Annotated in this window: 64 protein-coding genes (1 of these 64 running past the window's edge); 10 read left to right on the top strand and 54 right to left on the bottom strand. The window is 36.7% G+C overall.

Annotated elements, in window-relative coordinates; genetic code table 11:
* From PHT93_RS05320 to PHT93_RS05305, 4 genes are all read right to left on the bottom strand, one after another.
* A protein-coding gene (locus tag PHT93_RS05320) for a cytochrome c biogenesis protein CcdA (RefSeq protein WP_300240391.1) crosses the window boundary here: on the bottom strand, positions 1–518 show its start. 1,543 nt of this gene lie to the left of the window's left edge; the window shows 518 of its 2,061 coding nt (coding positions 1–518); the start codon lies at positions 516–518; its stop codon lies beyond the left edge, outside the window.
* 19 nt (positions 519–537) lie between these two features.
* A complete protein-coding gene (locus PHT93_RS05315; protein WP_300240389.1) occupies positions 538–1,455 on the bottom strand; it encodes an RluA family pseudouridine synthase in 918 nt (305 codons plus the stop codon).
* A 293-nt stretch (positions 1,456–1,748) separates the two neighbouring features.
* Positions 1,749–5,255, bottom strand: a complete 3,507-nt coding sequence (locus tag PHT93_RS05310) for a DUF6383 domain-containing protein (protein WP_300240387.1) — start codon at positions 5,253–5,255, stop codon at positions 1,749–1,751.
* 579 nt (positions 5,256–5,834) lie between these two features.
* Positions 5,835–6,671, bottom strand: coding sequence for a master DNA invertase Mpi family serine-type recombinase (locus PHT93_RS05305; protein WP_363318623.1), 837 nt, complete (start codon positions 6,669–6,671; stop codon positions 5,835–5,837).
* 422 nt (positions 6,672–7,093) lie between these two features.
* Between PHT93_RS05305 and PHT93_RS05300 the strand changes: the two genes are divergently transcribed.
* From PHT93_RS05300 to PHT93_RS05285, 4 genes are all read left to right on the top strand, one after another.
* Positions 7,094–8,539: an amino acid permease gene (locus tag PHT93_RS05300; protein ID WP_300240385.1), complete on the top strand. Its 1,446-nt coding sequence runs from the start codon at positions 7,094–7,096 to the stop codon at positions 8,537–8,539.
* A 36-nt stretch (positions 8,540–8,575) separates the two neighbouring features.
* Entirely contained in the window at positions 8,576–9,298 is a 723-nt protein-coding gene (locus PHT93_RS05295) for an MBL fold metallo-hydrolase (protein ID WP_300240383.1), read from the top strand.
* Positions 9,299–9,300: 2 nt separating this feature from the next.
* Positions 9,301–9,681: a VOC family protein gene (locus PHT93_RS05290; protein WP_300240381.1), complete on the top strand. Its 381-nt coding sequence runs from the start codon at positions 9,301–9,303 to the stop codon at positions 9,679–9,681.
* Positions 9,682–9,793: 112 nt separating this feature from the next.
* Positions 9,794–10,756 carry an ROK family protein gene (locus PHT93_RS05285; protein ID WP_300240379.1) on the top strand — a complete coding sequence of 321 codons (963 nt, stop codon included), beginning with the start codon at positions 9,794–9,796 and terminating at the stop codon, positions 10,754–10,756.
* 237 nt (positions 10,757–10,993) lie between these two features.
* Here PHT93_RS05285 and PHT93_RS05280 read toward each other — a convergent pair whose 3' ends face one another.
* The 5 genes from PHT93_RS05280 to PHT93_RS05260 form a co-directional block, all read right to left on the bottom strand.
* Positions 10,994–11,614: a LuxR C-terminal-related transcriptional regulator gene (locus tag PHT93_RS05280; RefSeq protein ID WP_300240377.1), complete on the bottom strand. Its 621-nt coding sequence runs from the start codon at positions 11,612–11,614 to the stop codon at positions 10,994–10,996.
* A gap of 2 nt (positions 11,615–11,616) precedes the next feature.
* Positions 11,617–12,309 carry a hemerythrin domain-containing protein gene (locus tag PHT93_RS05275; protein ID WP_300240374.1) on the bottom strand — a complete coding sequence of 231 codons (693 nt, stop codon included), beginning with the start codon at positions 12,307–12,309 and terminating at the stop codon, positions 11,617–11,619.
* 338 nt (positions 12,310–12,647) lie between these two features.
* Entirely contained in the window at positions 12,648–14,186 is a 1,539-nt protein-coding gene (locus PHT93_RS05270) for a di-heme oxidoredictase family protein (protein WP_300240372.1), read from the bottom strand.
* 94 nt (positions 14,187–14,280) lie between these two features.
* Entirely contained in the window at positions 14,281–15,462 is a 1,182-nt protein-coding gene (locus tag PHT93_RS05265; protein ID WP_300240370.1) for an imelysin family protein, read from the bottom strand.
* Positions 15,463–15,497: 35 nt separating this feature from the next.
* Positions 15,498–16,808 (bottom strand): hypothetical protein, encoded by a 1,311-nt coding sequence (locus PHT93_RS05260; RefSeq protein WP_300240368.1) that lies wholly within the window; start codon positions 16,806–16,808, stop codon positions 15,498–15,500.
* A gap of 252 nt (positions 16,809–17,060) precedes the next feature.
* On the opposite strand from PHT93_RS05260, the gene PHT93_RS05255 reads away from it, so the two are divergent.
* Together PHT93_RS05255 and PHT93_RS05250 are read left to right on the top strand one after the other, a co-directional pair.
* Positions 17,061–18,068 carry an AI-2E family transporter gene (locus tag PHT93_RS05255; RefSeq protein ID WP_300240366.1) on the top strand — a complete coding sequence of 336 codons (1,008 nt, stop codon included), beginning with the start codon at positions 17,061–17,063 and terminating at the stop codon, positions 18,066–18,068.
* A 107-nt stretch (positions 18,069–18,175) separates the two neighbouring features.
* Positions 18,176–18,592, top strand: coding sequence for a putative quinol monooxygenase (locus tag PHT93_RS05250; RefSeq protein WP_300240364.1), 417 nt, complete (start codon positions 18,176–18,178; stop codon positions 18,590–18,592).
* A gap of 97 nt (positions 18,593–18,689) precedes the next feature.
* On the opposite strand, the gene rplQ is transcribed toward PHT93_RS05250, so the two are convergent.
* From rplQ to tig, 43 genes are all read right to left on the bottom strand, one after another.
* Positions 18,690–19,187, bottom strand: a complete 498-nt coding sequence (rplQ, locus tag PHT93_RS05245) for a 50S ribosomal protein L17 (RefSeq protein ID WP_300240361.1) — start codon at positions 19,185–19,187, stop codon at positions 18,690–18,692.
* Positions 19,188–19,192: 5 nt separating this feature from the next.
* Entirely contained in the window at positions 19,193–20,185 is a 993-nt protein-coding gene (locus PHT93_RS05240) for a DNA-directed RNA polymerase subunit alpha (protein ID WP_300240358.1), read from the bottom strand.
* 13 nt (positions 20,186–20,198) lie between these two features.
* Positions 20,199–20,804: a 30S ribosomal protein S4 gene (gene rpsD / locus PHT93_RS05235; RefSeq protein WP_300240355.1), complete on the bottom strand. Its 606-nt coding sequence runs from the start codon at positions 20,802–20,804 to the stop codon at positions 20,199–20,201.
* 107 nt (positions 20,805–20,911) lie between these two features.
* Positions 20,912–21,301, bottom strand: a complete 390-nt coding sequence (gene rpsK / locus PHT93_RS05230; RefSeq protein ID WP_300240352.1) for a 30S ribosomal protein S11 — start codon at positions 21,299–21,301, stop codon at positions 20,912–20,914.
* 8 nt (positions 21,302–21,309) lie between these two features.
* Entirely contained in the window at positions 21,310–21,690 is a 381-nt protein-coding gene (gene rpsM / locus PHT93_RS05225; protein ID WP_300240349.1) for a 30S ribosomal protein S13, read from the bottom strand.
* A gap of 37 nt (positions 21,691–21,727) precedes the next feature.
* Positions 21,728–21,844: a type B 50S ribosomal protein L36 gene (ykgO, locus tag PHT93_RS05220; protein WP_300240347.1), complete on the bottom strand. Its 117-nt coding sequence runs from the start codon at positions 21,842–21,844 to the stop codon at positions 21,728–21,730.
* A 15-nt stretch (positions 21,845–21,859) separates the two neighbouring features.
* Positions 21,860–22,078, bottom strand: coding sequence for a translation initiation factor IF-1 (infA, locus tag PHT93_RS05215; protein WP_006841806.1), 219 nt, complete (start codon positions 22,076–22,078; stop codon positions 21,860–21,862).
* A 6-nt stretch (positions 22,079–22,084) separates the two neighbouring features.
* A complete protein-coding gene (gene map, locus PHT93_RS05210) occupies positions 22,085–22,873 on the bottom strand; it encodes a type I methionyl aminopeptidase (protein ID WP_300240344.1) in 789 nt (262 codons plus the stop codon).
* Between the two features lie 11 nt (positions 22,874–22,884).
* Positions 22,885–24,225, bottom strand: a complete 1,341-nt coding sequence (gene secY, locus PHT93_RS05205) for a preprotein translocase subunit SecY (protein ID WP_300240341.1) — start codon at positions 24,223–24,225, stop codon at positions 22,885–22,887.
* A gap of 3 nt (positions 24,226–24,228) precedes the next feature.
* The gene (gene rplO, locus PHT93_RS05200; protein WP_300240339.1) at positions 24,229–24,675 is read right to left on the bottom strand and encodes a 50S ribosomal protein L15; all 447 of its coding nucleotides are present in this window, start codon (positions 24,673–24,675) and stop codon (positions 24,229–24,231) included.
* A gap of 29 nt (positions 24,676–24,704) precedes the next feature.
* Positions 24,705–24,881 (bottom strand): 50S ribosomal protein L30, encoded by a 177-nt coding sequence (gene rpmD / locus PHT93_RS05195; protein WP_300240338.1) that lies wholly within the window; start codon positions 24,879–24,881, stop codon positions 24,705–24,707.
* Positions 24,882–24,893: 12 nt separating this feature from the next.
* Positions 24,894–25,412, bottom strand: coding sequence for a 30S ribosomal protein S5 (gene rpsE, locus PHT93_RS05190; RefSeq protein WP_300240335.1), 519 nt, complete (start codon positions 25,410–25,412; stop codon positions 24,894–24,896).
* 5 nt (positions 25,413–25,417) lie between these two features.
* The gene (gene rplR, locus PHT93_RS05185) at positions 25,418–25,762 is read right to left on the bottom strand and encodes a 50S ribosomal protein L18 (RefSeq protein ID WP_300240332.1); all 345 of its coding nucleotides are present in this window, start codon (positions 25,760–25,762) and stop codon (positions 25,418–25,420) included.
* A gap of 21 nt (positions 25,763–25,783) precedes the next feature.
* The gene (gene rplF / locus PHT93_RS05180; RefSeq protein WP_300240330.1) at positions 25,784–26,335 is read right to left on the bottom strand and encodes a 50S ribosomal protein L6; all 552 of its coding nucleotides are present in this window, start codon (positions 26,333–26,335) and stop codon (positions 25,784–25,786) included.
* Positions 26,336–26,353: 18 nt separating this feature from the next.
* Positions 26,354–26,749, bottom strand: a complete 396-nt coding sequence (gene rpsH, locus PHT93_RS05175; RefSeq protein ID WP_300240328.1) for a 30S ribosomal protein S8 — start codon at positions 26,747–26,749, stop codon at positions 26,354–26,356.
* A gap of 55 nt (positions 26,750–26,804) precedes the next feature.
* Positions 26,805–27,074: a 30S ribosomal protein S14 gene (gene rpsN, locus PHT93_RS05170; protein ID WP_300240325.1), complete on the bottom strand. Its 270-nt coding sequence runs from the start codon at positions 27,072–27,074 to the stop codon at positions 26,805–26,807.
* A 3-nt stretch (positions 27,075–27,077) separates the two neighbouring features.
* Positions 27,078–27,635 carry a 50S ribosomal protein L5 gene (rplE, locus tag PHT93_RS05165; RefSeq protein WP_300240323.1) on the bottom strand — a complete coding sequence of 186 codons (558 nt, stop codon included), beginning with the start codon at positions 27,633–27,635 and terminating at the stop codon, positions 27,078–27,080.
* Complete coding sequence (rplX, locus tag PHT93_RS05160; protein ID WP_300240321.1) at positions 27,635–27,955, bottom strand: 50S ribosomal protein L24; 321 nt, start codon at positions 27,953–27,955, stop codon at positions 27,635–27,637. The genes rplE and rplX overlap by 1 nt, the downstream gene beginning before the upstream one ends.
* A 17-nt stretch (positions 27,956–27,972) precedes the next feature.
* Entirely contained in the window at positions 27,973–28,338 is a 366-nt protein-coding gene (gene rplN / locus PHT93_RS05155; RefSeq protein ID WP_300240319.1) for a 50S ribosomal protein L14, read from the bottom strand.
* Between the two features lies 1 nt (position 28,339).
* Positions 28,340–28,606 carry a 30S ribosomal protein S17 gene (gene rpsQ / locus PHT93_RS05150; protein WP_300240316.1) on the bottom strand — a complete coding sequence of 89 codons (267 nt, stop codon included), beginning with the start codon at positions 28,604–28,606 and terminating at the stop codon, positions 28,340–28,342.
* 3 nt (positions 28,607–28,609) lie between these two features.
* The gene (gene rpmC / locus PHT93_RS05145) at positions 28,610–28,807 is read right to left on the bottom strand and encodes a 50S ribosomal protein L29 (protein ID WP_300240314.1); all 198 of its coding nucleotides are present in this window, start codon (positions 28,805–28,807) and stop codon (positions 28,610–28,612) included.
* A gap of 5 nt (positions 28,808–28,812) precedes the next feature.
* Positions 28,813–29,247: a 50S ribosomal protein L16 gene (gene rplP / locus PHT93_RS05140; RefSeq protein WP_300240312.1), complete on the bottom strand. Its 435-nt coding sequence runs from the start codon at positions 29,245–29,247 to the stop codon at positions 28,813–28,815.
* Between the two features lie 19 nt (positions 29,248–29,266).
* Complete coding sequence (gene rpsC, locus PHT93_RS05135; RefSeq protein ID WP_300240310.1) at positions 29,267–29,998, bottom strand: 30S ribosomal protein S3; 732 nt, start codon at positions 29,996–29,998, stop codon at positions 29,267–29,269.
* A 6-nt stretch (positions 29,999–30,004) separates the two neighbouring features.
* Positions 30,005–30,415, bottom strand: a complete 411-nt coding sequence (gene rplV, locus PHT93_RS05130) for a 50S ribosomal protein L22 (RefSeq protein WP_300240307.1) — start codon at positions 30,413–30,415, stop codon at positions 30,005–30,007.
* A 41-nt stretch (positions 30,416–30,456) separates the two neighbouring features.
* Positions 30,457–30,726, bottom strand: a complete 270-nt coding sequence (rpsS, locus tag PHT93_RS05125) for a 30S ribosomal protein S19 (protein ID WP_300240304.1) — start codon at positions 30,724–30,726, stop codon at positions 30,457–30,459.
* A 20-nt stretch (positions 30,727–30,746) separates the two neighbouring features.
* Complete coding sequence (gene rplB / locus PHT93_RS05120) at positions 30,747–31,571, bottom strand: 50S ribosomal protein L2 (RefSeq protein WP_300240301.1); 825 nt, start codon at positions 31,569–31,571, stop codon at positions 30,747–30,749.
* A gap of 5 nt (positions 31,572–31,576) precedes the next feature.
* Positions 31,577–31,870, bottom strand: coding sequence for a 50S ribosomal protein L23 (rplW, locus tag PHT93_RS05115; RefSeq protein WP_300240298.1), 294 nt, complete (start codon positions 31,868–31,870; stop codon positions 31,577–31,579).
* Between the two features lie 12 nt (positions 31,871–31,882).
* Positions 31,883–32,512: a 50S ribosomal protein L4 gene (gene rplD / locus PHT93_RS05110; protein ID WP_300240294.1), complete on the bottom strand. Its 630-nt coding sequence runs from the start codon at positions 32,510–32,512 to the stop codon at positions 31,883–31,885.
* The gene (gene rplC, locus PHT93_RS05105; protein WP_300240292.1) at positions 32,512–33,129 is read right to left on the bottom strand and encodes a 50S ribosomal protein L3; all 618 of its coding nucleotides are present in this window, start codon (positions 33,127–33,129) and stop codon (positions 32,512–32,514) included. Before rplC ends, rplD begins: the two co-directional genes overlap by 1 nt.
* A 19-nt stretch (positions 33,130–33,148) precedes the next feature.
* A complete protein-coding gene (rpsJ, locus tag PHT93_RS05100; protein ID WP_005634728.1) occupies positions 33,149–33,454 on the bottom strand; it encodes a 30S ribosomal protein S10 in 306 nt (101 codons plus the stop codon).
* 23 nt (positions 33,455–33,477) lie between these two features.
* Entirely contained in the window at positions 33,478–35,604 is a 2,127-nt protein-coding gene (gene fusA / locus PHT93_RS05095; protein ID WP_300240289.1) for an elongation factor G, read from the bottom strand.
* Between the two features lie 29 nt (positions 35,605–35,633).
* On the bottom strand, positions 35,634–36,110 hold the full coding sequence (gene rpsG, locus PHT93_RS05090) for a 30S ribosomal protein S7 (protein WP_300240286.1): 477 nt from the start codon (positions 36,108–36,110) through the stop codon (positions 35,634–35,636).
* A 149-nt stretch (positions 36,111–36,259) separates the two neighbouring features.
* Positions 36,260–36,664, bottom strand: coding sequence for a 30S ribosomal protein S12 (rpsL, locus tag PHT93_RS05085; protein ID WP_300240284.1), 405 nt, complete (start codon positions 36,662–36,664; stop codon positions 36,260–36,262).
* Positions 36,665–36,877: 213 nt separating this feature from the next.
* Positions 36,878–38,722, bottom strand: a complete 1,845-nt coding sequence (mutL, locus tag PHT93_RS05080) for a DNA mismatch repair endonuclease MutL (protein ID WP_300240282.1) — start codon at positions 38,720–38,722, stop codon at positions 36,878–36,880.
* A complete protein-coding gene (locus PHT93_RS05075) occupies positions 38,719–39,024 on the bottom strand; it encodes a hypothetical protein (protein WP_300240280.1) in 306 nt (101 codons plus the stop codon). The genes mutL and PHT93_RS05075 overlap by 4 nt, the downstream gene beginning before the upstream one ends.
* Positions 39,025–39,048: 24 nt before the next feature.
* Entirely contained in the window at positions 39,049–40,596 is a 1,548-nt protein-coding gene (locus PHT93_RS05070) for an OstA-like protein (RefSeq protein ID WP_363318624.1), read from the bottom strand.
* A gap of 32 nt (positions 40,597–40,628) precedes the next feature.
* The gene (locus PHT93_RS05065; protein ID WP_300240274.1) at positions 40,629–41,990 is read right to left on the bottom strand and encodes a peptidylprolyl isomerase; all 1,362 of its coding nucleotides are present in this window, start codon (positions 41,988–41,990) and stop codon (positions 40,629–40,631) included.
* Positions 41,991–42,004: 14 nt separating this feature from the next.
* On the bottom strand, positions 42,005–42,865 hold the full coding sequence (locus PHT93_RS05060; protein ID WP_300240415.1) for a peptidyl-prolyl cis-trans isomerase: 861 nt from the start codon (positions 42,863–42,865) through the stop codon (positions 42,005–42,007).
* Positions 42,866–42,873: 8 nt separating this feature from the next.
* Positions 42,874–44,469, bottom strand: coding sequence for a peptidylprolyl isomerase (locus PHT93_RS05055; RefSeq protein ID WP_300240271.1), 1,596 nt, complete (start codon positions 44,467–44,469; stop codon positions 42,874–42,876).
* Positions 44,470–44,565: 96 nt separating this feature from the next.
* Positions 44,566–46,746 (bottom strand): DNA helicase RecQ, encoded by a 2,181-nt coding sequence (gene recQ, locus PHT93_RS05050; protein ID WP_300240268.1) that lies wholly within the window; start codon positions 46,744–46,746, stop codon positions 44,566–44,568.
* A gap of 29 nt (positions 46,747–46,775) precedes the next feature.
* Entirely contained in the window at positions 46,776–48,005 is a 1,230-nt protein-coding gene (gene clpX, locus PHT93_RS05045; RefSeq protein WP_300240266.1) for an ATP-dependent Clp protease ATP-binding subunit ClpX, read from the bottom strand.
* A gap of 28 nt (positions 48,006–48,033) precedes the next feature.
* Positions 48,034–48,696: an ATP-dependent Clp endopeptidase proteolytic subunit ClpP gene (gene clpP / locus PHT93_RS05040; protein WP_300240263.1), complete on the bottom strand. Its 663-nt coding sequence runs from the start codon at positions 48,694–48,696 to the stop codon at positions 48,034–48,036.
* A gap of 188 nt (positions 48,697–48,884) precedes the next feature.
* Positions 48,885–50,243 (bottom strand): trigger factor, encoded by a 1,359-nt coding sequence (tig, locus tag PHT93_RS05035; RefSeq protein WP_300240261.1) that lies wholly within the window; start codon positions 50,241–50,243, stop codon positions 48,885–48,887.
* A gap of 306 nt (positions 50,244–50,549) precedes the next feature.
* On the opposite strand from tig, the gene PHT93_RS05030 reads away from it, so the two are divergent.
* Together PHT93_RS05030 and PHT93_RS05025 are read left to right on the top strand one after the other, a co-directional pair.
* A complete protein-coding gene (locus PHT93_RS05030) occupies positions 50,550–50,795 on the top strand; it encodes an RNA-binding protein (protein ID WP_300240258.1) in 246 nt (81 codons plus the stop codon).
* Positions 50,796–51,068: 273 nt separating this feature from the next.
* On the top strand, positions 51,069–51,959 hold the full coding sequence (locus PHT93_RS05025; protein ID WP_300240256.1) for a CPBP family intramembrane glutamic endopeptidase: 891 nt from the start codon (positions 51,069–51,071) through the stop codon (positions 51,957–51,959).
* Here PHT93_RS05025 and lptB read toward each other — a convergent pair.
* Positions 51,956–52,708: an LPS export ABC transporter ATP-binding protein gene (gene lptB, locus PHT93_RS05020; RefSeq protein WP_300240253.1), complete on the bottom strand. Its 753-nt coding sequence runs from the start codon at positions 52,706–52,708 to the stop codon at positions 51,956–51,958. The two genes, PHT93_RS05025 and lptB, sit on opposite strands and share 4 nt — an antisense overlap.
* A gap of 314 nt (positions 52,709–53,022) precedes the next feature.
* On the opposite strand from lptB, the gene PHT93_RS05015 reads away from it, so the two are divergent.
* Both PHT93_RS05015 and PHT93_RS05010 read left to right on the top strand, forming a co-directional pair.
* Entirely contained in the window at positions 53,023–53,769 is a 747-nt protein-coding gene (locus tag PHT93_RS05015) for an ABC transporter permease (RefSeq protein ID WP_300240251.1), read from the top strand.
* A 2-nt stretch (positions 53,770–53,771) separates the two neighbouring features.
* Positions 53,772–54,542: an ATP-binding cassette domain-containing protein gene (locus PHT93_RS05010; protein ID WP_300240248.1), complete on the top strand. Its 771-nt coding sequence runs from the start codon at positions 53,772–53,774 to the stop codon at positions 54,540–54,542.
* Positions 54,543–54,599: 57 nt separating this feature from the next.
* On the opposite strand, the gene PHT93_RS05005 is transcribed toward PHT93_RS05010, so the two are convergent.
* Positions 54,600–57,515 carry a M16 family metallopeptidase gene (locus PHT93_RS05005; protein ID WP_300240245.1) on the bottom strand — a complete coding sequence of 972 codons (2,916 nt, stop codon included), beginning with the start codon at positions 57,513–57,515 and terminating at the stop codon, positions 54,600–54,602.
* Between the last annotated feature and the right edge of the window lie 156 nt (positions 57,516–57,671).

Here is a 57,671-nt window from a genome sequence, read left to right as displayed (position 1 = left end):
TCTCCCAGATCTGCGACTTTCTCACCCTCTGTTTCACTCGCTGATTGAACATCTGTTATTGAAATATTTTTCTTGTTGAAATTGAATTCAACACGATCTGGCGGAAGACATGTCTCGTCATTACAAGCCATAAATTCCACTTCTCCCACAAGATTAAACTTTGCAGGGTCCGTTACCTTTATTTTTTGTTTGAAGCTGACTTTATCGGCATACCACCTCAGGTTCATGGAAAATAATTCATCATACACAGTCGTTGGTGCTACTGAAGCAATCGGCTTACCAACAAGTTCCACTCCTTTTATCTTTTCAAAAGTAAAAGACGTAGAAACAGGACCTCCTTCCGGCAAATCCATATCATATAAATGCCAACCTGCATCAAGCACGGCAGTAAACACAATTTCCTTTTCCGGTTTACCGGTTTGTTCTAATTTTATATCCCACTTTACAGGGGTTAGTATCTGCGCATGCGCTGTAATTACAAGAACAAGGAATAAAAGGATAGAATATATCTTTTTCATAACGGATTTATTTTTTCTTTTATTTCTTTACAAGGGTAATGAAAGACGATGGGATCGGTATTTCGAAACGCATTTCTTTATTTGTAACAGGATGAACAAAAAAAAGTTTATTCGCATGCAGAGCAATACGTCCAAGCGGATTTGTTTTCGCTCCATATTTTTCATCTCCTGCTACCGGAGTTCCGAGAGATTCCATTTGTTCACGAATCAGATTTCTATGTCCGGACTCGATGGTAAGCTCCATTAATGAATACAGATTATTTGTCTTCAGCAATCTGTACCGCATAATACTCTCCGTACCACTATCAGCAGAAGTGATATAGGTAGTTTGCCTTTCTCCGATAGAGTTGTAAGAAGTCAACAAATCAGTATCCCTTTCCGGACGTCCCTCTACTGCCACGGCATAACTTCTATTTGTCACCATCACATTCCAGTTTGCATGTAGTTGGGTTTGCACTCCTTTATTCTTTGCAAAAACCATCAAACCGGAAGCTTCGCGTTCTAATCGGTGGAGAATAAAAATTTTATTTCGAGAGTCCGTTTTCTTCACATAATCACTCAACAGATGATAAGCTGTCTTCTCCTTTACTTTTGGATTTGAGACAGATAACAGCCCTTGTTTTTTGTTGACCACAATAAGTGATTCGTCTTCCCAAACGACCTTTAACATCGGATGGCTAAGTACTACCTTCCCTTTCCCATAAGTAATCTGAACTAAGGAATTAGGAGATAGAGGAGTATCAAACTGAGTAGTTGTTTCTCCATTTACCGAAACTTGTCCCTTACTTAACAGAGACTTAACAGCCGTCCTGCTATGCTCTTTTTCCAATGACTTGTAAAGAAAAGGAAGTAACGTATCCTCTTCTTTGACTGTCAATCGCCTTCCCCCTGCTTGTCGGGGTTTATATGTATTCTTTTTATCCGAACGTAATCCCATCTGTATATTAATGTATTCAACGCAAAGATATAGGCATTTAAGGACGCGAACAAAACAAGATTCATTTTTTATCACTTCGATAGTATTTAATAACATCCTTTATTACACAAAAGAAGGATGAAATCTCATTGAGACCTCACCCTTCTTCGAACTTTTTTAACGCATCGGCAACCTTCACAGGCTATCCGAGGATTATAACTTTATTTTAACACAACACATTTTTTCTCCTTCGCAGGTTACTTACTACCTCTCCGAAAAGAGGTAGTGCATGTGTTTTACTAATATTAATTATTTTATTTTACGATTGCTTTTACAGCTTTTTCACCCTGAACAGCAACTACCACGATTCCCTTAGGAGCAACGATAGAAACTTCATCAGATGTTAACACTGTACTTGCTATAGTCTGACCAAGAATGTTAGTTACAACTACACTCTTATTAGCGCCATTGTAAATAACTACAGAACCTTGTCCAGCTATAACTTGAACATCGTTTACATTTAAGTCTTTGTTTGCAACAGGAAGTTCGTCTGTAGTCGTTACATGAAGAACCTGAGCCTGGTTGATCAATTCGCTGATGGTAGCACTTTCATCGTCATGACCTGTTGTTGAGTAGTTGATCTTAGCTACTACAGGGACATTGTTATGAACTTTCAACCAACCACCTTCAAAACCTCCAATCTTAGCTTCAGGACCATTAGATTCTAACAAGATCGGATTTTCACTCAATGCTTCTTTTATATCTTCTGTCAAACGGAATGAGAATGCATAATTCTTATGTGATCCATCTAAGACTTTTTTATCAAAAATCTTTGAATCTTCAAATGCTTTAGGTTCTATAACACCCCATTTTTCAGTCAATGATTCCAGTGTATTACCGGCTTTTACAATATAAAGGTATTCCTTATCACCTTCTACGCGGTGAACTCCTTCTACATAACCAAATCGTGTGTAGTCCTGGAATTTGTATGTAGTTTTTGTTGAGTCTTCCAAATTTACTAAGAAACGACCAGCTAAGTAACCATTATAATCACTAATACACTGTGTACAAGCATCTTCAAGATAGTTATAACCCTTTGTTCCATGCCATTTTCCGTCTTTTACTGAATCCGGACTTAATACGAACAAGTATTGAGGCATGTGAGGATTAGAGTTTACTACTGAATCAAGATAGATTGCAGTTGTACTGTTTTCACCCACAGGGATCAAACCTTCAGCTGTTACCCCAAGATAACCAAATGATTCATTAAGAGTACTAACTTTACTTTGGTTGTGTCCATCTTCAAACAAGAATTCTTTTGCGGTACCTCTTTCACGGTAGATCTTAACTACTGATCCGTTTTCTACTGATAAGTATTTAGGACGAGGATCAACAGACAATGTAAATGCAGAAGCTCTGTCATTTGGTTTATTATCCAAGTCTGTATAATTCAACTTAGCAGTACCATCTTCTACGTGAGCCTGTACAGATGGTGTCTGAAGATCAATAAGAACATAATATTCAGTTTCACCTTGTACCTGATCTGATTTCAGATAGAATTTAGTGGCATCCTTAGCTTCAACTACCTTATAATATGCTGGTTTACCTACTTCTTCCACCAATGCAATGAAGTTCTTGTCGTTATCAATCAGATTAACATCTTTTACTTTAATTGTATAGGCTGTCTTTTCCAGCTCTTTCAATTTTGTTGTTCCAACATAACCGAATTTTTCAGGCTCGTCAGGAATCAATTCGTAAGAAGAATTCAAACCTTCAACAGCAGCAAAGAAGTTTTCATCCGTAATATTCAAATACAAATCACTATTAACCTTTTGGTTATAGTGCAGATAATACTGCGTATAATCAATTTCATTTGCATCTAAATATTTATAACCATGATTCTTATCAGTTAAGGCTGCTTCGTCTGTTACTGCAACGATTTCATATTCACCTGCTTGATCCAAAACATCTGAAGCAGTTGGATTAACATAGAATACATAATCTTTTTCATAAAGTTGACCTTTAAAAAGTGGCTCATCCTTTACACCAAATTCACGGTTAGTGATAGCTAATTCACCAATACCACAAGTCAATGAATCAATTACCCATTGAGTAGCAGGCATATTATTGTAGTTTTGGTCTTCTGCCGGAGCATCCCATTGGAATGTACCATTGAAGTTCGCAACTAAATATTTACCGTTTTCTTTGTTCTTGATGAAATACAAACCAGTCTTGAATGTTGTTCTGTAGTCTTCTACATATGTGAAGTTTCTTCCTTCGAAAGATATCGTAGTTAAAATAGAACCCGGAGAAGGATATGTTTCATTAATTTCTTTTGGAGCAGCGGTCAATAATTTATCATCATTTGAATCAGCTATTCTTACATAAGCATCTTCAACTGTTTCGTTTTCTAATGTAGTCGCATTTGACCAATTATTACCGGCTGTATAGTCTGCATCTGAATAAATAGCCACACCACCTTTTGCTACTTTGATATCCAACGTTTCAGTGCTTGGGTAGAAATAGAATGCGTATTGAAAACGAGCAGAAACAAGAATATCTGTAAAGGCAGCTGAAGTCGCTTCTTGCAAATCTCCAAATGTAGTTAGAGCAAATTTCAGATTGCTTAAAGACGGCTTCCGATCTGATTCATAGAATGCAGCATCAACCGCAAGGTATTTATCATCATTTTCCAAAACTACAAAGTTTTCAGTAGTTACAGTTTTAACAAAATCAGGATCTAAAAGATCATCAGCGGCATCTTTTGCGACAAATTTTGTTCCAAAGAAAGGAGTAGCTTTTGGTTCAGAATTTTTGAATGATAATTTGAATGTACCATCAACAGCATCCTGAAAATCAACCATTGAATTGATACCGTTAGCATCTAAGTTTATAGGTGCTGCTAAAACAGGCTTAAATTGGAGATTATTTTCCAACAATTGAACATGTGAACCGGCAACAGCCTTTGCATATTTAACTACAACAACTTCACCATTATCTTTCTTACCAAGTGCATATACGTTGTCACCTTCATATGTATAGAAATCTTCAAAGTCAAATGTTCCATCTGTAGCTTCAGTAGTGTACCATGCCCAGTTTTCTAAGCAACCTTCTAAAACAGTAGCTTTTTTTCCAACAACAACATCATCAACATCTATATTGTCGTTAGCTTTAACCGTTTTACCAAGGTCGATAACAATTGGAAGATTTGTTTCCTTATTTATTAATGTGAAATTCTTCCCACTGAATGAATCGTCAGCAGAAACCACTTTCCACAAAGATGCATTTATAGGAGCGTCTTCAGCTTCAACAACTTTCAGGATTATTTGGCCTGTGGTCAAACGTTCTTGAATCAACACTTGATTAGACTCTGGAGAAGAAGGAGCAGGTCCTGATGCAGTATGTTTAAAAAGCCATACATTAAATCCAAATCGTTTTACCCATTCACCTTTACCTTCAGCTTCAGATGAAGTTCTCGGTTCAGGAGTATCTATCCAATGTCCATGTCCATGTCCATGTCCAGAAAATTGAGAAATCGGCTTGTTCGACTGCCAATACCATTCACCATCTAGAAAAATCCAGGAACCTAATTGAGTTGGCTTGTAAAATCCATAGTCCGCACTCTCTTGTTCCGCTTTTGTTATTACATTAATCTGATACCACTGATCTTGATCGAATTCAGAGATATCAGAACCTACTGATGCAGCACTAAACACACTCTGAGAGCGGTAATCAAAACCGTGTCCGGGTGCTTGTGCAAAAACTCCAGCACTTACAGTCAGCAGGGCGCCGACTAAAAAAGTAGAAATTTTCTTGTTCATAATCAAATTAATTTATTATTAATAACTGTATTAATTAAAAGTCCTAAAGAATCAGCCTTTTAAGGCGATATAATCAGTTTGCTATATTATACCACCAATTAAATTATACAGTTTTCGAAAGAAGATATTTGAGTTTGTTGTGAAAAGTCTTACTTTTGTATAGCAAAGGATATTCAATGGATAAGAATACGTTAGCATAAAATAAAAAATCGTATAAAGGTATTGGTTATGTTAATCTTATATATATCTTTGCTGATGATATTAATTGGTCATAATAAGTATTCGTTTTTTGTTTTTTCAAGCCGTTCTAAACACTAATTCCTGATTATTTCCCCCTAACCTGTATTAAATTAAAAATTCGGCTTGCTGAAAGAGTCTCTTTACAGACATTCTTTTGGAAGATATTTATGACTAAATAAACGTCTATTTATTTTGTGAGACGCAAGCCCATAAATCGTTAAAGATCAGACACATTTTAACAAAAGAGAGCTATTCAATAAACACAAAACACCTCCTCCCCTTCTCTAAAGAAAGGTAATCACGGTTAAACCTCTAATAAACAGAAAGGGTAATTAGTCTTTATACCGAGTCATGTCCTAAATGCCAAATTGTCAACAATTGAGAAACACTTGGATCATTTTTTATATGACACAGCCTTTCTAACTTCTCCTTTATCATACCCAATGGAAATCTGTGATTTGAGGCTTCTAAAGTGCTGGAAGTCTCCGGTTGCCACTCTGAGATGCCCGACGATCGCTTGTGTCGAAAAAAAATACGGCCATCCAAATAAAGCGTATTTCCATTGATGGTAATTTTCTTTTCAAGCAGGAAGTCTTTGATAAAAGACGTTACCGTCAAGCGATGAACTTTCAATTTCCGGGCAATCATACTGATCGAAATTTTCTGTTCAAGCAACTTCTCGATAGTCCCCTCCTTGCCTGTAAGTTTACGCACTTTTGAACGACTACCTTTCGGCCTTCCCAATACCTTTCCTTCAGACCTTCTTCTGGCAAGTGCCTCTTTCGTGCGTTGTGAGATCAGGTTACGCTCAATCTCTGCGCTCAAGCCAAAAGCAAAAGCCAGAACCTTAGAGCTGATGTCATTTCCCAGTCTATAATTATCTTTTATTGTCCACACCTGTATGCCTTGCCTCATACATTGATTCAGAAGCCCCATAATCATTAAAAGATTACGCCCCAAACGAGAAAGCTCAGCACAAATAAGTACATCACCCTTATTCATTCGCTGTAAAGCATAACCCAGTTTGCGTTCATCTACTTCCTTACTCCCTGAAACAGTTTCCTCTATCCAGGAATCTATTCCAATCTCCTCTTTCTTGACAAACTCATTAATTTCATACCGTTGGTTCTCAACGGTCTGCTTGTCAGTACTGACTCTTACATAACCATAAATCATAATAATAAACAATAATATTAGTATCACATAAAAAAGCTATCATCCGCCTATTAAGCAAATTTACGCAAGCAGTACAGCAAAAAGCTATTATTCCAATCACATATTATAATAATAACAAATTAGAAAAAAAGGAATAGCTGTTATACCCCCTCATCATTGTTTATTCTATTAGTGATCCATTGATGTACAAAAAGAAGTTTTCTACAATTCTCAAACGACGTTACTGCATAGTTGGGAAAGAATGAACAATTAGGGGTATTATAAATTTACATACAGAATAGAAAGACAAAGCATTTCAAATCCTCATAGTAAGCAAAAAGCGAATAAACAGAACAAATAAACACCAAAACAGAAAAACAAAACTCAAAATAGCATATTTTTATCAAAAATCATTTTCTTTGTATAAAAAAGACATTACACTTATGAGATCAGATTGGTTTAGGATTAAGAATGTTGAAGATTTAGTTGATAATAGTAAAAACAACGAACTTAAGAGAACGTTAACTGCAACAAATCTGATAGCTTTAGGAATCGGTTGTATTATTGGTACTGGTATTTTTGTTCTTACGGGTACAGCGGCCGCAAATCATGCAGGTCCTGCTCTTACTATTTCTTTTATTATTTCGGCTTTAGGGTGTGTTATGGCGGGTCTATGTTACGCAGAGTTTGCTGCCATGATTCCGGTGTCGGGTAGTGCTTATTCATATAGCTATGCCTCATTAGGTGAATTCATCGCCTGGTTTATTGGCTGGGATTTAATTCTTGAATATTTATTTGCCTCAGCTACAGTATCTGTTGGTTGGTCGGGCTATGTGGTTAGTTTCTTAGCGGATTTTGGGATACATATCCCGGCATATCTTGCACATGCCCCATTCGATCATATAGCAGGAGAAGGTTGGATTATGACGGGTAGTATCATCAATTTCCCGGCCATGTTTATCGTTCTAATCGTAACCTCTTTACTCATTGTCGGAATCAAAGAGTCGGCTTCAGCAAACGATTTTATTGTCGTGATTAAGTTAGCCGTCATCTTGTTATTTATTGGTTTTGGTATTGCTTATGTCAATACGGAAAACTGGGTTCCTTACATTCCGGAAAACACAGGAAAATTCGGAGAGTTCGGCTGGTCGGGAATTTTAACCGGTGCCGGTGTCATTTTCTTTGCTTATATCGGTTTTGATGCGGTCTCAACAGTTGCTCAGGAAACTAAAAACCCACAAAAAGACATGCCGAAAGGAATATTAGGCTCTTTATTAATCTGTACGGTATTATACATATTGGTGACTGCTGTACTTACCGGAATCGTACATTATACGGAATTAAATGTACCTGCACCTATAGCTTTGGCAATTGATCGGACAAGTGAAGGACTTGCCTGGTTAGCATCGTTTATAAAAATCGGAGCTATTGCCGGATTAAGCTCTGTCGTATTAGTAATGCTTTTAGGGCAAAGTCGTATTTTTTATTCCATGTCGAAAGACGGCTTATTACCTCCAATCTTTTCCAAGGTTCATTCCAAACATAAAACACCACATATTACAACAATTATAACCGGAAGTATTTCTGCCATAATAGCCGGACTATTTCCGATAAACATTCTGGGGGAATTGGTTTCTATCGGCACATTAATGGCTTTTACGATCGTATGTATTTCTGTTCTCGTATTAAGAAAACAACAACCGAACATCAACCGGCCATTTAAAACACCGTGGGTTCCTTTCGTCCCCATCGCAGGAGCTCTTATTTGTATCGCGCAAATGATTGCTCTTCCTTTTGACACTTGGTTACGGCTGATTGTTTGGATGTTGATAGGCCTTGTTCTCTATATTTTCTACGGATCTAAACACAGTAAATTGAACGTGAAGTAAGAAAATCGTATCTTTGACATATAAATAAAGAAACCTATGCAACTTACTTATATATATCACAGTTGCTATTTGTTGGAAACAGAGAAATTTAACCTGATTTTCGACTATTACAAAGATAGTGGCGACAAACCGCGAAGTGGAATCATACACGACCGCATTTTATCTGACAAAAAACCCTTATATGTTTTTTCTTCGCATTTTCATCCGGATCACTTCAACCGGGATATCCTTGCATGGAAATCTCTACGAAAAGACATCCTATATATTTTCTCCAAAGACATCTTAGAGAATCAGAAAGCCGGAGCCGGCGAAGGTCTTTATCTTACAAAAGGAGAAGAATATAAAGACAAGAATCTTTATGTAAAAGCATTTGGATCAACCGATGTAGGCATTTCATTTTACATCGAGACAGAAGGGAAAACGATCTTCCATGCCGGAGATTTGAATAACTGGCATTGGAAAGATGAATCTACACCGGAAGAAATAAAAGAAGCAGAAGACTTTTATGAACGTGAACTTAACGATGTAGCAAAAGAGATCAGACAATTAGACGTAGCCATGTTTCCTATCGACCCTCGTTTAGGCACGGATTTCATGAAAGGAGCGATACAATTTATAACACGGATACCGGTAAAAACACTTCTTCCGATGCATTTCGGTGAAGCCTATGAAAAAATAGCAACATTTAATGAATACGCAAAGGAAAACGGTTGCCACTATCCGCACATCACCAGTAAAGGACAATCAATAAATATTTAATCATGAAGATAAAAGGACATTTTGATCATTTCAACATCAATGTGGTTGATTTGGATAAAAGTATCTCATTTTATGAAAAGGCATTGGGACTAAAAGAAGCCCGCAGAAAAGAAGCAAAAGACGGCTCTTTTATTTTAGTTTATCTCACTGATGAAACTACAGGTTTTCTGTTAGAACTAACCTGGCTTCGCGATCATAAAGAAGCCTATGAACTGGGAGAAAATGAGAGCCATCTATGCTATCGCGTTGAAGGAGATTATGACGAAGTACGCAAATACCATAAAGAAATGGGATGTGTCTGTTTCGAAAATGAAGCAATGGGATTATACTTCATCAATGATCCGGACGATTACTGGATTGAGATACTTCCTGTTATAAAATAACGTTAGATTTCGGTTTTCTACTTTTTTATCAGTCTTCCTATGGTTTGTTATATTTATAACGATTATATTTGCTGGGCTGAAAAATCTCATTATTAATCTAAAATATAAAATCATGGATAAACCTTATGTAGTTGGTATAGACATAGGTGGTACCAATTCGGTGTTTGGTGTTGTTGATGCAAGGGGAACTATTTTATACAGTGGTTCCATCAAAACCGGCAAGTATGATGACGTTAACGAATATGTTGCAGAACTTGCAAAAGGACTCAACCTTGTTATTGATCAGGCCGGCGGTAAAGATAAAATTAAAGGAATAGGTGTAGGTGCTCCTAACGGAAACTATTTTAACGGTTGTATCGAATTTGCCCCTAACCTGCCGTGGAAAGGAAAAATTCCTTTGGCACAATTAATCAGTGAATCTGTCGGTGGAATTCCCGTATCATTAACCAATGACGCGAATGCTGCTGCAATCGGAGAAATGACTTACGGTGTTGCTCGTGGAATGAAAGACTTTATTGTTATTACACTTGGAACAGGTGTTGGTAGCGGTATCGTTATCGGTGGCAATTTAGTTTACGGACACGATGGTTTTGCAGGAGAATTAGGACACGTGATTATGCGTCGTCACAACGGTCGTCTGTGTGGTTGTGGTCGTCATGGCTGTCTTGAAGCTTATGCTTCAGCAACCGGTGTGGCACGTACAGCTCGTGAATACTTGGAAATCCGTAAAGAAGACAGTCTGTTGCGAGAAATCGACTCAGATGAAATTACCTCTAAAGATGTATTCGATGCGGCTATAAAAGGCGACAAGATTGCCCTTGAAATATTCGAAGCAACAGGTACTATCTTAGGTGAAGCTCTTGCAGATTTCGTTGCATTCTCCAGCCCGGAAGCAATCATTTTGTTTGGCGGGTTAACAAAGGCAGGAGACTTGATCATGAATCCTATCAAGGCATCAATGAACAAGAACATGCTCAAAGTATTTGAAGGAAAAACAAAACTATTATTCTCTCAATTAAAAGAAAGCGATGCAGCGGTATTAGGTGCCAGTGCATTAGGATGGGAAGCTAAATAAATATTCCTATATTTTTATAAGGGCTTGGGTAACTCGTTTATTCAAGCCCTTATTGTTTTCAGGTCATAGCCGTTTGAGGAAATAAACCGGAATACCGGTTGTTATTTTTTTGCACAGAATAAGAAAAAAAATATAAAGGTTATTTTCGGAAAAATAAAGGATATAATTGCAAAAATAACCTTTATATTTTTGCCCCAAAAATGATTCTGATTTTCAAGCACTTACAACCCCCCCTGATTAACCGTCTTTTTCGACTTTTATATCACTCAGTTCAACGAGTTTATTCACGATCGCGTAAATAGTCAAACCGCTGGCACTATGGATTTGGAGTTTACGGGCAATATTACGTCGGTGCGTAATGACAGTATGAGTAGAAAGGAACAGACTTTCAGCTATCTCACGATTTGTCATTCCTTTTACTACACAGACAACGATTTCTTTTTCTCTGGTGCTCAACATTTGTTGTTCTTCCGCTTCTTCTGTCCGAACAAGCTCTTCAGTATTTAGTCGTTCTAATTTATGTCTGATCTCATCTACACTGTCGTAAATATTGATCTGTTCGTCATACGCACGCATTCTGACATGTTCAAACAGAGAATAGACTAAAGCGATACACTTCATCGAGTGAGAGCCACTTTCCTCCTTAAGAGTTGCCAATGCAACACCGCCGATCATATCCGGATTGACGATAAGCACGTCAGGCCTGTTGATTCGTAGTGACTCAGGTAAAGAATCAAATCCACTGACTTCAACAATCTGACACCGAAAGCCGACCATTCTTTTTAGCTGAAGTTCGAGGCCGCCTCGTATAATTGCAGAGGGTTCTGCTATTATTATCTTAAGGTTTATATTAGGCATTCTTATGAAAGCGTTTTTTCAAGCTCCAATATAGCCGGAATGAAAAGCGAATCTTCAATCCGATTATGTGAAGCCAAATCTTCCTCAGTCGAGAAGATGTCAAACAAGACACTATTAAGCATATTGTTTGTGGCTCCCGGATAATATTTTATTAATATATTTTTCAGCTCAGTTATCTTTAACTCTATCTGATCATGTCTTTTCATGAAGATTGAAATATTATATTTCTTATTCTTTTCTCCTGATAAAAGAGATCTCACATAAGGAAATACTGTTTTCTCTTCATATAGCATATGTTTATTTACTTCTTCCGCATACTCGTCAAAAAAACGACGAATAACAAACGTTACATCATCGGTTGAATTACTAATCGCTTCTAAGAGTTTAGCCCGTATATGGGGCAAACGGAATTTCAGAAAATAATCATGGGAGTTATGCAAATACGTAATCAATGATTCAAGTGAAAGACAAGTGCTTACTTTAGGAATAGTTGTTGAATGATCATCAGAAAGAAAATTTACGACATTTAAAAAGGTGCAGCTATCAACATTGTTCTGCCGGCATACTTCTCCTATACTCTTCTCTCCAAATCCAAGTGCTATACCAAAACGACTCATAACAAGCAGCATTGGATAGTTCTCACATATCAAATCACTCATTTTATCGGTTTCCCGGTAGTTTCCCTTTTTGTACATAATATAACTTGCTCATTTTACGCTTGCAGATCAAAGATACACTATTTCCACAAACGTTCTTCTTCTAATTATTACTTATTATTTTGTTTTAGTGAAAGCTATCTTGTACAAAGAACCATATTAAGACCATGATTGTTGAATGGTCTGGTGCTTCTATTCAAATATCACCAGCAAAGTTAGTCTGAACAGGGCTGTTTTTCAATCACAAAAAATAGGTAAAAAAAATACGATACTACCCATATCTATGTAGTAATAAGATAGATGTATAAAAGAACATAAAAACAACCGTACTGCTCATCCATAAATGACGAACAGTATGGTTGCGCAAATTATATCAATTAGATAGATTTCAGGAATTCAACAATTGCATCCCTGTCTGCTTTTGACAAATTACGATATTTTTCTCGTGCGTATTTACCGTCACCTCCATGCCACATGATTGCTTCAGTATAATTGCGGGCACGCATGTCATGAAGATGATCTCCGGCTCCGGTACATAATTCAGATAAACCTCTACCCCACAATGGTGTAGTTCTACACCATCCGGTACGAATATTATTCACCATTTCTAAACGATGTTGAAGAAGGTCTGTATATGGCCATATTTTCTGATACGGGTATCGGGGTAATTTATCTTTCAGTAGCGGATCACCCGTATATTCATCAGGTCCGGTTGTCCAGGATGGTTTATGACAGTTGGTACAGCCGATTTGAGCAAACAACTCTTTTCCTTGCTGTACAGTAGGGTCATCTAAATTACGGGCAGCCGGAACAGCCAGCCCGCGATGCCAGATCATAAACTGTACATATTCCTTTTCGCTAAGCTCAACGGGAAGTTCTTTAGACATAAGTTGGTCATAGATTTCCTTTTCTGTCAAGTCTAAAGCATCTTGAATGTCTTTATTTTGAGACATAGAAGTAGCATACGCGGTAGTCATATAATTATAGGTTCTTGATGGGCGGGTAACATTCGTTATATTCCAAACCGCATTAGCACCTGGTCCATTTTGCAACGTACCACGAGTCAAGCCGTAAGTATAACGTCCGGGATGAGAAGTTCCGTCCACCTCTACAATAAAGTTTTCCGGCTGATATTTAGCATCGTTTAATGTATATCCTAAGCTTTTCTCGTGTTGATATTGTGCAATAATTGAATCATCAGGAATGGCGTCAATCAATCCGGTTCCGTACACCCCAATCGTTGCCTCTAACTTAACATGATATACGTCAGGCATAGGAACATTAAAAGCAGATCTGTCGATTGTCACCTCCGGATAAATCAGACTATATGTTTCACCATCAGGAAATGTATTACCAAATTCATCCACATGATTCTTCCACTCTATATTGATTCCCGATTCATCAATCGGCGGTAAAAAGGGAGACACAGCTTTTGTTTGCGGCATACCGGTAAGGGTGGTTACGTAATTATCATCCTCATCGACAACAACCAACAAGTATCCGTTTCCGTAATCATCCGCACGATATCTATCCATGCGTTTTCCATGTCCATATCCAGGGTGACATGTTATACAAGCACTTCGTACATAAGCAGGCCCAAGTCCGTGACGAACACCTGAAATATTGGCATTGAATTGTTTTTCGAAAAATGCTTCTCCATAAACAAAATCCAAATCCATTCCGGCTTCTTCTACCGCTGGCGTTGGCTGTTCAAATGAGCTTGACGTAAAATGTTCCCATACGGGTTTCTGAACAGACGGATCTACCGGGAAAAAAGTACCTAATAATCCTCCCGAATAATAATCTTCACTCAATTCTATTTCAGGATCAACTCCCGAGTCTTTCTTGTCATCATCGCTACAAGCAATCAGAAAAGCAAGAAAAGAGATTAAAATATATACACCATTTTTTTTCATACTCGCTATCTTCTTTAAATGTTCAAAAGAGGATGTTATCAATTACCTGAACATCCTCTTATTTATCCTAAAAATGATCAAACGTTGTTTTGCATTATTCTGCAAGAAGCGCTGATTTTGCTTTAGTTAATGCATTAGCCAAAGTTTCACCAATTACTGTTACAGCTTCGTCTGCTTCAGCAGAAGTATAATTCTTCGCAAAAGGATATGGGATTTTTTCAATCGCTGCATAAGAAGCTGCGATAGCATCTTTTACAGCTTTGTCTGCGTCGGCATTAACACCTGCAAGATATTCACTGACAGAAGCGCCCGATACACCATATGCTGTTCCCAGATAGGCATTTTCGATGCTTTGAATATTATCTTTAAAATCTTCTAAAGAGTTATAGCTATAAGGAGATTCAATGTAATTTTTATCTTCATCACTGGCGCTTTCATTTGCAGCTGTACCAATCTTCACATTACCAACCTCATCGGCAATAACAAATGCATATTCAAGTATCTGAGTGGCAGCAGCTGTCACTGTACGATATCCACTACCCGCTTCACCTGCTTTCAACATCTCTTCTCCATAAGACATTTCACTGGATGTTCTTCCGATTTCAAGTTCCTTTTCTTCAATCAATGCTTGTTTAGCCGAAGTTACATTATCAAGTCCTGCCCAAGCTGCCTCAAGACGAACACATTGATTTCTTAAATCGCCACCAACGGCAACAGCATAGTCCATTTCTGCGTCAGTTATTATTGAAACATCTTTAGTAGCTCCTTCTGCAAACAAAATATTTTCAATACCATGGAAACCTAATAATGATATTCCCAGATATTGGCTTGCCCATACATCACCGTCTTCACCGGCAAGTTGTTCCATGAAGTCTTTATTTACTAATAGTTTCTTGAATTGAACTTCATCTAAAGGCCACGTATCGATGTGTGGATCGATTCCGAAATCAGCTACAGCACCAAATAAGAATGCCTCGCTCAATTCCCAATGTTTACGGGTATCTTTCCAAGCATTTGCTGCCGCTTCAAGATTAGCGTTTGTTTTATCAGCCTTCAATGCTTCTATTTTTTCCTGCAAATCAATCGTCGCGTCTGCTAACTTATTATAAGTCGCGATCACAATATTATTTACATAATTTTCCACAACTGGTTTTAAGGCCTCCGTTTTGGGATCAGTTTCGTCAACCGGATCATCATCGTCATCACTACAGCCAAAGCCAATAACGGACAGTGCCATGCAGGCCAGATAAACTGGCAATTTTAAGTACTTTTTCATGTTTATATTTTTTAGTTGTATAGTTTATTAAATCCTTATTTTGTGAAAAACCCGGCATAAGCAACGCCTATATTAATAGCGTTCTCATTTTTAAAGGCAGAGCTCATTAATCCGGCTGAATATTCCGCTTTTATAACAACATCTTTTATTGGGAAATAATTAATTCCTCCTACAAGAACCTGACGTCCGCACCAATCCTGATCGGTTATATTTTTTGAAACCTTATACATAGAATCGAAAAACTCGTAACGACCATACAAGTAGAGTTTTTGTTTTTTCTGTTTCATTTTTGCTATTTGCGAAAAAATATCATAACCGACTTCAACACCTGTCGCAAGTGCATCTGATGCTACATTTGAACGTGGTGAAGCGGACTGATTGGGCAGGTTCCGATTATACACAGATATTGTCTGCGCATCTCCCAAATGTCCATAGTCAAAATATCCTCGCGCAATCCAGTTATGTTTATTATATTCGAAATCAAAACTTCCGATCATGACTTCACCTTTTATTCCTTTATACTTATCACTGGATGTGGTCTTTATTCCATTATTGAAACTTTGTCCATAATAGCCGCTCACTCCCATTCTAAGACCGGGAACTGAATAATTATCGAGTCGCAGGGCAGTCGCTAATTTATTACCAACTTTAAATTCATACGGTGAAGCTGAAGCTCCGGAGATCCACGAATCACTTCCGAAAAGTTCTGAGTCAAGGCCTCCTAAGACTTGTACTTCATATCTCCATTTATCAACTTTCCCCCAAAGGCTTACTCCTGTTTCGTGCCAGGTAGAAGGTAATATTGTTCGCTCACCCTGTGGTCTGAATACGGTAAAAAATTGTGTGGGAAGATGGTTGCCATTGGTTAACCCAATCGGCACAATAATATGTCCCATTCGTAAGTTAAACGACTTATTGAATGTTTTTTCAATCCAGAATTGTTCCAAAACAACTTCCCCCCCGCGTTCTACTTCTGCTTCGTATTCTCCTCCTTCTTCAGGTTCAATTTCCATAGCAGATTCAGTACCTCCGTGTTCAAACTCGATTTCGGAATTCATTCTCCAACCGTTTCCAAATTCATATCCTACAAAAAAGACTACATGAGGTAAATCAAAACGTCCATGAGCCGGATCATTTTTGTATGTTTCAGGAGTCATGTAACGAAAGACGTTGTCACTATAAAAATTACGACTATATGTTGCCTCACCATAACCACCAAGACTCAAACCGGACGCTTTTGTTATCGGGTTCGATGTTTCATCATTTTTCTGAGTTTTATTTGTCTGTGCGGTTAGTGCCGTCGTGAGAATAAACAACAAAGTGAATAATTGTGATATTTTTCTCATTCCTTTAAATATTTTCAACAAAAGTAGAGTGCTTCAAAAGAGTTGACAATAGCACATAATAGGTATTCAAACAAGAAGAATACCTACAAATAAGTATTAAAAAGAAAAAAACATGAACAAAAGAGCGTATATAACTGTTGTTGTCAAAATTCAGACGAAACAACAGAAAGATTCCATTTTTTTATTTGATCTATTTATATTCAATTTTTTACTGTAGATTTGCTTCAATAATCTTTTGATATTTATTCATATATGGCAACATTGAAGGAAAATTATTGGAAATACTCTTTAATTATATTGATTGTTTTTATCGGAATTATTTTATTCAATCAATTCCGCCCTTTCTTTACAGGTCTGTTAGGAGCTTTCACCATGTATGTACTTCTTAGGAAACAGATGTTTTTTCTTGTGGAAAAGAAAAGAATCAATCAGACAGGAGCAGCGTTATTAGTCATATCTGAAGTAATCTTATGCATTCTGATTCCTACGTTTCTGGTCATATGGATGTTGCTTGGGAAAATAAAGCACGTAAATTTAGACATTGCCCCTTTGATTGCATTTGTACAACAATTCATTACGCTTGTACAAGAAAAGACAGGATACGATTTATTAAGTGTGGGCAACTTAGGAACGATTACAAGTTATGCTACCAGAGGGATTCAAGTCCTTATTGGACAGGTAAGTAATATTGTAGTAAATTCTGTTGTACTAATATTCTTTCTCTACTTTATGTTGATTAGCGGACGAAAATTAGAGAGTTATGTTTATGCTCTACTACCATTTAATGACAAAAACAAATCGCATGTAATGGATGAAATAAAACGATTAGTGTTATCTAATGCGATTGGGATACCTTTACTTGCTATTATTCAAGGTGTATTCGCTTTTATCGGATATTTAATATTTGGAGTGCCAAGTGCCTTATTGTTTAGTGTCATCACCTGCTTCGCCACTATTATACCACTGCTGGGAACAGGAATAGTGTGGGTTCCGCTATGTGTCTATTTCGCTTTAACGTCCAACTGGGTTAGCGCTATTGGCTTGCTAATATACGCTCTTGTGATTTTAACAAACATAGATAATGTCATTCGTTTTATCCTACAAAAGAGGTTAGCAGACACTCATCCTTTGATTACGGTATTTGGTGTCATCATGGGACTATCTTTATTTGGTTTTTGGGGAGTCATTTTCGGTCCTCTACTCTTATCCTTGTTTTTTTTATTGATCAACATATTTAAAACGGAATACATCGACAAATAAAGGCTTCTGGACGACATTTAATACTTTTGTCTTATCAAATAGGATATTTTTTCGACAAAAAGAAGTATTTTTGCTATGTATTGTCCAACTAACAAAAACAAATAAAAATGAAACAAGCCTTTTTGATTACATTAATAGTTGCAGGCAGCGCACTATTTTCATCATGTAAACAACAGCCGGCGCAAACGGAGGAAATCGTAAAAACTCCAATTATTGAAAAGACAGTAGAACTCCCCAAAGATGCTTTACGTATTGTTGCCATTGTCACATTGAAAGATGAAAGTTTCACGGCAGACTTCGAGAAAGCAGCTTCTGCAGTTGTAGCAGGATCTCGAGCAGAGGAAGGATGTGTATATTATGAATTAGGAAAATCAAATACGCCGCTAACCTATGCTTTTATCGAAGTATGGAAATCGCAAGAAGCAATTAATATACACAATGAAACGACACACTTTAAGGCTTTTGTTGAAGCGATAAACGGAAAAGCAGATTTAAATGTCTGTGTTATGAACAATCTTTATTAAAATAAAGCTGAAACAGCTACCAATAAAAAGACATTTACAACAAAAAAGCCTGTCCGTTTACAACAGACAGGCTTTTTTATGGATAACTTTTTTATCGTTATTCTTTTGTTTCTGAAGAAACATCTAATGTTTCTTCAGTTGTAGGTTGAGAAGGTGCAGCCTCATCAGCTACAGCAGCAGATTTTTTTCTCTGACGTCTAGCCTTCGGAGCTTTTTTAGTCTCCTTTAACATGTTTTCATTGTAATCTACTAATTCAATAAAACACATCGCTGCATTATCACCTAAACGATTCCCTGTTTTAATAATGCGAGTATAACCTCCGGGACGTTCTCCGACCTTTTGAGCCACATCATTAAACAGTTCCGTTACAGAATATTTATTTTTCAAACTACTAAAAACGATACGTCTTGAATGAGTGGTATCTTCTTTTGCTTTAGTAATCAGAGGCTCAACATATTTACGCAAAGCTTTAGCTTTTGCAGTTGTCGTAAAAATACGTTTATGTAAAATCAACGAAGTAGCCATATTCGAAAGCATAGCTGCTCTATGAGTATTTGTACGACCTAAATGATTAAATTTTTTATTATGTCTCATCTTAGTTACTCTTTGTCTAATTTATATTTACCAGTATCCATGCCGAAAGAAAGATTCAGGCTTTCCAGTAATTCATCTAATTCAGTTAATGATTTCTTTCCGAAGTTTCTGAACTTCAATAAATCATTTTTATTGAATTTAACCAATTCACCTAAAGTTTCAACATCTGCCGCCTTCAAACAATTCAAAGCACGGACTGAAAGATCCATATCTGACAACTTACTCTTAAGCAGTTGGCGCATATGAAGTACTTCTTCATCAAATTCTTCATTTCCTTCCGTATCTGATGTTTCAATAGCAATCTTTTCATCTGAAAACAACATAAAATGATGTATCAAAATCTTAGCTGCTTCCTTTAAAGCGTCTTTGGGATGAATCGAACCATCAGTGGCAATCTCCAACACTAATTTTTCATAGTCTGTTTTTTGCTCCACACGGAAATTTTCAATTGAATATTTAACATTACGAATTGGTGTAAAAATTGAATCAATTGCAATTCCTTGTAAATCCGAAACTAATTCTCTGTTTTCATCAGCTGGAATATATCCACGCCCTTTATTTATAGACAATTCAATATGGAAACTGGCATTAGGATCTAATTTACAAACCACTAATTCAGGGTTTAATACTTCAAAGCCTGTTAAATGCCTACCGATATCACCCGCCTTAAACACTTCTGTTCCCGAAACTGAAATACTAACTTTCTCACTTTCGATATCTTCTACAATGTGTTTAAACCTAACTTTTTTTAGATTTAAAATAATATTTGTTACATCCTCTAAAACGCCTGGAATTGTTCCGAATTCATGGTCAATTCCATCTATTTTAATTGATGTAATAGCAAAACCTTCAAGTGATGACAAGAGAATACGGCGTAAAGCATTACCTATTGTTATGCCATAACCGGGCTCTAATGGACGGAACTCGAATTTACCGAAGAAGTTATCCGCTTCCAACATTAATACTTTATCGGGTTTTTGAAATGCTAATATCGCCATGGAATCAATTTTATTATTTAGAATACAATTCTACAATCAGCTGTTCTTTTATATTTTCTGGTATATCACTTCTTTCAGGAATGTGTAAAAACTTACCGTTTAAAGAAGCAGAATCCCACTCAATCCAAGGATACTTACTATGGTTAAAGCCAGACAAAGCATCAGATATAACTTCTAATGATTTGGATTTTTCTCTAACACCAATTACTTGACTTGGTTTTACAGCATATGATGGAATATTCACAACTTTACCATCAACAGTAATATGTCTATGAGAAACCAATTGTCTTGCGGCTGCTCTTGTTGGAGCTATACCTAACCGATAAACAATATTGTCTAAACGGCATTCTAACAATTGTAACAATACTTCACCGGTAATACCTTTTGAACGTGATGCTTTTTCAAAGAGATTTCTAAATTGTTTCTCTAAAACGCCATAAGTATATTTTGCTTTCTGCTTTTCACGTAATTGAATACCGTATTCAGAAGTTTTTCTCTTTCTTGAATTACCGTGTTGTCCAGGAGGGTAGTTCTTTTTTGAAAGTACCTTATCAGGTCCAAATATAGCTTCTCCAAATTTTCGAGCTATTCTTGTTTTAGGTCCAGTATATCTTGCCATTATTTTTATTTTTGATTCAATATAAATTTGAAAAAGTTCAGCCGCGATTATAGAGAGGGTAAGGTGTATATAATCATTTTACCTTTTCAAATTCAAACATTAATAAATTATACTCGTCTCTTTTTCGGAGGACGACATCCATTATGTGGTAAAGGAGTAACATCAACAATTTCTGTAACTTCAATACCTGCACCATGTATAGTTCTGATAGCAGACTCACGTCCATTACCAGGTCCTTTAACGAAAACTTTTACTTTTCTCAAGCCTAAGTCAAAAGCAACTTTAGCACAATCTTGAGCAGCCATTTGTGCTGCATAAGGAGTGTTTTTCTTTGAACTTCTAAATCCCATTTTACCAGCTGATGACCAGCTAATAACTTGGCCGTCGCCATTTGCAAGTGTAACTATTATATTATTAAAAGAAGAATGTATGTGCGCTTGGCCATACGCTTCTACTTTAACATTTCTTTTTTTTGCAACAACTGTTTTTTTTGCCATATCAAATATTATTTAGTAGCTTTTTTCTTATTTGCAACTGTTTTCTTTCTTCCCTTACGTGTACGAGCATTATTTTTTGTACTCTGTCCTCGCAACGGTAAGCCAATACGATGTCTCACGCCACGATAACAACCAATGTCCATCAAACGTTTTATGTTCAGCTGAACCTCTGAACGAAGGTCTCCTTCTACTTTGTATTCAAGCCCTATTACTTCACGTACTTTTGCTGCTTGATCATCAGTCCAATCTTTTACTTTTATGTCACGATCTATGCCAGCCTTCTCTAATATAGAATTTGCAGCACTACGACCTATACCATAAATATAAGTCAAAGCTATCTCACCTCTCTTATTCTGTGGCAAATCTACACCTACTATTCTTATAGCCATATTTTAATCTTAATTATTAGTTTGCAAAAATAAGAAATTATCCTTGACGTTGTTTATATTTAGGATTTTTCTTGTTTATAACATACAGACGCCCTTTTCTACGAATAATTTTACATTCAGGCGTACGCTTCTTCAACGATGCTCTTACTTTCATTTCTCTATATTTTTATTATTTATATCTAAACGAAATTCTTCCTTTTGTTAAATCGTATGGTGACATTTCCACCCTCACTTTATCACCAGGAAGTATTTTAATATAATGCATTCGCATTTTACCGGAAATATGAGCTGTTATCTCGTGTCCATTTTCCAACTCGACACGAAACATAGCATTCGATAATGCTTCTACAATTACTCCATCTTGTTCTATTGCTGATTGCTTAGCCATAAAAAATTAACAATTATGCCTGTTTTCTAAAACTTCTTCCAAAAAACTAAATGATGATAAGATACGAGCCGAACCAGATTGTATTGCTATACAATGTTCAAAATGAGCTGATGGTCGTCGATCTTTTGTTCGTACCGTCCAACCATCTTTTTCAAACACAACATTTCTCTTACCAAGATTAATCATTGGTTCAATACAGATACACATACCTTCCCGCAGCAAACTTCCGCTACCTTTTCTCCCATAATTGGGAACTTCTGGAGATTCATGCATTTGTTTACCAATACCATGACCTACAAGTTCGCGAACAACAGAATAACCGTTCTTCTCACAATATTCTTGTACAGAGGCACTTATATCACCAACACGTTTTCCTTCAACTGCATTATTTATCCCAACATACAGCGCCTCACGCGTCACAGTTAATAGCTTTTGAGTTTCATCATCAACTTCTCCAACAGCAAAGGTATATGCAGAATCACCTACAAAACCATTTAAGACTGTTCCACAATCTACCGAAATAATGTCACCTTCTTTTAAGATAGCTTTATTCGATGGTATTCCATGAACTACTTGTTCATTTACTGAGGTACAGATAGAATTCGGAAACCCTCCATAACCAAGGAATGCAGGTTGCGCACCATTATCTCTTATGAAAGATTCTGCAATTTTATCCAATTCTAATGTTGAAACTCCCGGTTTAATATATTTAGCTAATTCTCCAAGGGTCTTACCTACTAATTGATTAGCCAAATACATTAACTCAATCTCTTCATTTGTTTTTAGATATATCATTTTAACAATTATCAATAAGCTCCTACAGCTCCTGAACGTCCTTTAATTCTTCCTGATTTAAGTAACCCATCATAATGTCGCATAAGAAGATGACTCTCTATTTGTTGTAATGTATCTAAAACAACACCAACTAAAATCAATAAAGATGTTCCTCCAAAAAATTGAGAAAAATCCATACTCACTCCAGCAATCCTAGCAAAAGCAGGCATTATAGCCACCAAAGCCAAAAAGAAAGCACCAGGCAAAGTTATACGATCCATTATAGAATCAAGATAATCTTTAGTTTCTTTACCAGGTTTTATACCAGGAATAAAACCATTATTTCTCTTCAAATCATCGGCCATCTGCGTTGGATTAATCGTTATTGCTGTATAAAAATAAGTAAATAAAATAATTAAAACAGCAAAAACAAAATTGTACCAAAAGCCTGTATTATCCATAAATGCAGACCAAAATGGGCTTGTATTCTCTGAGTTTGCAAAACCGACAATAGATATTGGAATGAACATTATAGCCTGAGCAAAAATAATTGGCATAACGTTGGCTGCATTAACTTTTAAAGGAATGTATTGTCGAGCACCACCGTATTGCTTGTTACCAACAATTCTTTTAGCATACTGTACAGGAACTTTCCTTACACCTTGAACTAATAAAATTGCCCCAGCAATTACAAATAATAAAAACAACATTTCAATTAAAAACATTACAAGCCCTCCTGTTTTATCAGTAGTTCTTGAAATAAATTCTTGAAATAAAGAATGAGGTAATCGAGCGATAATTCCTACTAAAATAATAAAAGAGATACCATTTCCAACTCCTTTATCAGTAATCCTTTCTCCTAACCAAAGAATAAACATACTACCCGCTGCCAATATTATTGTAGAAGAAACCGTAAACCAAACATTAGCAGGCAAAGAAGCTCCTACCGCTTTAAGTTGTACACTAAGGTTAATCAAGTAAGTTGGTCCTTGTAATAACAAAATTGCAATAGTTAAATAGCGGGTATATTGATTAATCTTTTTTCTACCACTTTCTCCTTCTCTTTGCATTTTTTGAAAAGAAGGTACCGCAATTGCTAACAACTGCATAACAATAGAAGCAGAAATATATGGCATTATACCTAATGCAAAAATAGAAGCATTAGAAAAAGCTCCTCCGGAAAACATATCAAGTAAAGCTAACAATCCACCTCTTGTTTGTTCTTGTAGAGCGGTTAACGCTTTAGGGTCAATACCTGGAAGCACTACATAAGTACCAAAACGATAAATAGCTATTAAAAGCAAAGTAGTGAGGATTCGATTTCTCAAATCCTCAATTTTCCAAATATTCTTTATAGTTTCAATTGCTCTCATATCTTAGAGTTTTACAACTGTTCCGCCAGCAGCTTGTATCACAGCCTCTGCACTCTTTGAAAATGCATGAGCAGCAACCTCGAGACTCAAGTTTAAACTACCGTTACCAAGTATTTTCACTAACTGATTAGAAGAAATAAAACCGGCATTTATCAAATCATCTAATCCAATCTTAGCCAAACTCTCCTTCTCAGCCAATTGTTGCAATACAGAAAGATTAATTGCTTTATATTCTACTCTATTTATATTCTTAAATCCAAATTTTGGAAGACGTCTCTGAATTGGCATTTGACCTCCTTCAAATCCAATCTTCCGCGAATATCCAGATCTTGACTTCGCCCCTTTATGCCCTCTGGTAGAAGTGCCACCCAAGCCAGAGCCTGGTCCACGACCAATTCTCTTTCTTGTTTTTGTAGATCCAGCAGCAGGCTTTAAATTTGATAAATTCATATCTTTAGTCTGTAAATTATAACTACTATTTATTTTTCAACTGAAACTAAATGTTTCACTTTTTCAATCATCCCTAAAATCGATGGAGTAGCTTCGTGCTCAACTGTACGATTCAACTTTCTTAGCCCCAAAGCATCTAAAGTTTTTTTCTGATCTGCAGGACATTTAATTCTGCTTTTTATTTGTTTTACTTTAATTGTTGCCATTTTCACACAAAATTAACCTTTGAACACTCTTTCTACTGATACTCCTCTATTTTGAGCAACATCAAATGGGCTTCTCAACTCTCCTAAAGCCTCAATAGTAGCCTTAACTAAATTATGAGGGTTAGAAGATCCTTTCGACTTTGCCAATACATCTGTCACACCAACACTTTCCAAAACTGCACGCATAGCACCTCCGGCTTTTACTCCAGTACCCAATGTTGCTGGCTTAAGAAGAACTTCTGCACCTCCAAATTTTGCAATCTGTTCATGCGGAATTGTTCCTTTATGAACGGGTACACGAATTAAATTTTTCTTCGCAGCTTCAACGCCTTTTGCTATAGCAGTAGTTACTTCACCAGCTTTACCAAGCCCCCATCCAACGATTCCGTCTTCGTTACCAACAACAACGATCGCAGCAAAACTAAAAGTTCGTCCACCTTTTGTCACTTTAGTAACACGATTTATCGCAACTAAACGGTCTTTTAGTTCAATATCGTTAGTCGATTTTATTCTATTTTTATTTCCTACCATCTTTATTAAAATTTAAGACCTCCATTGCGTGCAGCATCTGCCAATTCTTTAATTCTGCCATGATATAAGTAGCCGTTACGATCAAATACAACAGTTTGAACTCCAGCTTCAATTGCACTTATAGCTATTTGTTCTCCCACTTTTGCTGCAATAGCCTTTTTTGCCTCAGTTTTTTCTATTTTCAAGGATGAAACAGCAGCAATCGTTGCTCCTTTAGTATCATCAATTATTTGGGCATAAATTTGTTTATTGCTTCTGAAAACAGTCAAACGCGGACGTTCAGTCGTTCCAACGATTTTACTACGAACGCGTTGTTTTATTTTTTTTCTTCTTTCTTCTTTTGTTGTCATGCTAATTCCAGTTTTAATAGATTATTTTCCTGCTGATTTACCAGATTTCCTTCTAATAACCTCACCAACAAATTTAATACCTTTTCCTTTGTATGGTTCAGGTTTTCTAAAAGATCGGATTTTTGCACAAACCTGACCTATCAACTGTTTATCGGCAGACTCTAAAATAACAAGAGGACTCTTATTTCTCTCCGTTTTTGTTTCAACCTTTATCTCCTTAGGCAACATCAAATAGATATTATGAGTATAGCCTAAAGAAAAATCTAATAGCTGTCCCGTGTTAGATACACGATATCCAACACCAACTAATTCTAATTCTTTTTTATATCCTTCAGATACTCCAATAACCATATTATTTATCAGAGATCGATAAAGACCATGTAAAGCTTTGTGGCTTCTTTCATCTGTTGGTCTATCCAATTGAATATCGTTATCCTCAATTTTAACTTGGATATCAGGATTAATTGATTGACTTAACTCTCCTTTTGGTCCTTTTACTGTCACAACAGAGTCTTTCACTGTTACAATAACTCCCGTTGGAATATGTATTGGTAATTTTCCTATTCTAGACATACTTACTTCCTCCTTCAATTAATAAATGTAACACAACACTTCTCCTCCGATTTTAAGATCTCGGATTTCCTTATCTGTCATTACACCTTTGGAAGTAGATATAATAGCTATTCCCAAACCATTTAATACTCTTGGGGCATCTTTATACCCTACATACTTACGCAAACCTGGAGTAGACACTCTCTTTAAGACCTTGATGGCATTAACTTTGTTCACTAAATCATATTTCAAAGCAATTTTAATACTGCCTTGAGGGCCATCCTCTACAAACTTGTAGTTTAAAATATACCCTTTGTCAAAAAGAATCTTTGTAATTTCTTTTTTTAAATTTGAGGCTGGCACTTCTACAACTCTGTGATTAGCCTTTATTGCATTACGCAACCTCGTTAAATAATCTGCTATAGGATCTGTCATTATTATATAAATTAAATTGATCCGGACTTTCCGGACAATATTTAAAACTACGGTCTCACCAACTTGCTTTTTTCACTCCTGGTATCAATCCATTTGAAGCCATCTCACGAAATTGAATTCGTGATATTCCAAACTGGCGGATATAACCTTTAGGACGACCCGTAATTTTACATCTGTTATGTAATCTTACAGGTGACGCATTTTTAGGTAGTGATTGTAAAGCATCGTAATTACCTTCGGCTTTGAGTTTAGCTCTTTTTTCTGCATATTTAGCAACAAGCTTAGCTCTTTTCACCTCACGAGCCTTCATTGATTCTTTTGCCATATATCAATCTTTTTTATTATTCTTAAAAGGCAATCCAAACTCTCTCAACAGAGCATACCCTTCTTCATCCGTTTTCGCGGAAGTCACAAAGGTAATATTCATTCCTAATATCTTTGTAATATTATCAATATTAATTTCAGGAAAAATGATTTGCTCTTGAACACCTAACGTGTAATTACCACGTCCGTCCAACTTACTTTCAATTCCTTTAAAGTCACGAATACGTGGAAGAGCAACACGAACTAATCTTTCTAAGAATTCATACATTTTTTCACGACGTAATGTAACCATTACACCAATTGGCATCTTCTTTCTTAACTTGAAATTTGAAATATCCTTCTTAGAGACTGTTGCTACAGCTTTTTGTCCAGTTATCAATCCCAATTCAGCCACTGCAACATCTATTATCTTCTTGTCGGCTGTTGCAGAACCCAGTCCTTGATTAATAACAATCTTCTTCAATACTGGAACTTGCATTATTGATTTATATCCAAACTCTTTAGTCAAAGCAGGAACAATTCTATCCTGATACTCTTTCTTTAGACTGGCAGTATTGCTCATTACTTTATTTCCTCCCCTGATTTTTTTGAATAACGCACTAATATACCCTTATCATTCAACTTTCGTCCTATCCTCGTTGGTTTACCAGACTTTGGATCTAAAACATTTAAATTAGAAAGATGAATCGGAGCTTCTTTTTTCTCAATTCCACCTTGTGGATTTTTTGCGTTAGGCTTAGTGTGTTTCGAAACCATCTTAACACCTTCAACTATTGCTTTGCTTTCTTTAACCAGAACCTGCAATACACGTCCAGTTTTACCCTTATCTATTCCGGTATTTACAAAAACAACATCGCCTTTTTTGATATGTAACTTACTCATTATCTAAAATGTATAAATTATAATACTTCCGGAGCAAGTGAAACAATCTTCATATTTGTAGTACGTAATTCTCTGGCAACTGGACCAAAAATACGACTACCACGAATATCACCTCCTGCATTTAATAAAACACATGCATTATCGTCAAAACGAATATAAGATCCATCCTGACGACGGATTTCTTTCTTTGTACGAACAATAATAGCCTTAGAGACAGCGCCCTTCTTTACATCACTTGAAGGTATAACACTTTTAATTGCAACTACAATCACATCCCCAACTGTTGCATAACGCTTTCTGGTTCCACCTAAAACACGAATACACAAAGCTTCCTTTGCTCCGCTATTATCTGCAACTACTAATCTTGATTCTTGTTGTATCATATTACTTCGCTCTTTCGATTATTTGAACTAATCTCCATCTTTTAGTCTTGCTCAAGGGTCTTGTTTCCATGATTTTCACGGTATCCCCTATTTGGCATTCATTCTTTTCATCATGAGCGTGATATTTCTTTGTTTTATTAACAAATTTACCATAAATCGGATGTTTTTCTTTCCACTTCACAGCTACTGTGATGCTTTTATCCATTTTATTGCTAAAAACAACGCCCGTTCTTTCTTTTCTTAAATTTCTTGTTTCCATCAGGCTCATTGATTATTTGTTATTTATTTCTCTCCATCGCAACTCAGTCATCATACGAGCAATCGTTCTGCGTTGTCTCTTAATCTGAGCAGGATTTTCTAACGGAGAAATACTATGTCCAATAACTTTTTGATCTAAAGCTACGATCTCAGCATCTACTCTTTCACGCAATTCTGCGGTTGTCAATTCTCTTATTTCTGCTATCTTCATAACATTTACGCATTTTGATTTTGCATGTCATAGTCACGTCTCACAACAAATTTTGTTGTCACCGGAAGTTTTTGAGCAGCCAAACGCAATGCTTCTTTAGCCACATCAAAAGGTACTCCTTCGATCTCAAAAATCAATCTTCCTGGAGTTACCGGAGCAACAAATCCTTCAGGAGAACCTTTACCTTTACCCATACGTACTTCAGCAGGTTTTTTTGTGATTGGTTTATCAGGGAATATTCTTACCCAAACCTGCCCTTGACGTTGCATATAACGAGTTACGGCAATACGAGCAGCTTCAATCTGTCTTCCCGTAATCCATTTATTCTGTAACGATTTTATTCCAAAAGACCCAAAAGCCAATTGGTTACCGCGTTGAGCTTCACCTTTCATACGACCTTTTTGTTGTCTTCTGAATTTCGTTTTCTTTGGTTGTAACATCTTTTCTAAGTTCTAATGTTTAACGATTAGTTTTTTTTCTTTTGAAGTTCTTTTCTCTACCACCGCCACCTTCGTTACGACGGCCAACTTCCTTTGATGTTGTAAATGAAGGGGCAAGATCTCTCTTCTCATAAACTTCACCACGGCAAATCCAAACTTTAACACCCAGTAATCCAACCTTAGTGAGTGCTTCTGCCAATGCATAGTCAATGTCTGCTCTAAATGTATGCAAAGGAGTTCTTCCCTCTTTATACATTTCCGAACGAGCCATTTCAGCACCATTTAGACGTCCTGAAATCTGGATTTTAATTCCTTCAGCACCCATTCTCATCGTTGAAGCTATCGCCATTTTGACAGCACGACGATAAGCAATCTTGCCTTCCAACTGACGAGCAATGTTATTGGCAACAATAACAGCATCAAGTTCAGGTCTTTTTATCTCGAAGATATTGATCTGCACTTCCTTATCTGTTATCTTTTTCAATTCCTCCTTCAACTTATCTACCTCTTGTCCACCCTTTCCGATAATAATTCCCGGACGTGATGTACAAACAGTTATAGTTATCAGTTTCAACGTACGTTCGATAACAATACGCGATACACTAGCCTTGGCAAGACGGGCGTTCAAATATTTACGAATCTTTGTGTCTTCCAACAATGTATCTCCGTAATTTTTCCCTCCATACCAATTAGAATCCCAACCTTTGATGATTCCTAATCGATTACTAATCGGATTAACTTTCTGTCCCATCTAAAATTAATTTTGACTTTCGTTTGTACTAAGCGTATCTACAAATATCGTCACGTGATTAGAACGTTTACGAATTCTATAACCTCTACCTTGAGGAGCAGGTCGCATTCTTTTCAACGTCGTAGCGCAATCAACGCTTATCGATGAAACGAATAACTCACCGGTTTCTGCTTTACGTTCATTCTTTTGCTCCCAATTGGCAATAGCAGAACGAAGTAATTTTTCAACTCTTGCTGCAGCTTCTTTATTTGAGAATTTGAGAACACCCAATGCTCTAAAAACCTCCATTCCACGAATCATGTCAACAACTAATCGCATTTTTCGAGGAGAAGTAGGTACATTCTTTAATTTTGCAAAAGATACTTGCTTAAGGGCTTCTTTTCTTGCTTCAGCTGATATTCTTTTTCTAGCACCCATTTTATTGATTCTTTTTTATTTCAAATCCAAACATTCCTGTCTTATTTCTTTTTGTTTCCAGCATGACCACGAAAAGTACGCGTGGGAGAAAATTCACCCAACTTATGACCAACCATGTTTTCTGTCACAAAAACAGGAATAAATTTATTACCATTATGAACTGCAATTGTATGGCCCACAAAATCAGGGGAAATCATTGAAGCTCTTGCCCATGTCTTAATTACAGCTTTTTTGCCTGACTCATTCATTGCCAAGACTTTACTTTCAAGCTTTACGTTAATATACGGGCCTTTTTTTAGTGAACGACTCATAGTTTACTTAATTAATCAGATTACTTTTTCCTTCTTTCAATTATATACTTAGAAGAATGCTTCTTAGGAGCTCTTGTTTTCAAGCCCTTTGCATACAAGCCCTTACGAGATCTAGGATGTCCTCCTGAAGCACGTCCTTCACCACCACCCATTGGGTGATCAACAGGGTTCATAACAACCCCACGGTTACGAGGACGACGTCCAAGCCATCTAGAACGTCCGGCTTTACCTGATTTTTCAAGACCATGGTCTGAATTTCCTACACTTCCGATTGTAGCCTTACACGCAGAAAGAATCTTACGAGTTTCACCTGAAGGCATTCTTATAATTACATAATCTCCTTCACGAGACGTCAACTGAGCAAATGCTCCGGCCGAACGAACCATTTTGGCTCCTTGTCCAGGACGCAATTCAATATTATGTATAATTGTACCTACCGGTATCTTTGCCATTGGCAAAGTATTTCCAATCTCAGGAGCTACATCACTCCCTGAAACCACTGTCTGGCCAACAACTAAGCCTTCAGGAGCAAGAATATATGCTTTTGCCCCATCAGCATAATACAACAATGCAATACGAGAGGTACGATTCGGATCATACTCAATCGATTTTACTGTTGCGGGAACGCCATCTTTATTTCTCTTGAAATCGATTAATCTGTACTTTTGCTTATGACCGCCACCAATATAGCGCATTGTCATTTTACCGGTGTTATTACGACCACCTGTACGTTTCTTACCAACTACAAGAGATTTTTCTGGTGTACTTGCAGTGATTTTATCAAATGCACCAATAATCTTGTGTCTTTGCCCCGGTGTTGTGGGCTTTAATTTACGTATTCCCATTTCTTTTAAATATTACTAAAGAAATCAATAGATTCTCCTTCTTTCAACGTCACGATTGCTTTCTTAAACGAAGCTTGTTTGCCATTGATGATTCCAGATTTTGTATAACGACTTTTCCGTTTCCCAGAATAGTTCATCGTATTAACATCAACAACTGCAACACCATACATATCTTCTATAGCCTTTTTAATCTCCAGCTTATTTGCATCAGGAGAAACACGAAAACCATATCTGGTAGGCATTTTTTCTGTAATTGCAGTTTGCTTCTCAGTTATTATCGGTTTAATAATTATTCCCATTATTCAATCTCCTTATGCTTTAAATAAGTTTTCCAATGCAACTACAGAACTCTCAGTCAGAATAATATTCTTCGCATCAAGAACTCTATATGTATTTAAATCAGAAGCAATTACCACATTTGTCTTTTTCAAATTTCGAGCCGACAAATATACGAATTTATTTCTTTCCGCAAACACAAACAACAGCTTAGAGTCTCTAACCTTCAGATTTTCAGTAATAGAGATCAATTCTTTTGTCTTGGGAGTTTCAAATGAAAAATCTTCAATTACAACTATTGCATTTTCCTTAGCTTTATAACTCAGTGCAGATTTTCGAGCTAAACCTTTTAATTTCTTATTCAGTTTAAAACTATAATCTCTGGGTTTAGGACCAAACACACGTCCACCACCAACAAGAACAGGGGAATTAATATCTCCTCGACGAGCTCCACCTCCTCCTTTCTGACGGATAAGTTTACGCGTACTACCGGAAACTTCACTTCTTTCTTTGGCCTTGTGAGTACCTTGTCTCTGATTAGCCATGTATTGTTTTACATCCAGATAGATAGCATGATCATTTGGTTCAATCCCAAAAATTGCATCATTCAAAGTTACCTTTCTTCCGGTATCTTCTCCTTTAATATTTAATACGCTCAGTTCCATTATTTCTCAATTAATACGATTGAACCTTTTGCTCCAGGAACAGATCCTTTCACCAATAAAAGATTGTGTTCCGATATTACCTTAATCACTTCTAAGTTCTGAACAGTCACACGTGCATTACCCATCTGTCCGGCCATTCTTGTTCCTTTAAATACTTTTGCAGGATAAGAACATGCACCAATACTACCCGGAGCACGTAAACGATTGTGCTGACCATGAGTTGACTGACCAACTCCACCAAATCCATGACGTTTTACAACGCCTTGAAAACCTTTTCCTTTAGATGTTCCGATAACATCTACAAACCCTGCATCTTCCAAATAATCTACAGTGATAACATCACCTAAATTATACGCAGTTTCAAAACTCTTGAACTCGGCCAAGTGTCTCTTTGGGGTTACTCCAGCTTTTTGGAAATGACCTAATTCAGGTTTAGTTGTATGCTTTTCCTTCTTTTCCTGGAAGCCCAACTGAACTGATTCATAACCATCATTTTCCAGTGTTTTAATCTGTGTAACCACACAAGGACCTACTTCGATAACAGTGCATGGAAGATTTTTTCCCTCGGCACTGAATACGGATGTCATTCCGATTTTCTTTCCTAATAATCCTGGCATTTCACTTTAATTTAATATCTCACACTTTAATTTCTACTTCTACACCACTTGGCAACTCCAGCTTCATCAACGCATCTACTGTTTTCGCAGTTGAACTGTAAATATCAATCAATCTTTTATAAGAAGATAGTTCAAACTGTTCACGAGACTTCTTATTAACAAAAGTCGAGCGATTCACAGTAAAAATACGCTTATGCGTAGGTAGAGGTATAGGACCACTTACAACAGCCCCTGTAGCCTTCACCGTCTTAACAATCTTCTCGGCAGACTTATCTACCAGTGAATAATCGTAAGACTTTAATTTAATTCTGATCTTTTGGCTCATTTTATATTATAATTTCTAATAATTTATTTGATCAAGTCAACTCGGCCTTGCACTTCTGTTAATACTTGCTTAGCAATTGAAGAAGATACTTCTGCATAATGAGAGAACAACATCGAAGATGTAGCACGTCCAGATGTAATAGTACGTAAGGCCGTTACATATCCAAATGTTTCTGCCAATGGAACTTTAGCTTTTACGATACGAGCACCGGTACGGCTTGTTTCCATACCCTCAACCTGTCCACGTCTCTTATTCAAGTCTCCAATCACATCACCCATACTTTCTTCAGGAGTAACCACTTCAATCTTCATAATTGGTTCCATCAAAGCAGGACCGGCTTTCTCCGCTGCATTCTTAAATGCCTGAAGAGCACAAATCTCAAAAGACAACTGGTCAGAGTCAACAGAGTGGAATGATCCATCGATTAGAGTTACCTTCAATTGGTCTAACGGATATCCAGCCAATACCCCATTCTTCATAGCTTTCAAGAAGCCTTTCTGAACAGAAGGAATAAATTCCTTAGGGATATTACCACCTTTAACCTCATCAATAAATTGTAATTCTCCAACAAAATCAGCATCTGCAGGTTCAATTCTCACAATGATATCAGCAAACTTACCACGACCACCAGACTGTTTTTTATAAACCTCACGAAGTTCCACTGATTTAGTGATTGCTTCTTTATATGATACTTGAGGACGTCCTTGATTACATTCTACTTTAAACTCGCGACGCAATCTATCAATAATGATATCTAAGTGTAACTCACCCATACCACTGATAACGGTCTGGCCTGTTTCTTCATTTGTCTGAACACGAAAAGTTGGATCTTCTTCGGATAATTTAGAAAGTCCAACACCCAGTTTATCCAAATCTTTTTGCGTTTTCGGTTCAACCGCAATACCAATCACAGGTTCTGGGAATTCTATTGATTCAAGCACTACAGGGTGTCCCTCATCACATAGAGTATCACCAGTACGAATATCCTTAAACCCAACTCCAGCACCTATATCACCACAACCAATGGCTTCCATAGGGTTCTGTTTATTAGAATGCATCTGAAACAGACGAGAGATACGTTCTTTTTTATCAGAACGTGTATTTAGCACGTATGATCCAGCAGACAATGAACCTGAATAAACACGGAAGAAACAAAGACGGCCAACATAAGGGTCTGTTGCAATTTTAAAAGCTAAAGCAGTCATCGGTTCTTCAAATAAAGGCTTACGAATAATAACCTTTTCTGGATCACGAGGATCTGTACCTTCAATTGCAGCAGTATCACTTGGGCTTGGCAAATAAGAACACACAGCATCAAGCAATGTTTGCACTCCTTTATTCTTAAAAGAAGAACCGCAAATCATCGGATTTATCTGCATAGCTAATGTTCCCTTACGTATCGCAACTCTGATTTCCTCTTCAGTAATAGTAGAAGGATCTTCAAAATATTTTTCCATTAAGGCATCATCACATTCAGCCAAAACTTCAAGCATTTTATCTCTCCATTCTACTGCCTCGTCAACTAAATTTGCAGGAATATCTTCAACATCATATTCTGCCCCCATTGCTTCGTCATGCCATAGAATAGCTTTCATACGAACCAAGTCAACAACTCCCTTGAATGTTTCTTCTGCACCAATAGGGATCTGAATAGGACATGGATTAGCTCCTAAAACAGTCTTAACCTGATTAACAACTTCATAGAAATTGGCACCAGAACGGTCCATTTTATTTACATATCCAATCCTAGGAACATTATATTTATCTGCTTGTCTCCACACAGTTTCTGATTGTGGCTCAACTCCACCAACAGCACAAAAAGCAGCAACAGCACCATCCAACACACGTAATGAACGCTCTACCTCTACGGTAAAGTCAACGTGTCCCGGAGTATCTATCAAATTTATCTTATACTTATTATTAGCATAGTTCCAAAAGGTTGTGGTAGCAGCAGAGGTTATTGTAATACCACGTTCCTGCTCTTGTGCCATCCAGTCCATCGTAGCAGCTCCATCATGAACCTCACCAATTTTATGAGTCAACCCTGTATAAAAGAGAATACGTTCAGACGTTGTTGTTTTTCCCGCATCAATATGAGCCATGATGCCGATGTTCCTTGTAAACTTTAATAGTTCGTCAGCTTTTGTCATCTTTATTTATATCTACTATATTACGCTAATTAAAATCTAAAATGAGCAAAAGCACGGTTTGCTTCTGCCATACGATGCATATCTTCTTTTCTTTTAAACGCTCCGCCTTGATTATTAAATGCATCAACAATTTCAGCAGAAAGTTTATCAGACATCGTTTTCCCTCCTCTTTTACGAGAGAAAATAATTAAATTTTTCATTGAAATGGACTCTTTACGATCTGGGCGTATTTCAGTAGGAACCTGAAAAGTAGCACCACCAACACGGCGTGACTTAACTTCTACTTGAGGAGTAATATTGTCTAATGCTGCTTTCCATATCTCGAGAGCAGTCTTTTCTTCATTTGGCAACTTTGCCTTAACGGTTTCTAATGCAGAATAAAAAATTTCGAAAGCAATATTCTTCTTGCCATCGTACATTAAATGGTTAACGAATCTCGTAACCGTCACATCACCATAAACAGGATCCGGGAGGATCTGTCTTTTTTTGGGTTTTGCTTTTCTCATTTGTTTTCAAAATTTACGTCTTTGTCTTTGGTTGCCTTAACATCGTCTTCAACAGTTCCGCTGAACTATTTACTCAACCTTATAGCCTATCCAAATAACTCAAACCAGCTTAAACACTTTTTTATTTAAATTCTCAGTTTGAAAGGGATTTATTTTTTTCCTTTAGCAGCAGGTGCGGCTCCGGCTTTTGGGCGCTTTGCTCCGTACTTTGAACGTCTTTGAGTACGTCCATTCACACCGGCAGTATCTAATGTACCACGAACGATATGATAACGCACACCAGGCAAATCCTTTACACGACCACCACGCACCAAAACAATAGAGTGTTCTTGCAAATTATGTCCTTCACCAGGAATATATGCGTTCACTTCTTTTGTATTTGTCAAACGTACTCTCGCTACTTTACGCATCGCTGAGTTAGGTTTTTTAGGAGTAGTAGTATAAACACGAACACAAACTCCACGTCTTTGCGGACATGAATCCAATGCAGGTGATTTCCCTTTTACTTCCAAAGTTTCCCTTCCTTTTCTAACTAATTGCTGAATTGTAGGCATTTTTTACTTTTTACTTTAGAATGTTTTTTTTTAAAATTATCTATAAATATTTCCATTAGGCTGCAAAGATAGTTATTATTTACATATAATCAACACCTTACACCCATATCATTATCTTACATATTAAAAAACGGTGCAAAGCTAATTATTTGTTTTTAGTTTTTAAACAATACAAGAGTTTGTTTTTTGTTTTTTTAACACAAACAAAGCATATCATCTAAAACGTTTCGCTAACTCATCTTCGCCAACAATAGAAAGTATATTTTTGCCATCCGGGGTAAGTCTTGTTTCTTTACAAGAGAAAAGAGATGCCAACAAGTCGTCCATCTCGTCCATAGACAAGAATTTTCCATAATTAATTGCTGAAGCTTTCGCTAATGTAAAGGCCACGACATGAGCTAAGTCCTCCTTCAATGTTTTTCTGTTTTCAACCACATTGGCTATTACATTTTTGAGTAATATCACGGAATCTACCCCATCAAACTCTGACGGAGTACCGTTAATAGCATATGTCTGATTCCCTAAATTGGCTAAATCGAACCCAACAAAAGTAAGTTCTTCTTCTAATTCAGAAAGCACTGTAAGTTCAGAAGTTGTTAATTCAATGATTTCAGGAAAGAGCTTTTTCTGACTTATCCCCTTCCTCTGCTGAATATAATTTACATACTGTTCATACAATACGCGAAGATGGGCACGGCGCTGATCAACAATAGCAAGTCCGGATTTTAAAGATGTTATTATATATTTACTTTTATATTGGTATGACGAGAACGCCGTTTGCTCTACTTGGGATGCGGCATTCAGCAACTGTTCTTTCGAGAGTTCTGGTGTTACCTCAGTCTGAGAGAAAAGTTCCTGATCGATTACCGTCCGATCATCGGTAAAGTTTTCATATAATTTATCCCAATCAAATTCTGTCTCATTTTTTTCTCTTTCAGAATTTCTGAAAGGGTTATAATCTTTATTAACCTGAACACTCGGAGAGGTAATTTTATCATTAGTTTTTCCCTGATTATACACAGGAATATCTATAGAATCCTGCATATCAAAGTCAATCATAGGAACAACACTAGCTTTAGCTAACGCCTCCCTTACGGCAGACACTATAATTTGCCAAATAGGCTGTTCATTTTCGAATTTAATTTCAGTTTTTGTCGGGTGTATATTTACATCAATAGTTTGAGGATCTAAAGTAAAATAAACAAAATAATTAGGCATTTCTCCTACCTGAATGATATTTTCATAAGCCTGCATAATAGCTTTATGAAAATACGGATGTTTCATAAATCGTCCATTAACAAAAAAATATTGTAATGCTCCTCTTTTTTTTACAGAAGACGGATCACCCACAAACCCGGAGATTGTAACCAACTTACTTTGAACTTCAAGTGTGAGTAATTTTTGATGCAAAGACTTACCATAAAGATCAATAATACGTTGTCTTACCCCGGCTTGAGGGAGATTTAATATCTGCACATCATTATGATATAGGATTAATGAAGTTTGAGGGTTTACTAATGCGACTCGTTCAAACTCATTTATTATATTTCTAAATTCTGTTTCATTCGACTTTAAGAATTTTCTTCTGGCCGGTACATTAAAAAATAAATTCTTAACAGAAAAGACACTACCTTCTGCACAAACCTCGGGTTCAATTCCGGTTAATTCCGAACCAGCAATCGAAAGTTTTATACCAATATCTGCTCCTCTCTGCCGAGTACGCAATTCAACGTGTGAAACAGCAGCAATTGATGCGAGAGCTTCCCCCCGAAAACCCATTGTTTGAAGAGAAAAAAGATCATCTGCAGTAGAAATTTTCGATGTAGCATGCCTTTCAAACGCCATTCTTGCATCAGTTTCCGACAGACCTTTACCATCATCTATCACTTGGATCAATGTGCGTCCTGCATCTTTAATATTTACCTGAATACATTCGGCACCAGCATCAATAGAATTTTCCACCAATTCCTTAACCACTGATGCCGGGCGTTGGATAACTTCACCCGCAGCAATCTGATTTGCAATATTATCAGGTAAAAGATGGATTATATCACTCATCGCAAAAAAATAAACCAACCAAGAAAAGCTAACACAACAAGTATAATTGCTAATCTAACATTTTTGTACTTCCGACTATCAACACTATCCCCACGTTCAATGCTTTTCTTCAAATGAGAAGTACCTTCAATAAAAGTTCCTTTTATTAATGGTTTATACTCATCAGAAGGTTTTTCAACGCCAAGTTCTCGTTTAATTCTCAGTTCTCGTTCCTCCAATTTCTCCTTTCGGGGATCCCAGTAAATAGGCTTATGCTCAAATTTACGAGGTTTACGTACTTTAAAAAAAGAAAATACAGCCATTTTCGTTAATTTAAAAATAGATTTTTAATGTACAAATTTATTACTTCTTTTTGGCACATCAGATTGCGCCTCACGAGTATGAACTGTAAATATATCATTTTTATCCTTAGGCCGTAAATCTCCATGCCATTTAAAATCTTTAAGAAACTTTTGTTCTGGATTCAAGTCTGGGATAGGAGTCAAAACACCCACTGGCATAGGTTTAGCAACCAGTCTCTCCAATTTACCTTCATTCAGGGTAATATTTAAGAAACCACTTTTTGTTTCATTTAGTCCAATAAAACTTCCATCTTTTTCTATTGGATAATATAACATTTCAGCATTTCCTGCAATATCGATTTGCTTCACTGTCTCTCCTTCAAAATAAGCTTTCAAGTCACTCCCTTTTAACTGATTATAATAAGTCGAATCAATATATTGGGATGAAAATGCATATTCTTTCACATGGGCATAATCAATTGCGCTGTCTCCCATAAAGATTAAAATTGTATCTCCAAGTATCTGATACTGTTCATTCCACAGAATAGGTTCTCTGAACATATACAGAACAGAATCTCGTGTATTAAGTTGCAAAGAATCACATACTCCTTGAAAGTCTGTTCTATAAAAACGAACGCCGTAAAAAGCCTTAACCTCTCTATAAACAGAATCTACAGAAACCATTTCCAATGTATCCGCATGAAGATAAAGCGTATCTCCACCTGAATACTCTAAGAAACGAGCACTGTCAGTAGCAAATGCATATTCTGTCAGCTCGTTATAATACCCGTAATTACCTTCTAAAATTACCTTTTGTACAGTATCGCGGATACTCATATTCCCAAAGGCTTCACCCAAGCCCGCATTTTTATTATATGCAATCGAATCACCTGTTAACAGCCGATTTCCTGATACAACCACAGAACGATCCAGCAAAAGTGATTTATCAGCTACCGTATCGTACCATCCCTTAGATGTATAGATAGTTCCACTATCTGAAACGATAACTGAAGGTCCTAAAATTGTTGCAATCTTACTGTCAGTACTATATTCTAAAGTATCTGACGTTAATACAAACTGAGGATTATCTAACTTAACACTATCATTAAATACGGCAATTTTAGTATCCGGAGAGTATTTTCCCAAAAAAGAAGAAAGAACATTTTCTTCATCAACAATTTTTCCTCCATCAAAATAATATCCGACATTCACTGTTCTGTCATAATTAAGACTATCTGTATATAATGTGACTTGGTTGTTCACCATACGCACATTATTCCTCAATCTTGCCAACTGGATATTACCTTCATAAATAAGATAATCGCCATAGACAAAAAGTGTATCTCCCTGCTCCATTCTAACATTGCTGAATGCTTCTAATGAATTATTATCTTCATAGAAATAAGCACTGTCGCAATACATATACGAACTATCGTGCCTGAAGCAAACATTTCCTTTTAATATTTGAGCGTCAGCTTTTACCTCTTTATCATATGACAATAAATCGGAATGTTCTAAATAAACAGAGGTAGCTTTATGGGATACAGAATCCTGATCCTGTCCAAAAGAATAGGGTACAAACCAAAAAAACACGAATAATAATAACAATAACCGATTCTTCACAATTATTCTTTTACCCATCCAGGGAACTGAAAGTCACAATTACGCCAGCCTTCACTAATGCGTATATATGTTGTTTTTTGTTTTTTCAAAATCCAGTCATTCAGTAGTTCATCACGTTTTTTAGCTTCCACAAGTCCTTTTAAGGCCTGATAGTCATCGGAAAGATTTGCTTTATGACTTTCTGTACGAGCTTTTAACTTCACGATTGCCACAACATCTTTCTGTTTATTCGTGATCATACGAAATGGCTTAGAAACCTCCCCTACCTCCATATTGTAAATCACCTTTCCTATCTCCTGGGGGAGTTCCTGCATTTCAAAGCGAGGAGTTCCTTGGTTGTTTCCTTCATAGTTAGAATTCACCATTAGGCCTTTATTATTTCTTGTATCTTTGTCATACGAAACAAATGTTGCAGCTTCTTCAAATGAAAACTTATTATTCATTAGATCGGTATACAATGAATCCATTTTTACCATCGCATCATTCATCTCATTTTCCGACACTTTTGGACGAAGCAAAATATGCCGGCAATTTATACGATCCCCTCTTTTCTCTATCAATTGAATAATATGAAAACCGTATTCTGTTTCAACAATATTAGACACGCGTTTGGGATCAGTCAAATTAAAAGCAACGTTAGCAAATTCCGGAAGTAACGACGTTTTACCTAAAAAGCCTAATTCTCCTCCCCGTTTAGCAGATTCAGGATCTTCAGAATACAAACGAGCAATAGTAGAAAACTCTCTCTCCCCTTTTGTTATCTGATCTGTAAACTCTCTCAAACGAGCCTTTATCCCGTCAATCTCCTCAAAAGATATTTTGGGTTCCATAGTTATAATCTGCACTTCGACAGTTGTAGGTATTGTCGGCAAACTATCTTGAGGTAGTTGATTATAATACTTTCTCACATCTGCAGGTGTTAGCTTTATTTCTCCAATAAGTTGGCGCTGCATCTGTTGGATTACTTGTTGTTCCCGAATCATTTCTTTACGATCCTCTTTAATCTGAGAAATCTTCTGATTAAAATATTCTTCTAATTTCTCTTTTGATCCAATTTGATTTATAGCAAAATTAATCCATCTATCCACTTCTTGTATGATCTGATTTTCATCCGCCTCAATACTATCAATCTTTGCTTGATTCAAATAGAGTTTTTGAATCGCCATTCGTTCCGGTATCACACAATAAGGATCCCCGTCAATACGTTCACCATCATTCTGCATATACAAACGTTGCTTTTCAATATCCGACCGTAAGATCGCATCATCACCTACCACCCACACAATTTCATCAACCACATTCTCCTGCGCAATTAAGAGACAAGAGCTACACATCAAAAAGAATAAAGTCAGTAACTTTTTCATTGCATCTGTATTATTTAGCGTTCGTTACGATTAGAAAGAAACTTCACATCACCATTTCTTACCGCATCTTTATATAATTCATTTTCAATTTCTTCAACAAATTCTTTTCTCTTCTGATTGGTAAGCATCTCTACAATGCGAGGCTCAGCATAATCATAGGGAGCAACTTGTCCAGACAACATATATTCCTCGATATTTAACAGATAACAGAATGAACTATCAGAAACTTCAACAAGTTTATTTGACTTTAAGAATGTATTTACATTCGATACTGTCACGGGAATATTAACTATTATGTCGTCAAACCTAATCCATCGATCATAGAAATATTCATAAATACTAGCATTTTGAATACTGTATTTTTCGATCTTTTCTAATGACTCAACATTATTAGATTTATACCATTTTTTCACATCTGATAAACCAGGAGCTTCCACGGGTATTTTCAAAAACAATCCTTTAACAATTGCATTATCCAGTTTAAACCGATCCTGATTTTCTTCAAAATAGGTCAGTTTATCACTCTCCTGAATATTAACAGAAAGTCTTTCCGTCACTAAACGTTCCTGATATCTGTATCGTATTAAAGATCTTCTGTAAGCATCCACCAAACGGTCTATTTCTGCAGCATCATCTCCTAAATTTTTCAACGCCACATTATAAACCAATTCATCTTTAATCCATTTGCGAATATAACTTTCGGCAAACAATAAGCTATCTTCAAATGAAATTCCTTTAGGAACAACTTCCGTTACTTCTGATTTAGACAAAGTTTTCCCGTTCATTTCAACCAATATATCTTTTTCTGTTGACGAATTGTTTTTACACGAACTCAACAAAAATACAAATGCTATAAAAGGAAAACAAATCTTCATCAGCATTCTTAATGTTTCTTTATTTTTTTCAATAATTTAGTGTTAATTGTTACCGGATATTTTTTCTGAATCTCTTGCACCCATAACTTTTCCAACTCAGGTTGATCCTCTACAGGATGTTGCCACACGCGTGCATCACTAATTTCAAATAACAAAATACCATCACGATACTCTTGCAACAGATGACTATACTCGGGGTATTTTTTTTCTAAATTTTCCCTTTCAAAAGTTGTTACAATATCTCTTAAATACAAGTCATAAACTTCTTGCATGAAATCACCTGAATAAGTTTTTGTTGAAAAAGGACAACGAAGCAAATAATACGAAAAATCACGTTGCGTTAAAGCCTGATTATTGATAACCAACAACGTATCCTTCATATTTTCCACGCTTTTAAAAAACATTGAGTCCGTCGGGAAATAAGAATCACAAACTTTTTGTAATTCAGCATATGCCTTCGGATAAAAAGTATAATTATATTCTTTCTTCAGGCGAGAATCAAAAGCGTTATAAAATTCGAAGTTCCATTCGTCTTTTTTTAGAACAGATGCGATAGATTCTTTTACCTCCTCAAAAGTTGGACGGGGTTTCTTATCGATCAACTTAATCAAATGATAGCCGAATTGAGTTTTTACAGGTTTAGAGACCTCTCCTATTTCCGTCAACTCAAATGCAGCCTTCTCAAAATCGGGAACCATCATTCCCTGAGAGAAAAACGGCATTACTCCCCCCTTCTTTGCACTTTCCGGGTCTTTAGAAAATTCTTTCGCCATTTCATAGAAATCCTCTCCGGCAAGAATTCTTTCTCTGACTTTTTCAGATTCATTGAGCAAGCTGTCATCAGATTCAACATCCCTCCCCTCATCTGCTTTAAACAAAATATGAGCAACTTTAATCCGTCCCAGATTGGGTTTCTTTTCACTCAACTTTATTATATAATAACCATAAGATGTTCTAACCGGTTTGGAGACTTCACCTTCTGCCAGAGAATATGCAGCATTATCAAAAGCCTTCTGCCCCTTAAGAGGCAAAAAGGAATTAACACGCCCTGAATAAACCTTATCAGAGTTCGGATCGTCCTTTTTCAAGCTTTCAGCAACCTCATCAAAATCTTCACCCTTTAGAATCCGCCGGTATGCGTCAAAAGCATTCTCATAAATAGCAACAGTATCTTTAGAAACAACCTTTCCTGGAAAACGGAAAAGAATATAGCTTAGATCTAACACGTTATTTCCTCTATCATAAATTAGTCTAACAGCCGCCTCTTCTCCCTTTGGATCAGACATATAACTATTCGTTAATTCAGCCTTATATTTAGCATATTCATTTATAAAAGAAGTTTTCTTATCAAATCCGGCATCTTCCGCATCTGCAACCTTCAATTTAAAGATCTTAAATAATTCAAGATAATCATTTAATGATTTTTTATTATTTAAATCAACCTCATTGTTTTTAGCTGCCATATACTCAAATTCAGCAAGCGAAACCTCTTTCCCTGCAACAGTCATAATAACTGAATCAGCCCCTATCTGAGCATTACAAAAGAACGAAACTAACAGTAAGTTTAACAAAAACAAGTATTTCTTCTTGAATATTTTTTCCATATCTGATACTACATTATATAAATAAACACAAATAATAAAACGCTATACTAAGGTAAAAAGTATATAGTCCTTTATTTTTAGTGTTTTTTATAATCATTAGTTAGCCATTTCAGACAAAAACTTAATTCTTACCAAACGTATCTCTTCTTCAGTATAATCTCCTCCGAGTTCTTCAATTGCATCTTCTAAGCCATCTGTCTCAGAGTCTTTAAAATATTCATAAATATCTTGAATATGATCTTCATCCATAACATCATTCAGGAAATAATCAATATTGATTCTTGTTCCTGAGTAAACGATAGCCTCTATTTCATCAAGTAATTCATTAAATTCAAGTCCTTTTGTCAGAGCAATATCATCTAATGCAACTTTCCTGTCAATACTTTGAACAATCCAAACCTTAAGTTTAGATTTGTTTGCCACTGTCCTTACCCGTAAATCCTCAGGACGTTCAATCTCATTCTCCTCAACATGTTTTTTTATCAACGTTATAAACTCCTGCCCATAACGCTTAGCCTTTCCGGCTCCAACACCAGGAATATTCTGCAATTCATCAAGTGTAACAGGATAGGTCGTAGCCATAGCCTCCAGCGACAAATCTTGAAAAATCACAAAAGGAGGAACCTCTAATCTTTTAGATAATTTCTTACGTAAATCCTTCATCATGGAATACAAGACGGGATCTACCGCGCAAGTACCACCACCTCTTACAGGAGTTTCTTCCTCTTCTTCTTCAAACTCGTTGTCCTTAATAATTTTAAAAGAAACAGGCTTTTCCATAAACGCCTGACCCTTTTTAGAGATTTTTAAAAGACCATAGTTTTCAATATCCTTTTCCAGATATCCTCCAATGAGTGCTTGCCGTATCACAGCATTCCATGTTTTCTCATCTTCATCCTGTCCGGATCCGAAAACTTCAAGTTCATTATGTTTAAAAGACTGTATTTCCGAGGTTTCATTACCCATCAAAATATTTACAACATACTCAGTCTTAAATTTTTCCTTTAGCGCACTGACAGTTTCCAGTACCGCGCTCAATAAATCCTTTGCTTCCACTTGTTTTTTAGGGTTCAAACAATTATCACAACAACCACAATTCTCTTCTAAATATTCTTCGCCAAAATAATGTAACAAAACTTTTCTGCGACAAACAGCTGTTTCAGCATAAGCTGCTGTCTCCAATAATAATTGCCTTCCGATTTCTTGTTCGGCAACCGGTTTCCCTTGCATAAACTTTTCCAGTTTCTGTAGATCTTTGTAAGCATAAAAAGCAATACACTGCCCTTCGCCTCCGTCTCTTCCAGAACGACCGGTTTCTTGATAATACCCTTCCAAACTCTTAGGTATATCATAATGTATGACATAACGGACATCAGGTTTATCAATCCCCATACCAAAAGCTATAGTCGCAACAATGACATCAGCCTGTTCCATCAGGAATGCATCCTGATTGCCAGAGCGTGTTACAGAGTCCATTCCGGCATGATAAGATAATGCCTTAATACCATTTGCCCGTAAAATATCAGCAAATTCCTCCACCTTCTTACGGCTCAAACAATAAATGATGCCGGATTTACCTTCATTCGCCTTAATATACTTAATAATCTCCTTATCGATATTCGCATCTTTTTGTCGAATCTCGTAATAAAGATTAGGGCGATTAAAAGACGATTTAAAGACCGTAGCATCAATCATACCAAGATTTTTCTGGATATCATGTTGTACCTTAGGAGTAGCAGTGGCCGTTAATGCAATCAAGGGACGTTTCCCTATACCACTAATAATCGGACGTATCCGACGATATTCCGGTCTGAAATCATGCCCCCATTCCGAAATACAATGTGCTTCATCCACTGCATAGAAAGAAATATTCACTTGCCGTAGAAAATCCACATTCTCATCCTTCGTTAGCGATTCAGGTGCTACATAAAGCAGTTTCGTACGACCGCTCATGATATCACTCTTCACCTGCTCTATTGCACTTTTATTGAGGGAAGAATTAATAAAATGAGCTATACCATCTTCCTCACTAAAATTACGCATCGCATCTACCTGATTTTTCATCAAGGCAATAAGTGGAGAAACAACAATCGCTGTTCCTTCCATCAACAGTGAAGGTAATTGATAACACAAGGATTTTCCTCCTCCGGTAGGCATAAGAACAAATGTATCTTTTCCAGCCAGGACATTTTCTATTATAGCTTTTTGATTTCCTTTAAAAGTATCAAAACCAAAATGAGTCTTCAGCGCCTCAGCCAATATATCCTTCTTTGCCATACTTGGTTTATTTTACAATATACAAAAACCTAAGCCGTTTGCAATCGATTAACATCTGATTTCTCAAATTTCTCTTTTGCATAATCTAATGAGACATGAAGCGTTCTGCTTTTCTGTGAAGGCATTGTAAACATTGCATCCATCATAATCGCTTCAACAATAGAGCGAAGACCCCGAGCCCCCAGTTTAAACTCTAAAGCCTTATCTACAATATATTCATACACCTCTTCGTCAAACGATAATTCAATTCCATCCATCTCAAACAATTTTATGTATTGTTTTATAATTGAATTTTTAGGTTCTGTTAAGATACTTCGTAACGTTGACCTATCAAGAGGGTTAAGATAAGTAAGAATCGGCAAACGACCAATTATTTCAGGAATTAAACCAAAAGACTTCAAATCCGTAGGAGTGATGTACTTTAATAAATTATTTCGGTCAACAGCACTTGTCTCTTTGTTCGCAGAATAACCAACAACGCGAGTGTTAAGTCGTTGTGCTATCTTTTTTTCGATTCCATCAAAAGCGCCTCCACATACAAATAAAATATTTTTCGTATCTACTGCGATCATTTTCTGATCCGGATGCTTACGTCCTCCCTGAGGTGGAACATTGACTATCGAGCCTTCCAATAATTTAAGCAATCCTTGTTGGACACCTTCCCCACTCACATCACGGGTGATGGATGGGTTATCACTTTTCCTGGCAATCTTATCTATCTCGTCTATAAACACAATACCTCGTTGCGCCGCTTCCACATTGTAATCAGAGGCTTGCAACAAGCGCGTCAGTATGCTTTCAATATCTTCTCCTACATATCCAGCTTCAGTCAAAACCGTCGCATCAACAATAGCAAAAGGCACATGCAAGAGTTTCGCAATAGTTCTTGCTAACAGGGTTTTACCTGTACCTGTTGCCCCAACCATAATAATATTGGATTTTTCAATCTCAACATCATCCGTTGTCACCCGCTGAAGCAATCGTTTATAATGATTATACACTGAAACCGATAAGTATCGTTTTGCATCATCCTGACCTATTACGTATTGATCGAGAAAAGTTTTAATATCTTCTGGTTTGGGTAAATCTTTTTTAGTCAGTCCGAAGGGACGTTTTTTGGTTTCCGTTTGTTCTTTTACAATTTCATATGCTTGTTGTACACAGTCATCACAAATTGCACCCGAAATCCCGTTTATCAGAAGATTTACATCACTGCTACCTCTACCGCAAAAAGTACATACATCGCCCGTCTTGGCCATATCTTTGTTCTATAAATCAATAATTCAATCACTTACGAGTAAGGATGTCGTCAATCATTCCATAAGTTTTCGCTTCTTCCGAAGTCATCCAGTAATCGCGATCACTATCTTTCTCCACTTCTTCGTATGATTTTCCTGAATGATTGGAGATGATCGTATAAAGTTCCTTTTTTACTTTTAATATCTCGCGCGCTGCAATCTCAATATCAGAGGCCTGTCCCTGGGTTCCACCCAATGGTTGATGAATCATGACACGAGAATGTTGTAACGCAAAGCGTTTACCTTTTTCTCCTGCAACAAGCAGCACAGAGGCCATAGAAGCAGCAATACCAGTGCATATCGTAGAGACTTTACTACCAATAAACTGCATTGTATCATAAATCCCGTATCCCGCATAAACAGATCCGCCGGGGGAATTAATATAGATCGAAATATCCTTACCTGGATCACTGGAGTCTAAATATAACAGCTGTGCCTGAATCACATTCGCTGTATAGTCGTCTATTTGCGTTCCGAGAAAGATGATTCTGTCCATCATCAAACGCGAAAAAACATCCATCTGGGCAACATTCAACTGACGTTCCTCTATGATAGTAGGGGAAATGTAACTGCTCGAAATATTCATATAACTATCCAAAGCAGTGCCACTCATTCTTAAATGTTTCGTTGCATATTTTTTAAATTCTTCCATAATCATCATTCTTATATTAATAAATAAAAGACACAAAAAGGGAACTCCCTTTTCCTTAACGATTAAACAAAGTTATAAATAAATTTCTGAAAGAAACAAACTTATTATTTGTCCGCCAAGTTTTTTTAAAGAGAATTCCCCTTTTTTAATCGCATACGGCATCAACTACACCGAACAGCTTGATATTCTTATGAAAACAGTTTATTAAATTCTTCTACTGTTACTTCTTTAACCTCTAATTTCACCATGCCTTTCAAGACTTCACTCAATTTTTCTTCCACTACGCGGTCGATGATATTTTGTAATGTCTGTTTGTTTTTAAGCATGTCTTTAACGTATCCAGCCAGAACATCTTCGGGCACTGTCATCATTCCATATTGAGCGAATTGAGACTTAGCCACACGTGTCGCAAACTGTTCTATATCGGCATCCTCAACCTTAATATCATTTTCTTTTACTATTGATTCTTTCACCAACTGATACTTCAGGTCTTCAATCAATTGAGGATATTCGTTTTCTAATTCTTCTTCCGTTTTCTTTTTGTTTGTTTCCAGCAACCAACGTTTCAAAACCGAATCAGCAAAAACCGGAGAACCGGCTTTTTTAATAAGCAGATCGCGCGCATCAGTTAAGAATTTATAATTTGCTTGCGGCTCAAATTGTTCAGCAAGTATTTCTTTCACTTTTGCTCTGAACTCCTCTTCATTAGAAACCATTCCTTCATCAAACACTTTGTCAAAAAGCTCCTGATTTAATTCAGCTTCTTTATGGCGAGTCACTTCACTGATTTCAAAACTAAAATCTGAGATAACATTTTCAGCCTGTTCTTTTTCAATCTTCAACAGCGATGCGATCTCCGCATTAGCACCTTCATATGCTTTCTTCGGATTAAAGACAACTACATTATTCTTTTTTGCGTTCAAGAATTTGGCTTTTTCTTCTTCATCTTTTAAGTAAAGAGGCATCAATACTGCTCCTTCCACAAGAATACCACCTTCTTTTATAGCTCCACCTTCTAATTCTGCCAATGTTCCTTTCAACAAATCCTTTTCCTGAATCTCATCATCGGCTTCTTCATAAGTACCGAAGTTTACGCGATAAGAATCTATTTGTTTGTTTACCATCTCATCATCAACAATGACCTGATAGGATGTCAGTTTATCTCTTTTATTTAAGGTAACCTTAATCTCAGGAGCAAACGCAAGATCAAAACTAAACTCAAAATCTTCTTGTGTATTGAAGTTTAATTCTTTTTGTTCAGTAGTATTCGGCATCGGTTCTCCAAGAATATTCAGCTTTTCATCCCGAATGTAATCAAACAAACTTTCCGAAACCAATTTGTTAATTTCTTCAACTAACAATTGCGTTCCATGCATTTTCTTTACCATCCCCATAGGAACCATACCTTTACGAAAGCCCGGCAGAGCTACTTTCTGACGGAAATTACGCATACTTTTTTCTAATTTTTCTGCATAATCAGCCTTCACTATTTCAATTTTCAGGATACCGCTATTATCAGCATCGTTATTCTTTAGTGAAATATTCATTCTGAACGATTTATTTAATTAATTCTTTACCCTTTACAATTTTCAGGGTGCAAAATTAGAGTTAATCTTTTAATAACACAAATTGTTTACTTAAAATCTCTTACGTATTCATTTTATCGAGTTAAAAACTTGTCATTCAAAAATAAATGTATTTCTTTGTGACGTGAAAGGCAATTTACCTTGAACGTACCTAACATTGTTTTTTATTTCTTCAGTTACTTGTGGATATATCTCTCATTGTTATGAAATTCCGGTTTACTACTTTCATTAAGTAACAATTTTATTTTTTTAATTACTTTTATTTTTATGAACATTTACATTGGAAACCTGAACTATCGTGTTCGGGAAGAGGATTTGAAACAAGTGATGGAAGAATACGGAGTCGTTGACTCAGTAAAGATCATCAAAGATCGTGAAACTGGCAGATCAAAAGGTTTTGCTTTTGTTGAAATGGCAAACGATGACGATGCTAAAAAAGCGATCGAAGAATTGAACGAAGCTGAATACGAAGGACGCCAAATGGTTGTAAAAGAAGCAAGACCTAAAGCGTAATTTCCGAACTTCTTCTGAAGAAATAAAAACTTCTGCCTATATTTGGCAGGAGTTTTTTTTATTAGAGCCTGTTTAAATTTTTATTCGTGGCTTATTCGATTTATTTTTTGTTTAGTTGTATATCAGCATGAATGAGCATAGCAGGCTATGTGATTGAATGCGGAGATGCAGATAAGCAAAAAAGAAAACGAAAGAAGACCGAAACAAGCCCTCAAGAAATATCCTATAAAAATTTAAACAGGCTCTTATAATATGTATAAACGAAGATAAATCATGGGACTTAAAGCTTCACTTTCCGATAAATCCGGCATATTTCAAGTTTGGATCTTGTTATTAATTGTCTTAGGAGGAATAATAATTTCCTCGATAACCACTGTGATCCTCAGCTTGTTTATTCCGGGTATATCAATGGAGAACCCCGGTTATGTACGTTTTATACAAACGATATCTGTACTTTTCACTTTTTTGATACCAACTCTTGTCCTTGCCTGGCTTTGCAGTGATTCTCCGTCCGATTATTTATCTTTAAGAAGACGACCTTCTGCGAAAGTATTCCTACTTGTACTATTCGGATTATTGTTGTTGTCGCCAACGATCAATATCACATCTGTACTTAACAAGCAATTGGTTCTGCCTCCTTTTCTTGAGTCATTAGAATTATGGATGCAGCAGAAGGAAAAAGAAATGGAAGATCTGGTTAATCTTCTTATTAACGAGGCCGGCATAATTGCTCTTATATCAAACCTGTTTGTTATTGCTTTTCTTGCTGCGTTAACTGAAGAATTCTTTTTCAGAGGTGCCATACAACGGATTATAGAAAAATGGACGAACAATCATCATGTTGTCATCTGGTCGGCAGCTATTTTGTTTAGCGCAATTCATATTCAGTTCTACGGATTTATCCCTCGCATGATTTTAGGAGCTTATTTCGGGTATTTATTATATTGGAGTAAAAGCATATGGGTCCCGGTTTTTGCTCATTTCCTTAACAATGCCGTAGCTGTTTTTGCAAGTAGAAGTGCAGATCTGAATGAGCACGAGTTTATTAGTGGAGATATTAAGAGTGAGCATTTGATAGGCTATTCCATTCTGGCCGCAGTCACCCTTACGCTGTTTTACTATTTGAATAAAAAGCTCAAAGCAGAAGCGAGACAAGTCCTTTAAAACACTTTTTTTCTTAACTGGAAATCTTTACCGAGGTATTTTTCACGCACAATCTCATTTTCGGCTAATTCTTCGGCTGTTCCCTGAAACAGAACTTTCCCTTCAAACAAAAGATAGGCTCGGTCTGTAATACTTAGGGTTTCATATACATTATGGTCGGTTATAAGAATACCGATATTTTTATGCTTGAGCTTAGCAACAATAGTCTGGATATCTTGTACAGCAATAGGATCGACACCGGCAAAAGGTTCGTCAAGCATAATAAATTTCGGGTCGATTGCCAGACAACGAGCTATTTCAACACGTCTGCGTTCACCTCCCGACAATTGATCTCCCAGATTTTTCCTTACCTTATGCAAACCAAACTCGTCAATCAGACTTTCCAACTTTTCTTTCTGATACTCGAAAGATGTCTCAGTCATTTCCAACACCGAACGGATATTATCTTCAACTGTCATCTTGCGAAACACGGATGCCTCTTGCGCTAAATAACCAATGCCGTTGCGTGCTCTTTTATACACCGGATATTTAGTTATTTCCATATCATTCAAAAAGATTCGTCCTTCATTAGGTGTAACAAGCCCAACAGTCATATAGAAAGTAGTTGTCTTCCCGGCTCCATTCGGACCAAGCAAACCAACTATTTCTCCTTGTTTCACGTTTATAGAAACATGGTTAACTACTGTACGGGTTTTATATTTTTTCACCAGATCCTCCGTACGGAGCACCATTTGCTGTTCGTCAGTCATAACTAAAGATTTGTTGCAAAGTAACAGAATTTAATCACGCCTCTTGCAAATGCCGGAACGTTTAACATTCTTTTAGCAGGAATTCCTATATTTAAACTGATTATAATAGACATCTAAGGTCAGTTTCTTCAACATAGTATTTGAAAAAAACTGAATCAGCACACATTTAATTCGATCTACCAATCTGATATTCAGAATATTGATACATCTAAAAATTGTAAACGCACAACTTTTAATCATTAATTATTTGAATATTTAATTCCGCCAACGGGTTAATACCTTATATTTGCAAACTACAAATCAAAGAAACCGGGATGTATAAAGCATTGCATAGAGTGGGTGAATATACCCTGTTAATGAAAAAATCGATCACTTTACCGGATCGATGGAATATGTTCTTCAAACAGTTGATACGCGAAATATATAAATTAGGGGTAGATTCCTTATGGATTGTTATTATAATTTCCATATTCATAGGAACGGTAATTGCGATTCAAATATCCCTGAACATCAGTTCTCCGTTAATTCCCAAATTTACAATCGGTTATACTACCCGTGAGATTATCCTGTTAGAGTTTTCGTCCTCAATAATGTGTCTTATACTTGCAGGAAAAGTAGGCAGTAACATTGCTTCTGAAATCGGCACCATGCGTGTGACTGAACAAATCGATGCGATCGAAATCATGGGGGTTAATTCTGCCAATTATCTGATTTTTCCCAAGATTACCGGATTGATGCTTTTCATTCCCGTTCTCGTTATATTTAGTATGTTTACCGGTATTCTTGGCGGCATAGCAGCCAGTTATCTTGCTAAAGACGGAATGACACCAGCCTCATTTGAATATGGACTTCAATTCTATTTTAATTCCTTTTATATCTGGTATTCCATCATAAAATCAATAATCTACGCTTTTATTATTTCCTCTATAGCTGCTTATTTCGGTTATTATGTAAAAGGAGGAGCATTGGAAGTAGGAAAGGCGAGCACCAATGCTGTTGTTATGAGCAGTGTAATGATTCTTTTGGCTGATGTTATCTTAACCCATTTAATGCTTACATAGGAATGATAGAGGTTAAAAATATTACAAAAACGTTTGACGGACGTATTGTCCTGAACAATATAAGTGCTCTGTTTGAAGATGGTAAAGCAAATCTGATCATTGGACGAAGCGGATCAGGTAAAACCGTATTGATAAAGAATATTATCGGCCTGATGACACCGGATTCGGGGGAGATTCTTTACGATGGTCGCAATTTTCTGAATATGAGCAAGTCTGACTTAAAACTTTTGCGTCGGGAGATGGGAATGTTATTTCAAGGTTCAGCCTTGTTTGACAGTATGACGGTTCTTGAAAATGTGATGTTTCCTTTGGATGTATTTTCAAAAGACTCCGCTCGCGAACGAAGAAAAAGAGCAGAATTCTGTCTTGATCGTGTTAATCTTTCCGACTCTGGTCATTTATACCCCTCCGAAATCAGTGGTGGGATGATGAAAAGAGCGGCCATTGCCAGAGCGATAGCTCTTCAACCCAAGTACCTCTTTTGTGACGAACCAAATTCCGGTCTTGATCCGAAAACATCACTTATTATCGACGATCTGATCTATTCCATCACGAAGGAATATAAAATGACTACCGTAATAAATACACATGATATGAATTCTGTAATGAATATCGGAGACAATATCATCTTTATTAAGGAAGGTATCATGGAATGGCAGGGTGACAAACATCAGGTCATCACTTCCAACAATAAGGCATTAAATGATTTTATTTTTGCATCCGATCTTTTCCGAAAGGTAAAAGAGATGGAAAATAATCAGGAAGAGGGATAAAGAGATACTAAAAAAGGATGAAGTTTACCTGCCTCATCCTTTTTTTGTATATGGTTTTTAGTAACCGAACAGTTCTTCTTTCGTTAATTTCTTGAGAGGACCATAAGGAGCAAGAGCTTTCAAATCCAAATCCTTTTCATCGCCAAGAATACAATACGTATAGGTACGATCTTTCACCCATTTTGCCTGGAAAGCTTTTATTTCTTCCAAAGTCATCGATGGGGCTTTCTCATATAGTTCCTTACGACTATCAACGGTTAAGCCTAAATCCTGAGCACGAAGATAAGACCACAAAACATCATATTTTGTGATACGTTCCGTACGAAGACGAGTAATCAGTGCATCTTTTGCCAGTTCAAAAGCTTTTTCAGATTCGGGCATGTTATTTATAATATCATCAAAAGCTGTCATCGCATCAATCATTTTATCATTCTGCGTAGCAATAAATGTACGATAAATATAAGGATCTTTTTTCTTGGACGGAGTAATCAGAAATGCACCGGCAGAATAAGCCAAACCACGCGCTTCACGCATTTCCTGAAATACGATACTATTCATATTTCCGCCAAAATATTCGTTATACATATTTAAGACAGGTTCTATGCCCGGATCGAACGATTCTGCCCTGTTGGATATCGCTGAATAATAAATTTGTTTAGCGTCATAATGAGCTAATAACACTTTATTCTCAGCTGTTATTTCACGTTTAAAATCAGCCGCTGCAGGAACTGGATTTAATGTTTCAGGAACCTTATGTTGTTCGTTTATAATTCTCAACAAAGCCTCTCCTTTCTCCGGCCCGTAATACAATATTTTATGTTCATAACTATTTATACCATGAATAATATCCACAAGTAAACCCGGATTCATTTGTTGCAGCTCCGTCGTTGTCGGGATATGCGTTGTTGGAGAGTTTGGTCCCCAGATTGCGTACTGAATTAAACGATTAAAGTTTTGTCCCTGATTCAATTTGGCATCATTCCGTTTTTTGATAATATCTACAGCCAGATTTTTATACGCTTCTTCATTTACCTGAGCATCAGACAAAATTTCTTCAAAAAGAGCCATCGCCTTCGGTAAATTTTCCTGCAAACCTTCTAACACAACATAGGTGCGGTCTGTTCCCGGATGTACGCTGAAGTAACAAGCCAACCGATAAAATTCTTCATTGATTTCTTTCAATATTTTCTTAGACGTTCCAAGATATTTCATGTATTCAAAAGCTGTACCAAGTATTTTATTATTCTCAGTACCCATATCAAAAACATAAAGCAAAGAGAAGATATCATTCGTTGTATTTTGCTTATACAATACAGGGATAGAAGACTTTGCAGTTAATATCTGCATATCTTTTGAGAAATCCAAGAATACAGGTTCTATCGGTTTTACCTCTGCTGCCTGCACCTCTTTCAAAAAAGAGCTGGCAGTATCCCGGTTTACTGCAAGCGGCGTAATCTTCGGTTTGTCAATTTTCAGTTCATTCGGATCTTTTCCTTCACGTTTGTAAACCACCGCATAATTATCACCAAAGTATTTATTTGCAAAATCTACGATCTGCTGTTTGGTGACTTTACTCAGCCTGTCTAACCGGCCCACCTGATCTGACCAGTCTTTACCGGAAATAAAAGCAGAAACAAAAGCATCAGCACGTCCACGATTTTCATCCATACGGAACATTTGTTCCAACTTGAAATTGTTTATAGAAGCCTGAAGTAAGCCTTCGTCAAAGTCGCCTGTTTTTATTTTAGCTATTTCTCCAAGGAATAGTTCTTTCACTTCGTCCAGTGTCTGCCCTTGCTTTGGACGACCATTAATAAACACCATATCATAATCCGTCATCCCAAAAGAGTAGGCATAAGAACTCAACACTTTCTGTTGTTGATTCAAATCCAGATCAATCAAACCGGCCTTTCCATTATACAGAATACGAACAGCCAAATCTAACAATTCATTATCCGGATGGTCTGCCCCCGGAAACCGCCATCCTAACGACACATTTTCAGCATCTACTCCAAGCACGTCTTTCACAACCACATTCTTTATCGGAGATTCATGCGTTACAGGCAAAGCTGGTAACTCAGGATTTGGTTTCATAGAACCAAAATATTTATCAATGGTTTTGATCATCTCATCGGGATCAAAATCCCCCGACAGACAGATTGCCATATTATTGGGAACATACCAAACTTTATAATAATTCTTGATATTCGTTATAGACGGGTTCTTCAGGTCTTCCTGCGTACCCAATACTGTTTGTGTACCATAGGGATGATCGGGAAAAAGAGCGCTAAGCATTGCCTCATATACTTTACGGGCATCAGATGTAAGCGACATATTTTTTTCCTCATATACTGTTTCCAGCTCCGTATGGAATCCACGGATCACGTTATTTGCAAAACGGTCTGATTGTATCTTTGCCCAGTTATCTATTTGATTTGCCGGAATATCTTCTATATACACTGTCTGATCAAACCCGGTATATGCATTTGTCCCGTTAGCACCTATAGCAGACATCAATTTATCGTACTCATTGGGTATGGCAATTTTAGAGGCTTCGTATGAAACACTGTCAATCTGGTGGTATATAGCTTTTCGCTCTGCTTCATCTGTAGTTTTCCGATAAACTTCAAACAAACGTTCTATTTCATCAAGCAGTACCTTTTCTTTATCAAAATCCTGAGTTCCAAATTGTTTTGTTCCCTTAAACATCAAGTGCTCAAAATAATGCGCCAATCCGGTAGTTTCAGCAGGATCATTCTTTCCTCCGACCTTTACCGCTACAAATGTTTGTATTCTCGGCGTTTCTTTATTTACAGTCATGTAAACTTTCAGTCCATTATCTAATGTATAGATACGAGCTTTCAGGGGATCATTAGGGACAGATTCATAGGTGTAGGGTGAACTCTCTTTGCAAGAAGTTACTATCAGCGATAAAGCCACCACAAATAAAGAGAAATTGGAAATTCTACTCATAATAGTTGGGTATTAGGGATTTAATAATCAAATATAAAGAATTATGTACAAAAGCCTCGCTACAATCCATTTTTTTAGCAAAAAAGGCAGTTTTGTCTAATAATAAAACAAAACTGCCTTTAATTCTATAAATTTCAGGTGAACTTACTTCAGTCC

The sequence above is a fragment of the Massilibacteroides sp. genome (assembly GCF_028705895.1).
Lineage (GTDB): Bacteria > Bacteroidota > Bacteroidia > Bacteroidales > Tannerellaceae > Massilibacteroides.
This window is presented reverse-complemented; position numbering and strand designations above follow the sequence as displayed.

Bases quoted from the DNA above. Each gene is read 5' to 3' on its own strand.
- PHT93_RS05315 (WP_300240389.1), bottom strand. From the start codon at position 1,455: ATGGGATTACGTTCGGATAAAAAGAATACATATAAACCCCGACAAGCA.
- PHT93_RS05310 (WP_300240387.1), bottom strand. From the start codon at position 5,255: ATGAACAAGAAAATTTCTACTTTTTTAGTCGGCGCCCTGCTGACTGTA.
- PHT93_RS05305 (WP_363318623.1), bottom strand. From the start codon at position 6,671: ATGATTTATGGTTATGTAAGAGTCAGTACTGACAAGCAGACCGTTGAG.
- PHT93_RS05300 (WP_300240385.1), top strand. From the start codon at position 7,094: ATGAGATCAGATTGGTTTAGGATTAAGAATGTTGAAGATTTAGTTGAT.
- PHT93_RS05295 (WP_300240383.1), top strand. From the start codon at position 8,576: ATGCAACTTACTTATATATATCACAGTTGCTATTTGTTGGAAACAGAG.
- PHT93_RS05290 (WP_300240381.1), top strand. From the start codon at position 9,301: ATGAAGATAAAAGGACATTTTGATCATTTCAACATCAATGTGGTTGAT.
- PHT93_RS05285 (WP_300240379.1), top strand. From the start codon at position 9,794: ATGGATAAACCTTATGTAGTTGGTATAGACATAGGTGGTACCAATTCG.
- PHT93_RS05280 (WP_300240377.1), bottom strand. From the start codon at position 11,614: ATGCCTAATATAAACCTTAAGATAATAATAGCAGAACCCTCTGCAATT.
- PHT93_RS05275 (WP_300240374.1), bottom strand. From the start codon at position 12,309: ATGTACAAAAAGGGAAACTACCGGGAAACCGATAAAATGAGTGATTTG.
- PHT93_RS05270 (WP_300240372.1), bottom strand. From the start codon at position 14,186: ATGAAAAAAAATGGTGTATATATTTTAATCTCTTTTCTTGCTTTTCTG.
- PHT93_RS05265 (WP_300240370.1), bottom strand. From the start codon at position 15,462: ATGAAAAAGTACTTAAAATTGCCAGTTTATCTGGCCTGCATGGCACTG.
- PHT93_RS05260 (WP_300240368.1), bottom strand. From the start codon at position 16,808: ATGAGAAAAATATCACAATTATTCACTTTGTTGTTTATTCTCACGACG.
- PHT93_RS05255 (WP_300240366.1), top strand. From the start codon at position 17,061: ATGGCAACATTGAAGGAAAATTATTGGAAATACTCTTTAATTATATTG.
- PHT93_RS05250 (WP_300240364.1), top strand. From the start codon at position 18,176: ATGAAACAAGCCTTTTTGATTACATTAATAGTTGCAGGCAGCGCACTA.
- rplQ (WP_300240361.1), bottom strand. From the start codon at position 19,187: ATGAGACATAATAAAAAATTTAATCATTTAGGTCGTACAAATACTCAT.
- PHT93_RS05240 (WP_300240358.1), bottom strand. From the start codon at position 20,185: ATGGCGATATTAGCATTTCAAAAACCCGATAAAGTATTAATGTTGGAA.
- rpsD (WP_300240355.1), bottom strand. From the start codon at position 20,804: ATGGCAAGATATACTGGACCTAAAACAAGAATAGCTCGAAAATTTGGA.
- rpsK (WP_300240352.1), bottom strand. From the start codon at position 21,301: ATGGCAAAAAAAACAGTTGTTGCAAAAAAAAGAAATGTTAAAGTAGAA.
- rpsM (WP_300240349.1), bottom strand. From the start codon at position 21,690: ATGGCTATAAGAATAGTAGGTGTAGATTTGCCACAGAATAAGAGAGGT.
- ykgO (WP_300240347.1), bottom strand. From the start codon at position 21,844: ATGAAAGTAAGAGCATCGTTGAAGAAGCGTACGCCTGAATGTAAAATT.
- infA (WP_006841806.1), bottom strand. From the start codon at position 22,078: ATGGCTAAGCAATCAGCAATAGAACAAGATGGAGTAATTGTAGAAGCA.
- map (WP_300240344.1), bottom strand. From the start codon at position 22,873: ATGATATATCTAAAAACAAATGAAGAGATTGAGTTAATGTATTTGGCT.
- secY (WP_300240341.1), bottom strand. From the start codon at position 24,225: ATGAGAGCAATTGAAACTATAAAGAATATTTGGAAAATTGAGGATTTG.
- rplO (WP_300240339.1), bottom strand. From the start codon at position 24,675: ATGAATTTATCAAATTTAAAGCCTGCTGCTGGATCTACAAAAACAAGA.
- rpmD (WP_300240338.1), bottom strand. From the start codon at position 24,881: ATGGCAACAATTAAAGTAAAACAAATAAAAAGCAGAATTAAATGTCCT.
- rpsE (WP_300240335.1), bottom strand. From the start codon at position 25,412: ATGGTAGGAAATAAAAATAGAATAAAATCGACTAACGATATTGAACTA.
- rplR (WP_300240332.1), bottom strand. From the start codon at position 25,762: ATGACAACAAAAGAAGAAAGAAGAAAAAAAATAAAACAACGCGTTCGT.
- rplF (WP_300240330.1), bottom strand. From the start codon at position 26,335: ATGTCTAGAATAGGAAAATTACCAATACATATTCCAACGGGAGTTATT.
- rpsH (WP_300240328.1), bottom strand. From the start codon at position 26,749: ATGACAGATCCTATAGCAGATTATTTAACGAGGTTGCGTAATGCAATA.
- rpsN (WP_300240325.1), bottom strand. From the start codon at position 27,074: ATGGCAAAAGAATCAATGAAGGCTCGTGAGGTGAAAAGAGCTAAGCTT.
- rplE (WP_300240323.1), bottom strand. From the start codon at position 27,635: ATGAGCAATACTGCCAGTCTAAAGAAAGAGTATCAGGATAGAATTGTT.
- rplX (WP_300240321.1), bottom strand. From the start codon at position 27,955: ATGAGTAAGTTACATATCAAAAAAGGCGATGTTGTTTTTGTAAATACC.
- rplN (WP_300240319.1), bottom strand. From the start codon at position 28,338: ATGATACAACAAGAATCAAGATTAGTAGTTGCAGATAATAGCGGAGCA.
- rpsQ (WP_300240316.1), bottom strand. From the start codon at position 28,606: ATGAGCCTGATGGAAACAAGAAATTTAAGAAAAGAAAGAACGGGCGTT.
- rpmC (WP_300240314.1), bottom strand. From the start codon at position 28,807: ATGAAGATAGCAGAAATAAGAGAATTGACAACCGCAGAATTGCGTGAA.
- rplP (WP_300240312.1), bottom strand. From the start codon at position 29,247: ATGTTACAACCAAAGAAAACGAAATTCAGAAGACAACAAAAAGGTCGT.
- rpsC (WP_300240310.1), bottom strand. From the start codon at position 29,998: ATGGGACAGAAAGTTAATCCGATTAGTAATCGATTAGGAATCATCAAA.
- rplV (WP_300240307.1), bottom strand. From the start codon at position 30,415: ATGGGTGCTAGAAAAAGAATATCAGCTGAAGCAAGAAAAGAAGCCCTT.
- rpsS (WP_300240304.1), bottom strand. From the start codon at position 30,726: ATGAGTCGTTCACTAAAAAAAGGCCCGTATATTAACGTAAAGCTTGAA.
- rplB (WP_300240301.1), bottom strand. From the start codon at position 31,571: ATGGGAATACGTAAATTAAAGCCCACAACACCGGGGCAAAGACACAAG.
- rplW (WP_300240298.1), bottom strand. From the start codon at position 31,870: ATGGGAATAATTATTAAACCGATAATAACTGAGAAGCAAACTGCAATT.
- rplD (WP_300240294.1), bottom strand. From the start codon at position 32,512: ATGGAACTGAGCGTATTAAATATTAAAGGAGAAGATACCGGAAGAAAG.
- rplC (WP_300240292.1), bottom strand. From the start codon at position 33,129: ATGCCAGGATTATTAGGAAAGAAAATCGGAATGACATCCGTATTCAGT.
- rpsJ (WP_005634728.1), bottom strand. From the start codon at position 33,454: ATGAGCCAAAAGATCAGAATTAAATTAAAGTCTTACGATTATTCACTG.
- fusA (WP_300240289.1), bottom strand. From the start codon at position 35,604: ATGACAAAAGCTGACGAACTATTAAAGTTTACAAGGAACATCGGCATC.
- rpsG (WP_300240286.1), bottom strand. From the start codon at position 36,110: ATGAGAAAAGCAAAACCCAAAAAAAGACAGATCCTCCCGGATCCTGTT.
- rpsL (WP_300240284.1), bottom strand. From the start codon at position 36,664: ATGCCTACAATTCAGCAATTAGTTAGAAAAGGAAGGGAAACTTTGGAA.
- mutL (WP_300240282.1), bottom strand. From the start codon at position 38,722: ATGAGTGATATAATCCATCTTTTACCTGATAATATTGCAAATCAGATT.
- PHT93_RS05075 (WP_300240280.1), bottom strand. From the start codon at position 39,024: ATGGCTGTATTTTCTTTTTTTAAAGTACGTAAACCTCGTAAATTTGAG.
- PHT93_RS05065 (WP_300240274.1), bottom strand. From the start codon at position 41,990: ATGAAAAAGTTACTGACTTTATTCTTTTTGATGTGTAGCTCTTGTCTC.
- PHT93_RS05060 (WP_300240415.1), bottom strand. From the start codon at position 42,865: ATGAAGATTTGTTTTCCTTTTATAGCATTTGTATTTTTGTTGAGTTCG.
- PHT93_RS05055 (WP_300240271.1), bottom strand. From the start codon at position 44,469: ATGGAAAAAATATTCAAGAAGAAATACTTGTTTTTGTTAAACTTACTG.
- recQ (WP_300240268.1), bottom strand. From the start codon at position 46,746: ATGGCAAAGAAGGATATATTGGCTGAGGCGCTGAAGACTCATTTTGGT.
- clpX (WP_300240266.1), bottom strand. From the start codon at position 48,005: ATGGCCAAGACGGGCGATGTATGTACTTTTTGCGGTAGAGGTAGCAGT.
- clpP (WP_300240263.1), bottom strand. From the start codon at position 48,696: ATGGAAGAATTTAAAAAATATGCAACGAAACATTTAAGAATGAGTGGC.
- tig (WP_300240261.1), bottom strand. From the start codon at position 50,243: ATGAATATTTCACTAAAGAATAACGATGCTGATAATAGCGGTATCCTG.
- PHT93_RS05030 (WP_300240258.1), top strand. From the start codon at position 50,550: ATGAACATTTACATTGGAAACCTGAACTATCGTGTTCGGGAAGAGGAT.
- PHT93_RS05025 (WP_300240256.1), top strand. From the start codon at position 51,069: ATGGGACTTAAAGCTTCACTTTCCGATAAATCCGGCATATTTCAAGTT.
- lptB (WP_300240253.1), bottom strand. From the start codon at position 52,708: ATGACTGACGAACAGCAAATGGTGCTCCGTACGGAGGATCTGGTGAAA.
- PHT93_RS05015 (WP_300240251.1), top strand. From the start codon at position 53,023: ATGTATAAAGCATTGCATAGAGTGGGTGAATATACCCTGTTAATGAAA.
- PHT93_RS05010 (WP_300240248.1), top strand. From the start codon at position 53,772: ATGATAGAGGTTAAAAATATTACAAAAACGTTTGACGGACGTATTGTC.
- PHT93_RS05005 (WP_300240245.1), bottom strand. From the start codon at position 57,515: ATGAGTAGAATTTCCAATTTCTCTTTATTTGTGGTGGCTTTATCGCTG.